General features: G+C 30.5%; 61 protein-coding genes, 1 pseudogene and 1 riboswitch (1 of these 63 only partly in view). Of the genes and pseudogenes, 46 read left to right on the top strand and 16 right to left on the bottom strand.

Going from position 1 to position 57,671, the window contains the following annotated elements; all coding sequences use genetic code 11:
* From ACFWM3_RS15110 to ACFWM3_RS15085, 6 genes and pseudogenes are all read left to right on the top strand, one after another.
* Positions 1 to 592: the 3' portion of a class I SAM-dependent methyltransferase gene (locus ACFWM3_RS15110; RefSeq protein WP_390311907.1), read on the top strand. Its footprint begins 197 nt before the window's first position; only the last 592 of its 789 coding nucleotides appear in the window; the start codon falls outside the window, past its left edge; the stop codon is at positions 590 to 592.
* A 30-nt stretch (positions 593 to 622) separates the two neighbouring features.
* Positions 623 to 1,120 (top strand): annotated as a pseudogene (thyA, locus tag ACFWM3_RS15105) (thymidylate synthase); the annotation flags it as partial.
* A gap of 275 nt (positions 1,121 to 1,395) precedes the next feature.
* Positions 1,396 to 1,695, top strand: coding sequence for a thymidylate synthase (thyA, locus tag ACFWM3_RS15100; RefSeq protein ID WP_390311906.1), 300 nt, complete (start codon positions 1,396 to 1,398; stop codon positions 1,693 to 1,695).
* A complete protein-coding gene (locus ACFWM3_RS15095; RefSeq protein ID WP_390311905.1) occupies positions 1,692 to 2,174 on the top strand; it encodes a dihydrofolate reductase in 483 nt (160 codons plus the stop codon). The genes thyA (ACFWM3_RS15100) and ACFWM3_RS15095 overlap by 4 nt, the downstream gene beginning before the upstream one ends.
* 110 nt (positions 2,175 to 2,284) lie before the next feature.
* The gene (locus ACFWM3_RS15090; RefSeq protein WP_056466385.1) at positions 2,285 to 2,941 is read left to right on the top strand and encodes an FMN-dependent NADH-azoreductase; all 657 of its coding nucleotides are present in this window, start codon (positions 2,285 to 2,287) and stop codon (positions 2,939 to 2,941) included.
* A gap of 147 nt (positions 2,942 to 3,088) precedes the next feature.
* Positions 3,089 to 3,793 carry a lysophospholipid acyltransferase family protein gene (locus tag ACFWM3_RS15085; protein ID WP_390311904.1) on the top strand — a complete coding sequence of 235 codons (705 nt, stop codon included), beginning with the start codon at positions 3,089 to 3,091 and terminating at the stop codon, positions 3,791 to 3,793.
* A gap of 38 nt (positions 3,794 to 3,831) precedes the next feature.
* On the opposite strand, the gene trhA is transcribed toward ACFWM3_RS15085, so the two are convergent.
* Positions 3,832 to 4,458: a PAQR family membrane homeostasis protein TrhA gene (gene trhA / locus ACFWM3_RS15080; protein ID WP_390311903.1), complete on the bottom strand. Its 627-nt coding sequence runs from the start codon at positions 4,456 to 4,458 to the stop codon at positions 3,832 to 3,834.
* Positions 4,459 to 4,659: 201 nt separating this feature from the next.
* Here trhA and iadA point away from each other — a divergent pair, with 201 nt between their 5' ends.
* The 4 genes from iadA (at position 4,660) to ACFWM3_RS15060 (ending at position 9,011) form a co-directional block, all read left to right on the top strand.
* Complete coding sequence (gene iadA, locus ACFWM3_RS15075; RefSeq protein ID WP_390311902.1) at positions 4,660 to 5,832, top strand: beta-aspartyl-peptidase; 1,173 nt, start codon at positions 4,660 to 4,662, stop codon at positions 5,830 to 5,832.
* 674 nt (positions 5,833 to 6,506) lie between these two features.
* Positions 6,507 to 7,556 carry a BMP family lipoprotein gene (locus tag ACFWM3_RS15070; RefSeq protein WP_390311901.1) on the top strand — a complete coding sequence of 350 codons (1,050 nt, stop codon included), beginning with the start codon at positions 6,507 to 6,509 and terminating at the stop codon, positions 7,554 to 7,556.
* Positions 7,557 to 7,732: 176 nt separating this feature from the next.
* Positions 7,733 to 7,918: a twin-arginine translocase TatA/TatE family subunit gene (locus ACFWM3_RS15065; RefSeq protein ID WP_056467043.1), complete on the top strand. Its 186-nt coding sequence runs from the start codon at positions 7,733 to 7,735 to the stop codon at positions 7,916 to 7,918.
* Positions 7,919 to 8,168: 250 nt separating this feature from the next.
* Positions 8,169 to 9,011, top strand: a complete 843-nt coding sequence (locus ACFWM3_RS15060) for a DegV family protein (RefSeq protein ID WP_390311899.1) — start codon at positions 8,169 to 8,171, stop codon at positions 9,009 to 9,011.
* 31 nt (positions 9,012 to 9,042) lie between these two features.
* On the opposite strand, the gene ACFWM3_RS15055 is transcribed toward ACFWM3_RS15060, so the two are convergent.
* Positions 9,043 to 9,993 carry an MBL fold metallo-hydrolase gene (locus ACFWM3_RS15055; RefSeq protein ID WP_390311897.1) on the bottom strand — a complete coding sequence of 317 codons (951 nt, stop codon included), beginning with the start codon at positions 9,991 to 9,993 and terminating at the stop codon, positions 9,043 to 9,045.
* A 171-nt stretch (positions 9,994 to 10,164) separates the two neighbouring features.
* Between ACFWM3_RS15055 and ACFWM3_RS15050 the strand changes: the two genes are divergently transcribed.
* Positions 10,165 to 10,749 (top strand): SCO family protein, encoded by a 585-nt coding sequence (locus tag ACFWM3_RS15050; RefSeq protein WP_390311895.1) that lies wholly within the window; start codon positions 10,165 to 10,167, stop codon positions 10,747 to 10,749.
* 136 nt (positions 10,750 to 10,885) lie between these two features.
* Here ACFWM3_RS15050 and ACFWM3_RS15045 read toward each other — a convergent pair whose 3' ends face one another.
* Entirely contained in the window at positions 10,886 to 11,371 is a 486-nt protein-coding gene (locus ACFWM3_RS15045; protein WP_390311893.1) for an Hsp20/alpha crystallin family protein, read from the bottom strand.
* Between the two features lie 158 nt (positions 11,372 to 11,529).
* Here ACFWM3_RS15045 and ACFWM3_RS15040 point away from each other — a divergent pair, with 158 nt between their 5' ends.
* From ACFWM3_RS15040 to ACFWM3_RS15025, 4 genes are all read left to right on the top strand, one after another.
* Positions 11,530 to 12,015, top strand: coding sequence for a GNAT family N-acetyltransferase (locus tag ACFWM3_RS15040; protein ID WP_390311891.1), 486 nt, complete (start codon positions 11,530 to 11,532; stop codon positions 12,013 to 12,015).
* Between the two features lie 179 nt (positions 12,016 to 12,194).
* Positions 12,195 to 14,108 carry a hypothetical protein gene (locus tag ACFWM3_RS15035; RefSeq protein WP_390311889.1) on the top strand — a complete coding sequence of 638 codons (1,914 nt, stop codon included), beginning with the start codon at positions 12,195 to 12,197 and terminating at the stop codon, positions 14,106 to 14,108.
* Positions 14,098 to 15,969 (top strand): hypothetical protein, encoded by a 1,872-nt coding sequence (locus ACFWM3_RS15030; protein ID WP_056466348.1) that lies wholly within the window; start codon positions 14,098 to 14,100, stop codon positions 15,967 to 15,969. The genes ACFWM3_RS15035 and ACFWM3_RS15030 overlap by 11 nt, the downstream gene beginning before the upstream one ends.
* Before the next feature lie 421 nt (positions 15,970 to 16,390).
* The gene (locus ACFWM3_RS15025) at positions 16,391 to 16,948 is read left to right on the top strand and encodes a hypothetical protein (protein WP_056466345.1); all 558 of its coding nucleotides are present in this window, start codon (positions 16,391 to 16,393) and stop codon (positions 16,946 to 16,948) included.
* A gap of 44 nt (positions 16,949 to 16,992) precedes the next feature.
* Here ACFWM3_RS15025 and ACFWM3_RS15020 read toward each other — a convergent pair whose 3' ends face one another.
* Together ACFWM3_RS15020 and ACFWM3_RS15015 are read right to left on the bottom strand one after the other, a co-directional pair.
* Positions 16,993 to 17,184 carry a hypothetical protein gene (locus ACFWM3_RS15020; RefSeq protein ID WP_056466342.1) on the bottom strand — a complete coding sequence of 64 codons (192 nt, stop codon included), beginning with the start codon at positions 17,182 to 17,184 and terminating at the stop codon, positions 16,993 to 16,995.
* 160 nt (positions 17,185 to 17,344) lie between these two features.
* Positions 17,345 to 17,812, bottom strand: a complete 468-nt coding sequence (locus ACFWM3_RS15015) for a MerR family transcriptional regulator (protein ID WP_056466339.1) — start codon at positions 17,810 to 17,812, stop codon at positions 17,345 to 17,347.
* A gap of 503 nt (positions 17,813 to 18,315) precedes the next feature.
* Here ACFWM3_RS15015 and ACFWM3_RS15010 point away from each other — a divergent pair.
* The gene (locus ACFWM3_RS15010; protein WP_056466336.1) at positions 18,316 to 19,665 is read left to right on the top strand and encodes a hemolysin family protein; all 1,350 of its coding nucleotides are present in this window, start codon (positions 18,316 to 18,318) and stop codon (positions 19,663 to 19,665) included.
* 62 nt (positions 19,666 to 19,727) lie between these two features.
* On the opposite strand, the gene ACFWM3_RS15005 is transcribed toward ACFWM3_RS15010, so the two are convergent.
* The gene (locus ACFWM3_RS15005; RefSeq protein WP_390311886.1) at positions 19,728 to 20,117 is read right to left on the bottom strand and encodes a DUF1694 domain-containing protein; all 390 of its coding nucleotides are present in this window, start codon (positions 20,115 to 20,117) and stop codon (positions 19,728 to 19,730) included.
* A 312-nt stretch (positions 20,118 to 20,429) separates the two neighbouring features.
* Between ACFWM3_RS15005 and ACFWM3_RS15000 the strand changes: the two genes are divergently transcribed.
* The 4 genes from ACFWM3_RS15000 to ACFWM3_RS14985 all read left to right on the top strand — a co-directional run bounded on the left by ACFWM3_RS15000 (position 20,430) and on the right by ACFWM3_RS14985 (position 26,414).
* Positions 20,430 to 21,533, top strand: coding sequence for a histidine kinase N-terminal domain-containing protein (locus ACFWM3_RS15000; RefSeq protein WP_390311885.1), 1,104 nt, complete (start codon positions 20,430 to 20,432; stop codon positions 21,531 to 21,533).
* Positions 21,534 to 21,981: 448 nt separating this feature from the next.
* The gene (locus ACFWM3_RS14995; protein WP_056466326.1) at positions 21,982 to 22,437 is read left to right on the top strand and encodes a helix-turn-helix domain-containing protein; all 456 of its coding nucleotides are present in this window, start codon (positions 21,982 to 21,984) and stop codon (positions 22,435 to 22,437) included.
* A 190-nt stretch (positions 22,438 to 22,627) separates the two neighbouring features.
* Positions 22,628 to 25,174 carry a DUF2339 domain-containing protein gene (locus tag ACFWM3_RS14990; RefSeq protein WP_390311883.1) on the top strand — a complete coding sequence of 849 codons (2,547 nt, stop codon included), beginning with the start codon at positions 22,628 to 22,630 and terminating at the stop codon, positions 25,172 to 25,174.
* Positions 25,149 to 26,414, top strand: a complete 1,266-nt coding sequence (locus tag ACFWM3_RS14985) for a hypothetical protein (protein ID WP_390311881.1) — start codon at positions 25,149 to 25,151, stop codon at positions 26,412 to 26,414. Before ACFWM3_RS14990 ends, ACFWM3_RS14985 begins: the two co-directional genes overlap by 26 nt.
* 235 nt (positions 26,415 to 26,649) lie before the next feature.
* On the opposite strand, the gene ACFWM3_RS14980 is transcribed toward ACFWM3_RS14985, so the two are convergent.
* Positions 26,650 to 27,399 carry a DUF4397 domain-containing protein gene (locus ACFWM3_RS14980; protein WP_390311921.1) on the bottom strand — a complete coding sequence of 250 codons (750 nt, stop codon included), beginning with the start codon at positions 27,397 to 27,399 and terminating at the stop codon, positions 26,650 to 26,652.
* A gap of 259 nt (positions 27,400 to 27,658) precedes the next feature.
* A riboswitch (purine riboswitch) is annotated at positions 27,659 to 27,761 on the top strand.
* 32 nt (positions 27,762 to 27,793) lie between these two features.
* Here ACFWM3_RS14980 and ade point away from each other — a divergent pair.
* A complete protein-coding gene (gene ade, locus ACFWM3_RS14975) occupies positions 27,794 to 29,515 on the top strand; it encodes an adenine deaminase (protein ID WP_390311880.1) in 1,722 nt (573 codons plus the stop codon).
* 132 nt (positions 29,516 to 29,647) lie between these two features.
* The gene (locus ACFWM3_RS14970; RefSeq protein WP_390311879.1) at positions 29,648 to 30,337 is read left to right on the top strand and encodes a Crp/Fnr family transcriptional regulator; all 690 of its coding nucleotides are present in this window, start codon (positions 29,648 to 29,650) and stop codon (positions 30,335 to 30,337) included.
* 44 nt (positions 30,338 to 30,381) lie between these two features.
* On the opposite strand, the gene ric is transcribed toward ACFWM3_RS14970, so the two are convergent.
* Positions 30,382 to 31,089, bottom strand: a complete 708-nt coding sequence (ric, locus tag ACFWM3_RS14965) for an iron-sulfur cluster repair di-iron protein (RefSeq protein WP_390311878.1) — start codon at positions 31,087 to 31,089, stop codon at positions 30,382 to 30,384.
* Between the two features lie 430 nt (positions 31,090 to 31,519).
* On the opposite strand from ric, the gene ACFWM3_RS14960 reads away from it, so the two are divergent.
* A complete protein-coding gene (locus ACFWM3_RS14960; RefSeq protein WP_056466304.1) occupies positions 31,520 to 31,747 on the top strand; it encodes a hypothetical protein in 228 nt (75 codons plus the stop codon).
* A 260-nt stretch (positions 31,748 to 32,007) separates the two neighbouring features.
* Here the strand turns inward: ACFWM3_RS14960 and ACFWM3_RS14955 are convergent, their stop codons facing one another.
* Entirely contained in the window at positions 32,008 to 32,232 is a 225-nt protein-coding gene (locus ACFWM3_RS14955; RefSeq protein WP_056466299.1) for a hypothetical protein, read from the bottom strand.
* A 195-nt stretch (positions 32,233 to 32,427) separates the two neighbouring features.
* Positions 32,428 to 32,658, bottom strand: a complete 231-nt coding sequence (locus tag ACFWM3_RS14950) for a hypothetical protein (RefSeq protein ID WP_390311877.1) — start codon at positions 32,656 to 32,658, stop codon at positions 32,428 to 32,430.
* Between the two features lie 160 nt (positions 32,659 to 32,818).
* Between ACFWM3_RS14950 and ACFWM3_RS14945 the strand changes: the two genes are divergently transcribed.
* The 3 genes from ACFWM3_RS14945 to ACFWM3_RS14935 all read left to right on the top strand — a co-directional run bounded on the left by ACFWM3_RS14945 (position 32,819) and on the right by ACFWM3_RS14935 (position 35,130).
* The gene (locus ACFWM3_RS14945; protein ID WP_353611566.1) at positions 32,819 to 32,971 is read left to right on the top strand and encodes a putative holin-like toxin; all 153 of its coding nucleotides are present in this window, start codon (positions 32,819 to 32,821) and stop codon (positions 32,969 to 32,971) included.
* Positions 32,972 to 33,098: 127 nt separating this feature from the next.
* Entirely contained in the window at positions 33,099 to 34,457 is a 1,359-nt protein-coding gene (locus ACFWM3_RS14940; RefSeq protein ID WP_390311876.1) for an NAD(P)/FAD-dependent oxidoreductase, read from the top strand.
* A gap of 22 nt (positions 34,458 to 34,479) precedes the next feature.
* Positions 34,480 to 35,130 carry a histidine phosphatase family protein gene (locus tag ACFWM3_RS14935; RefSeq protein ID WP_056466290.1) on the top strand — a complete coding sequence of 217 codons (651 nt, stop codon included), beginning with the start codon at positions 34,480 to 34,482 and terminating at the stop codon, positions 35,128 to 35,130.
* 92 nt (positions 35,131 to 35,222) lie between these two features.
* Here ACFWM3_RS14935 and ACFWM3_RS14930 read toward each other — a convergent pair whose 3' ends face one another.
* The gene (locus ACFWM3_RS14930; RefSeq protein WP_390311875.1) at positions 35,223 to 36,176 is read right to left on the bottom strand and encodes an LCP family protein; all 954 of its coding nucleotides are present in this window, start codon (positions 36,174 to 36,176) and stop codon (positions 35,223 to 35,225) included.
* A gap of 406 nt (positions 36,177 to 36,582) precedes the next feature.
* On the opposite strand from ACFWM3_RS14930, the gene ACFWM3_RS14925 reads away from it, so the two are divergent.
* The 7 genes from ACFWM3_RS14925 to ACFWM3_RS14895 all read left to right on the top strand — a co-directional run bounded on the left by ACFWM3_RS14925 (position 36,583) and on the right by ACFWM3_RS14895 (position 42,594).
* Positions 36,583 to 38,154, top strand: a complete 1,572-nt coding sequence (locus tag ACFWM3_RS14925) for an L-lactate permease (RefSeq protein WP_390311874.1) — start codon at positions 36,583 to 36,585, stop codon at positions 38,152 to 38,154.
* A gap of 234 nt (positions 38,155 to 38,388) precedes the next feature.
* A complete protein-coding gene (locus ACFWM3_RS14920) occupies positions 38,389 to 38,514 on the top strand; it encodes a YjcZ family sporulation protein (protein ID WP_069032026.1) in 126 nt (41 codons plus the stop codon).
* A 207-nt stretch (positions 38,515 to 38,721) separates the two neighbouring features.
* Positions 38,722 to 40,131: a lysine 2,3-aminomutase gene (gene kamA / locus ACFWM3_RS14915; protein ID WP_390311873.1), complete on the top strand. Its 1,410-nt coding sequence runs from the start codon at positions 38,722 to 38,724 to the stop codon at positions 40,129 to 40,131.
* Positions 40,124 to 40,414, top strand: coding sequence for a YokU family protein (locus ACFWM3_RS14910; protein ID WP_390311872.1), 291 nt, complete (start codon positions 40,124 to 40,126; stop codon positions 40,412 to 40,414). Before kamA ends, ACFWM3_RS14910 begins: the two co-directional genes overlap by 8 nt.
* 112 nt (positions 40,415 to 40,526) lie before the next feature.
* Complete coding sequence (locus ACFWM3_RS14905; RefSeq protein WP_025671848.1) at positions 40,527 to 40,745, top strand: YozE family protein; 219 nt, start codon at positions 40,527 to 40,529, stop codon at positions 40,743 to 40,745.
* Positions 40,746 to 40,975: 230 nt separating this feature from the next.
* Positions 40,976 to 41,131, top strand: a complete 156-nt coding sequence (locus ACFWM3_RS14900) for a hypothetical protein (protein WP_335408428.1) — start codon at positions 40,976 to 40,978, stop codon at positions 41,129 to 41,131.
* Positions 41,125 to 42,594, top strand: a complete 1,470-nt coding sequence (locus ACFWM3_RS14895; protein WP_390311871.1) for a recombinase family protein — start codon at positions 41,125 to 41,127, stop codon at positions 42,592 to 42,594. The genes ACFWM3_RS14900 and ACFWM3_RS14895 overlap by 7 nt, the downstream gene beginning before the upstream one ends.
* A 134-nt stretch (positions 42,595 to 42,728) precedes the next feature.
* Here the strand turns inward: ACFWM3_RS14895 and ACFWM3_RS14890 are convergent, their stop codons facing one another.
* Positions 42,729 to 43,352: a hypothetical protein gene (locus ACFWM3_RS14890; RefSeq protein ID WP_390311869.1), complete on the bottom strand. Its 624-nt coding sequence runs from the start codon at positions 43,350 to 43,352 to the stop codon at positions 42,729 to 42,731.
* Positions 43,353 to 43,513: 161 nt separating this feature from the next.
* Complete coding sequence (locus ACFWM3_RS14885; RefSeq protein WP_390311868.1) at positions 43,514 to 44,296, bottom strand: alpha/beta fold hydrolase; 783 nt, start codon at positions 44,294 to 44,296, stop codon at positions 43,514 to 43,516.
* A gap of 159 nt (positions 44,297 to 44,455) precedes the next feature.
* On the opposite strand from ACFWM3_RS14885, the gene phaQ reads away from it, so the two are divergent.
* The 4 genes from phaQ to ACFWM3_RS14865 all read left to right on the top strand — a co-directional run bounded on the left by phaQ (position 44,456) and on the right by ACFWM3_RS14865 (position 46,401).
* Positions 44,456 to 44,878: a poly-beta-hydroxybutyrate-responsive repressor gene (phaQ, locus tag ACFWM3_RS14880; RefSeq protein WP_390311867.1), complete on the top strand. Its 423-nt coding sequence runs from the start codon at positions 44,456 to 44,458 to the stop codon at positions 44,876 to 44,878.
* Positions 44,875 to 45,456: a hypothetical protein gene (locus tag ACFWM3_RS14875; protein WP_390311866.1), complete on the top strand. Its 582-nt coding sequence runs from the start codon at positions 44,875 to 44,877 to the stop codon at positions 45,454 to 45,456. The genes phaQ and ACFWM3_RS14875 overlap by 4 nt, the downstream gene beginning before the upstream one ends.
* A 175-nt stretch (positions 45,457 to 45,631) precedes the next feature.
* Complete coding sequence (locus ACFWM3_RS14870; protein ID WP_390311865.1) at positions 45,632 to 45,763, top strand: hypothetical protein; 132 nt, start codon at positions 45,632 to 45,634, stop codon at positions 45,761 to 45,763.
* 62 nt (positions 45,764 to 45,825) lie between these two features.
* Positions 45,826 to 46,401: a hypothetical protein gene (locus ACFWM3_RS14865; protein ID WP_069032034.1), complete on the top strand. Its 576-nt coding sequence runs from the start codon at positions 45,826 to 45,828 to the stop codon at positions 46,399 to 46,401.
* A 13-nt stretch (positions 46,402 to 46,414) separates the two neighbouring features.
* Here the strand turns inward: ACFWM3_RS14865 and ACFWM3_RS14860 are convergent, their stop codons facing one another.
* Positions 46,415 to 46,570 (bottom strand): hypothetical protein, encoded by a 156-nt coding sequence (locus ACFWM3_RS14860; protein ID WP_156339597.1) that lies wholly within the window; start codon positions 46,568 to 46,570, stop codon positions 46,415 to 46,417.
* Positions 46,571 to 46,723: 153 nt separating this feature from the next.
* Between ACFWM3_RS14860 and ACFWM3_RS14855 the strand changes: the two genes are divergently transcribed.
* Positions 46,724 to 46,900, top strand: a complete 177-nt coding sequence (locus tag ACFWM3_RS14855) for a YozD family protein (protein WP_069032035.1) — start codon at positions 46,724 to 46,726, stop codon at positions 46,898 to 46,900.
* A gap of 98 nt (positions 46,901 to 46,998) precedes the next feature.
* Positions 46,999 to 47,622: a phosphatase PAP2 family protein gene (locus tag ACFWM3_RS14850; protein WP_390311864.1), complete on the top strand. Its 624-nt coding sequence runs from the start codon at positions 46,999 to 47,001 to the stop codon at positions 47,620 to 47,622.
* A 181-nt stretch (positions 47,623 to 47,803) separates the two neighbouring features.
* Here ACFWM3_RS14850 and ACFWM3_RS14845 read toward each other — a convergent pair whose 3' ends face one another.
* Positions 47,804 to 48,001, bottom strand: coding sequence for a hypothetical protein (locus ACFWM3_RS14845; protein WP_390311863.1), 198 nt, complete (start codon positions 47,999 to 48,001; stop codon positions 47,804 to 47,806).
* 215 nt (positions 48,002 to 48,216) lie between these two features.
* Positions 48,217 to 48,534, bottom strand: a complete 318-nt coding sequence (locus tag ACFWM3_RS14840; RefSeq protein ID WP_390311862.1) for a thioredoxin family protein — start codon at positions 48,532 to 48,534, stop codon at positions 48,217 to 48,219.
* Positions 48,535 to 48,735: 201 nt separating this feature from the next.
* Between ACFWM3_RS14840 and ACFWM3_RS14835 the strand changes: the two genes are divergently transcribed.
* The 7 genes from ACFWM3_RS14835 (at position 48,736) to ACFWM3_RS14805 (ending at position 57,633) form a co-directional block, all read left to right on the top strand.
* Positions 48,736 to 49,893 (top strand): exonuclease SbcCD subunit D, encoded by a 1,158-nt coding sequence (locus ACFWM3_RS14835; RefSeq protein WP_390311861.1) that lies wholly within the window; start codon positions 48,736 to 48,738, stop codon positions 49,891 to 49,893.
* 2 nt (positions 49,894 to 49,895) lie between these two features.
* On the top strand, positions 49,896 to 52,976 hold the full coding sequence (locus ACFWM3_RS14830) for an AAA family ATPase (RefSeq protein WP_390311860.1): 3,081 nt from the start codon (positions 49,896 to 49,898) through the stop codon (positions 52,974 to 52,976).
* Positions 52,977 to 53,282: 306 nt separating this feature from the next.
* Entirely contained in the window at positions 53,283 to 54,092 is an 810-nt protein-coding gene (locus ACFWM3_RS14825) for a basic amino acid ABC transporter substrate-binding protein (RefSeq protein ID WP_056466262.1), read from the top strand.
* A gap of 64 nt (positions 54,093 to 54,156) precedes the next feature.
* Positions 54,157 to 54,813, top strand: a complete 657-nt coding sequence (locus ACFWM3_RS14820; RefSeq protein ID WP_056466260.1) for an amino acid ABC transporter permease — start codon at positions 54,157 to 54,159, stop codon at positions 54,811 to 54,813.
* Entirely contained in the window at positions 54,810 to 55,532 is a 723-nt protein-coding gene (locus ACFWM3_RS14815) for an amino acid ABC transporter ATP-binding protein (protein ID WP_056466257.1), read from the top strand. Before ACFWM3_RS14820 ends, ACFWM3_RS14815 begins: the two co-directional genes overlap by 4 nt.
* A gap of 598 nt (positions 55,533 to 56,130) precedes the next feature.
* Entirely contained in the window at positions 56,131 to 57,060 is a 930-nt protein-coding gene (locus ACFWM3_RS14810) for a D-2-hydroxyacid dehydrogenase (RefSeq protein ID WP_390311858.1), read from the top strand.
* Positions 57,061 to 57,321: 261 nt separating this feature from the next.
* Positions 57,322 to 57,633 carry an MTH1187 family thiamine-binding protein gene (locus ACFWM3_RS14805; protein ID WP_056466252.1) on the top strand — a complete coding sequence of 104 codons (312 nt, stop codon included), beginning with the start codon at positions 57,322 to 57,324 and terminating at the stop codon, positions 57,631 to 57,633.
* Positions 57,634 to 57,671: the final 38 nt, after the last annotated feature.

Raw genomic sequence — 57,671 nt, 5'->3', positions numbered from 1 at the left:
TTTTTTTCACCCGAATTCCTCAGTTTTTAGAATTAGGCGATTGATGAAGGGTGAACATGATCCTTTTTGTGACGCTTGTTTACTAACAAAAGGTGATTCAATACTAGATTGTACACTTGGAATGGCTTCAGATAGTATTGTTGCAAGCTATGTTGTAGGTGACCAAGGTAAAGTTTTAGGCTTAGAGAAAAACCAAATTATCGCTTACCTTACTAAGAATGGCCTAAAAACAAATAAACAGAACATTATAGATTGGTCGAATATCATCAACAAAATTGAAGTGAAAAATATAGATTATAAAACTTATTTGAAGACACTTCCAGATCAATCTTTTGATATCGTTTATTTTGATCCGATGTTTGAAAAAAATATTGAAGCCTCTTCGGGTATTGCAGCATTAAAAAATTTAGCTTCATATGATGACCTAACATATGAAGTAATCAATGAAGCAAAGCGAGTTGCCAAAAAAAGGGTAGTGTTGAAAGATCATTTTAGAAGTGAAAGATTTAAAAAATATGGATTTAATCAATTAATTCGCAAATCATCAGAATTTCATTTTGGTTATATTGAAATTAATGCAGAAGATCATTAAGAATTAACAATACATAATTAGGAGGCTAATATGAAGCAATACTTAGATTTATGTAAACACGTATTAGACAATGGCATGACAAAAACAGACCGTACTGGAACAGGAACAATTAGTACATTCGGTTATCAAATGCGATTTAATCTTCAAGATGGCTTTCCTTTAGTAACAACAAAGAAAGTTCATTTAAAATCAATTATTCATGAATTATTATGGTTTTTAAAAGGCGACACTAATATTCAATATTTAAAAGAAAATGGTGTTCGTATTTGGAATGAGTGGGCAGATGAAAATGGGAATTTGGGCCCTGTATATGGTGAACAATGGAGATCATGGAAAGCCGCTGACGGCTCAACAATTGATCAAATTACTGATGTAATTAATCAAATAAAAACAAATCCAGATTCTCGAAGAATGATTGTTTCTGCGTGGAATGTTGGAGAACTTGATAAGATGGCATTAGCACCATGTCATTGTTTTTTCCAATTTTATGTGAATGATGGAAAACTTTCTTGTCAGCTTTATCAGCGTTAATTCTGAGCGCCTTTACAGAGTAATCTGTATCGAAAACCTTGCTAAACGGGGAAACTCTTAAATTAAGACAATCCCGTGCTAAATTTATTCTTTTGAGACGATAAAGAATAATAAATGCCTAACGACTATCCAAATATGGAGTAGGGTGCAAGTGATTGGCACCCGAAATGCAAGGGACCTTATATGAGGTCGTGATATAGTCTCATCTGCATGGTGACATGCAGCAGTTCTTTTAAAGAACGGGCCAAGCGTAACGAACTTGGTTGAAGATTTTGTCAGCTGATATTTTCCTAGGAGTTCCATTTAATATCGCATCTTATGCACTATTAACAATGATGATTGCTCAAGTATGTGATTTAGAATTAGGTGATTTTGTGCATACGTTTGGAGATGCGCATATTTATACAAATCATCTTGATCAAATTAATTTACAACTTTCAAGAGAGCCTCATAAATTACCAAGAATGAAGTTAAATAATGAAATTAAAAACATTTTTGAATTTAAATATGAAGATTTTACATTAGAAGATTATGAATGCCATCCTGCGATCAAAGGGGTAGTAAGTGTATGATTGCTGCATTAGTTGCGATGTCAGAAAACAATGTGATCGGTTTAAATAATAAAATGCCTTGGCATCTTCCACAGGAGCTTGCTTATTTTAAGAAAGTAACTACTGGATATACAATTATTATGGGAAGAAAAACCTTTGATTCAATTGGTAGACCACTTCCAAACCGAGAAAATATCGTTGTGACAAGACAAAAGGATTTTCATGCAGAAGGTGTTACAGTCATTAATGATGTTATAAGTTATGTTGAAGAAAATAAAAATAAAGATTTATTTATTATTGGTGGAGCGGAAATTTTTAATTTAACTTTCCCATATTTAGACACACTTTATATTACTGAAATTGAACATAACTTTGAAGGTGACACTTTCTTTCCAAATTTTTCAAAGGAAGAATGGAATGTTAAATCTGTATCTGATGTACAAGTCGATGAAAAATCAAAAATTAAATTTAAATATTTTGTTTATGAAAAAAAGTGTTGACATCTTGAATTAGAGATATTATTATGAGGTTAAGGGATTTATTTATCCCTTAATTTTTAATAATAAATCTCGAATTAAAGATAAACGAAACTGAGAGGAAGATGTTTAAGATGAAAAAATTACTTTATATTACTGCAAATCCAAATGCAATTGAAAATTCATTTGGTCTATCTGTAGGGGAAGCATTTATTAATGAATACAAAAAAGCAAATCCTGAAAATGAAGTTGTTCATTTTGATTTATTTAAAGAAAATGTTCCTATGTTAGATGGAAATGTATTTGATGCGTGGGGCAAATTAGGAAACGGTACTGCTTTTGAAGAATTAAGTGCTGATCAACAAGCTACTTTAGCTGCTATGAATCGTAACTTAGAAATTTTCACTCAAGCTGATGAGTATGTATTTGTTACACCATTCTGGAACTTTAGTTTCCCATCAGTAGTAAAAAACTTTATTGATAATATCTCAATTGCTGGCAAAACATTTAAATATACTGAAAATGGTCCAGTTGGTTTACTTGAGAATAAAAAAGCTTTACACATTCAAGCAAGTGGTGGCGTTTATTCAGAAGGTCCTGCAACTGGAATTAACTTCTCTAGCCCATACTTAACAAGTATTTTAAACTTTGTAGGTGTTACTGATGTAACTACATTATTCGTAGAAGGTATGGCTGCAATGCCAGATAAAGCACAAGAAATTAAAGCTAATGCAATTGAAAAAGCTAAAGTTCTTGCTGCAGAATTCAGTGGTGCAAAAGTTTCGAACTAAAGATTCACTATATTAAGGAATCGGCTAATACAAGCCGATTCTTTTTTTTTGATTCTCGTTTTATAACATAATCAGGATGGATAATACTTTTCAAGTGGTTGGGCATTTTGTATAATAATTAACATACTCAATTATCGGAGGATTAATATGTTTCGCACAATATTTGCTGCAACACGCATTGTCATTGGTGTAATTGAAGCAAAGCTAAAATTATCATCAGTAAAAAAAATACCAAAAGAATTACCTGTACATGAGCAAGACCGTTTAATGCACCAATTTCCAGATTATTTCGGGAAAATGATGATTGGTTGTACTGGTAGTAAAGTTAAGGTTGAAGGAATCGAAAATATTCCTAGAGATCAAGGTGTCCTATTTGTAAGTAATCATCAAAGTAATTTTGATATTCCACTATTATTAGGATATTTAGAAAAACCTATTGGATTCATTGCAAAAATCGAACTAAAAAAACTGCCGATTGTACCTGACTGGATGGATCAAATGCATAGTGTATTTATGGACAGAAGTGATCGAAGACAGTCACTTAAAGCTATAAAAGAAGGCGTTGATAAACTGAAAAACGGCCATTCATTAGTAGTTTTTCCAGAAGGAACTAGAAGTAAGGGTAGTCAAATGGGGGAATTTAAATCAGGAAGCCTTCATTTAGCAACGAAGTCAGGGGTTCCAGTTATTCCTGTAAAAATTGAGGGGACCTATAATATTTTAGAAGCTAATGGTAATCGAATTAAACCAGCAATGGTTACACTTAAAGTATTTCCACCAATATATCCTGAACAAATTGGAATGACTGATGCCAAAGAATTAACGAACTATATTAAAGAGATTATTGAATAATAAAACTAAAAGCGCTCATTTGAAATGAAGCGCTTTTTTTAAACTACAAATTTAAATATACAAAAATACATAGATGCACTACCTAATAATACAAATAAATGCCATATTGCATGACTATATGGCCAGCGTTTGACTAGAAAAAAAATTGTACCAATCGAATAAAATAGCCCTCCTAATAATAAGTAGAAAAATCCTATTCCAGATAGTCCTACATAAATAGGTTTAATTGCGAACATCATTAACCAACCCATAATTAAATAAACAATGGTTGAAAATAATTCAAATCGATTAACATAGATAAATTTAAAGATTACTCCCGAAACTGCCAAACCCCAAATAATGGTAAATAATGACCAGCCAATCTTGCCTCTTAATGTTACGAGTAAAAATGGAGTGTAAGTTCCAGCGATTAATAAATAAATTGCAGAGTGATCTAAAATTGTAAATAGTCTAATTAATTTTGGGTCTTTCACGCTATGAAGTAATGTTGAGCAAATATAAAGTAGCAACATAGACAAACCAAAGACTGTAAAGGAAATTAAATGCCAAGGTGTCCCTTTATTAATAGCCTTATTAATTAAATAATATAGTGCTGGGATACTCAGTATTGCACCAATCCCATGAGTAATAGCATTTGCTAATTCTTCTTTCATTGCTCTACTCATAAAAATGCCTCCTATTTTAATTGAATCATTTTTAACTATGAGAGTATTATGAACAAATCTAGAGATTTAATGTTTTCAATATTTTATAGCTGTATGTATATTTTGATAGATCATTTTAACAGTTACTAAAAAGGAACGATTCATAACAGAGACAGATATGGTAAGCTGAAATTAAACAAAATTATCTAATCGGAGGTATATATGTTACTCATAAAAAATGGTGAAATATTTACACCAAAGTCGATAGGTAAAAACGATATTTTAATATCGAATGAAAAAATTGAGCATATTCATGAAGAAATAGACATTACCTCAACTTCAACTTCGGTACCTATACAAATATTTGATGCATCTGCCTACTATATTGTGCCTGGCTTCATTGATGCACATGTTCATCTTATTGGTGGTGGAGGGGAAGGTGGCTTTAAAACAAGAACTCCAGAATTATTGTTGTCTGATTGTATTAAAGGAGGAATTACCACCGTAGTAGGAGTCATAGGAACAGATGGAACAACAAGAACTATGACTAGCCTACTAGCAAAATGTAGAGCATTGGAAGAAGAGGGAATAACTTCATTTGTCTATACGGGCTCATACCAAACACCTGTCAAAACGTTATTTTCTAAAATTGAAGAAGACATCATTCTAATTGATAAGATTATCGGTGTAGGTGAAATAGCCATTTCGGACCATCGATCATCTCAACCGACAAAGGAAGAATTTGCAAGAATAGCTGCACAAGCTCGAAATGGGGGCTTACTTTCAGGAAAGTCCGGCGTTGTGAATGTTCATATAGGAGATAGTAAAAAAATGCTGTCAATGATCGAGGAGATTGTCGAAGAAACCGAATTACCAATTACACAATTTTACCCAACACATATTAACCGCAATAGCTATTTATTTGAAGCAGGAATTAACTTTGCTAAAAAAGGAGGGTTTGTTGACTTTACAACTAGCTCAATCCCACACTTTTTGAATAATGGTGAAGTGAAATGTAGTGTAGGGTTGAAAAGAATGCTCAATTCAGGTGTTAGCATTGATCAAATCACGTTTACATCTGATGGACAAGGTAGTCTACCCGATTTTGATGAAAACGGAATACTCCGAGGCATGAAGGTTGGAAGAGTAAGCAGTTTATTTAACGAAGTAAAAGACGCAATTTTAATTGAAGGCATCAAGATTGAAGATGCAATTAGCGTAATCACTAAAAACCCAGCCAATATATTAAAACTACAAAAAGGCCAAATCAAAAATGGATTCGATGCAGATTTAGTCTTCCTTAATAAATCCTCACTAGAAATTGAAGCAGTTATTTCAAAAGGAAAAATTATGATGCAAGATAAAGAAGTTTTAGTAAAAGGAACATTTGAATAAGAAAAAGTTTTAGAGGTAGAAAAGCAGGTAGTACCAAGTGTACCTGCTTTTAGTGTGTTGAAATATAAAATGCTCAATAGGGAAATGGTACATTTAAATATTATTGATGATAAAATTATTATTTTTTGATGTTCTGTTAATGATTTTAAATTGTATTATGTTTGAGCATTTTTATTATACCAACAAACTCTGCAATTGTTTTTTCTCAGAATAGTATTAAGAACTAATTTTTTGAAAAACAAGAGTTAAATGATTAGTTCTTAAAGTTGATTTTCGATTTTAATTGACCTACAAACTGATTAATACACTGTTATTTTACTCTAAGTAAAGGATATTAAATTAGATTTTTATTGTAGACTTTTCTTTGATGAATAAGTTGATTGGAATGGAGGGGTGCTCGACTCCTATGGGATATGCGGGAAGGCTGAGACCCCACAGGAACGAACGTGACGAGGAGGCTCAGGTCTCGCCCCATGGAAAGCGAGCATCCTGTAATGGAAATCAACCTCACTCTATTTCAACAGCGTGAAAGCAGGAAGTACTAATTACTACCTGCTTTTAAAATTTTTTTCGTCCTCAAACCTTTAATTTCTTAATCCCTCTTCGTTTCAACGAATAAAACAATAATCGAAAATTCATACTAGAAATAATTGTATTCGAATGAGGTGAATGATTTGTATATAAAAAAGACTGCATTAATCTTAATTTCGATAATTGCAGTCGTTATTTCGGCTTGCAGCAGCAATAATCAAGATTCTAGTAATACGTTTAAAATAGGAATCGTCTCAAATTCAAATGGAAAGAATAACAGTTATTTAAACTCAAGTGCAATGAAAGGTATTACTAAATTTGCAAAAGAGGAAAATTTAAAAAAAGATCAGAATTATAAATACATTACAACAAGTAGTACAAAAAGTTTTGAAAAGAAAATTACTAAAATGGCTGATTCAAATTATGATTTGATAATTGGAATAGGTAATAATTTATCTTCTGTATTAAATAAGGTTGCAGAAAACAATAAGAGTACTAAATTTGGTGTGATTGATTCAAGGGTTGACCAACCAAATGTAATTAGTATTAATTTTACTGAACAAGACGGAAGTTTTTTAGCAGGTGTAATAGCAGCAATGAAAACAAAAACCCAAAAAATTGGATTTATCGGTGGGGACGACAATGAAATTATTAACAGATATAAGTATGGGTTTATTTCTGGAGTAAAATCAGTAAATAAAGAAATTGAAGTTCTAACTGCGTATTCAAATACGTTTAATGACCCTAAAATAGGTTCAAGAATAGCAAACGACTTTTTTATGAAAGACGTAGATATTATTTTTCCTGTAGCGGGTTTAACAAGTAAAGGCGTATTTACAACTGCAAAAAAGGTTAGAAGATCAAATCAAAGAGAAGTATGGGTAATAGGAGCTGACCGTAATGAGTATAGACACGGTTTACCTGAAAACGTAACGCTTATCTCACTTGTGAAAAAAATTGATCAAGCAGTATATGATTTAGCTAAACAAACAAAATCAAATGAATTTCATGGCGGTAAAACATTAATTTATGGTTTAAATGAAGATGGTATAAAATTAATTCTGGCGGATAATAATGTTGAGGAGTCAATATTAGTAAAGGTCAATGAATATAAGGATAAGATTCAAAGTGGTTCTTTAGTGGTACCTAGTAATAAAGAAGAGTATTTACAGTTTAGAGATAAATTAATTTAAATTAAAAACAACAAAAAGAAACAATAATATTATTATGTAAACTAAAAACAAATAAGTTATTAAATTTTATTAAAATTCCTTGAAATTATTTGACGAATGAACAAATTTTTGACAATATTACTATATAAGGAAAGTTTGGTACTTACTTATTAATAGTGGATGGAAGTTGGGGGAAAATAATGGCTAACATAGGCTTTCCAGGTTTAATTTTAATTTTAATTTTAGCATTAATTATATTTGGACCAAAAAAATTACCTGAAATCGGAAGAGCATTTGGAGATACACTTAGAGAATTTAAGCGTTCTACACAAGGTTTAACAAATGATCTTTTAGAAGAAAAAGACGAAAAGAACGGCAAATAAATCAGTAAAAGACTCGGTAAAAGTACCGAGTTTTTTATTTTGGAAAATTCTACATCTACTTCTTTTTTATCTATAACCTCATCATGACCTTCTTCTAAATAAAAACTTCCTCACTTGTCAATATGATTTTTAAAGAAATATTGAAATTTTAATGGAACTTTAATATTTACTGTCAACTTATAGTAAAAATGATATAATAAATTTGCTTTGCAAAATTTGTAGAATTTTAGAGAAGAAAGATGTGAATTGATTGGCAAACATTAAAATTGTAACTGACTCAACGGCCGACTTATTAAAAGAAGAAATTGAAAATTTAAATATAACAGTCATTCCTTTAACAATTCAAATAAATGGTGGAACATATTTAGATGGAGTTAATATATCTCCAAAGCAATTTATTGAAGAAATGCAACAATCAGTTGAATTGCCAAAGACATCTCAACCAGCTGTAGGAAAATTTGTAGAAACATTTGAAAAATTGACAGCCGATGGAAGCAAAGTCATTTCAATTCACTTATCTAGCGGTTTAAGTGGTACTTATTCAACTGCATGTGCAGCTGCTGGGATGGTTGAAGGTGATGTAACAGTAATCGATTCAGCTTTTATTACAAGAGCAATGGCTTTTCAAGTCATCGAGGCAGCAAAAATGGCTGAGGACGGATCCACTGTTGAAGACATTGTTAATCGTCTAACGGAAATTAAAAATAGTACGTATTTATATATTATGGTAGATACACTTGAAAATTTAGTTAAAGGTGGAAGAATTGGAAAGGGTAAAGCCTTCATTGGGTCATTACTAAATATTAAACCGCTTGCATCACTTGAAGGTGGGGTTTATTCTCCAGTCGGTAAAGTACGTAGCCATCAGCAAGTAGTAAAAACTTTAACTAAATATTTTGAACAAGACACACTTGGAAAAACCATAAAAGGTATAGGAATTGCTCACGCAGATGCTACTGAGCTTGCAGAGACTCTTAGAAATTCAATTCAACAACTAACGAATCTTGAATTAGATGAAACCGTTTATACAACCCCAGTAATTAGTACGCATACAGGAAAAGGTGCTATAGGGTTCATTTTTTATGCTGAATAGATTTATATTTAACATTGGAAAAAGAAGAAGCTTAATAAATGGCTTCTTCTTTTTTATTTCTAACGGTAGAGTGATGAAATGTTTCACCTAGTAAAGAAATTTGAAGCTTTTCAGGTTTTATTTTTTTCCTTTTCCATTCAGAACATAATCGCTCTAGAGCCTCAAAAGGAGTATCGTCTGCAAGTTTAAATGTTCCGTAATGCATTGGGATAAATAACTTCGCGTTTAGATCTAAAAACGCTTGAACAGCTTCTTCTGGTGACATATGGTTGTGTTTCATAAACCATTCAGGTTCATATGCTCCGATTGGAATAATTGCTGTATCAATTTGAAATCTTTTACCGATTTCTTTGAAGCCTGAAAAATAAGCACTATCACCAACGTGATAGATACATTCTTTAGACGTTTTGAAAACAAATCCACCCCAATGTGATTTATTTCTGTCAAATAATGTTCTCTTCGTCCAATGTTGAGAAGGTACGAATGAAATATTGATCCCTAAAAGGTCTTTTGACTCCCACCAATTCATTTCATGGACATTTTTATAGCCTTTACTAACAAATTTTTGTTTTAAGCCGATCGGTAAAATAAATCGTGTTTTTTTAGGGAAGTGTCGCAATGTATTAAAATCTAGATGATCATAGTGACCATGAGAAATACAAATTATGTCAATTGGAGGTAATTCTGATATAAGTATGCCTGGTTTTGATAATCGTTTTTTTAAAGCCATTTGATTAGCATAAACAGGATCAGTTAAAATATTGACTCCATTTATTTGTATTAAAAAAGTAGAGTGTCCAATCCAAGTAATTGTTGTTTCATTACGATTTTCCTTTAAATAGGAGATTTTTTTATGACTACATTGTTGAATTACACTACTATAATCCTTTTTTGCCCTACTTCTTTCTATTCCGCATTTGATAATATCTTTAAAAGTTTTACGATAACTCGTGTCTAAATTTTCATATTTTTTATTTGCCATTATCAGTCATCCTTTCAAGATTCTTTATCAATATGTTTAGTTTAACTTTACTTTGTAAAAATATCATTTGAAAAATTTTAAATATATATGTCAATTAGTTTAAATTATTAGAAAGAAACGATCTGTTTTTGATACAATGGACAAGTACAATGCTAGCGTAGGGGGATAAGTATGAAGAGAAATACGGTATTTGTGACATTTATAATGATTTTATGCCTGGCTTTATTAAGTGGCTGTGGAAATAAAATTGAAAATCCTTTAAATTGGGATTTAGAAAAATTTACATACACTAACCAGGACGGTAAGTCTTTTGGGACAAAAGATTTAAAAGGAAAAGTCTGGCTAACAGATTTTATATTTACAAGTTGTGAAACAGTTTGTCCGCCAATGACAGCAAATATGGCAAAACTTCAACAAAAGGCTGCAGAAAAGAAGTTAAATGTAGACTTCATCTCATTTAGTATTGATCCTGAAGTTGATACGCCACAATTATTAACTACATTCGCAAATAAATTTAATGCTGATTTTAGTAATTGGAATTTCTTAACGGGATATTCTCAAAAACACATTGAAAAATTTGCATCTGAAAATTTTAAAACGATTGTTAAAAAACCTGAAAACAATTCACAAGTTATCCATGGTACTAAATTTTATTTAATTGATCAAAACGGAAAAATCGTTAAAGATTATAGTGGTGTAAGTAATGTGCCATTTGATGAGATTTTATCTGATATGGAAATATTAACAGGGAAATAAAACTGCGTTTCAGTAAAAAAATCATCTATCTATTTAATAAAAAACTGAGTTTCTAAAAGATACTCAGTTTTTTTGTTTAATTTGAATTTAGTTAATTGGATTCGTTTAAGTAGTCGGTAATATGCAAAATCGTGTTTTAGTCTAAAAAGATTTGTTTTTGGTATTCAGGTAATTTTGTACCTTTTATGACAAGCATACCGTTTTCGTATGTTGCTGTTGCAGTTGTTGCATTAATTGGGAAAGGTAATTTTACAACTCTTTGGGATTGGCTATAAGAATATTTTTTATAGGAGTAATTTGATTGATCATTTTGTACTTCAGTAGTTGTATCAGATTTTAAGCCAATTGTTAAGATTGTTCCTTCAAGGTCCATATAAATTTGTTCTTTACTTACACCTGGCATACTTGCCTGAATGATTAATTCCTCACCGTTTTCAATGATTTCTACACCGATTGAGGAAAAAACTCCATGTTTATGAAAGAATTTATCAATCTCATCAAAAAGACCTCGAATTGGCGACTGATCGATTAGATCATCCACCTTTTTTAAATAATGTTGAAGATCAATAGATGAATGACTTTGCTTTTCATCTTGAGTGTTGTTATTTTCTTTTTCACTCATTTTCATACCTCCTATCATTCCGACTAACGCAGTATATGTAAGGAGCCTAAACACTGTGCATGTTTTGATGTAAGGATTTTTTATGAATAGGCATGTTGAAATTCAATTTTTGTAATGTACAATGAATGGAAAGATAAAACGCGAGAAGAGGAAGTAGAATGGAAATACTTTTTGCAACAAAAGAAGATGTACAAGAAATTGTAACAATTTATAATGATGCAATTCTAAATACTACAGCAACATTTGATATGAAAATAAAAACGGAAGAAGAAATGCAAAAATGGTTTTCCAACCATACAGATCTTTACCCGGTAATTGTTTCTAAAGATAATGGGCAAGTAACTGGGTATTGTTCACTTACTCAATTTAAGGAAAAAGATGCATATAAACATACGGTTGAACTATCTGTCTATATTCATCCTGATCATCGTCGTAAAGGGCTAGCGAAGGCATTAATGGTTGAAATGATTGAAACTGCTAAAAAATTAGGCCACTTTACAATTATTTCTTGTATTACTAGTGGGAATGAAGTGAGTGAAAGATTACATGAGAAATTAGGATATAAAAAGGTAGGTCATTTTTATAAAGTAGGCCAGAAATTTAATAAATGGCTAGATATCGCATATTATCAATTAATGCTATAGTACAAATCCTGTAATCTGAATGGGATACATTTTAATCGTAAAATTTTAGATTTTGTACACACACTGAAACACTCAGGTTTACCTGGGTGTTTTTATTTGTAAAAAGGCCGTATTATTCATAATTTCTATAGTATGAACGTAAAATGTAGGAGAAATGTCGGAAAGTGGGGGAAATGACTTTGAAATTAAAACGCGCATTGACCCAGAAATTAGCAAAAAAAATTCACAACTTTTTATTCCTTGGAAAAATTGTTACAGAAAGAGTAGTGGACCAAGAGAAGCAGAGCTTACTTTATTATGAAGACGAAGATCATATTCGTTTTTATGTAGAGTGCTTATCTCCAATTCCATCAAAGTTAAAAACGAGTTTTTCAACTCAAGATGTTTTGTTTGTAGGGACAACTGCAAATAAAAATAATGAAAGTAAAATAAGACCACTAATTAAAAGTAAGAAAAAAGATGAGATAATTGAAGGATTAAAAAAGATTTTTGATTCTAAATTAGTCATGTTTCGTCTTGAATATGCAAATGAAGTAGTTACAGCAGATCTAGTAGAGTTTTTTGATGGGAAACGGGACACCTCCTATCATCTACTGCCTGTCATTGAACTTAGGGGAGAGGGAAAGCGTGAAGAGGTCGAAAACCGACTAATAAAAGGTTCTTTGCCAATTCATCTGCCAAAATACTTTAATGATTTTGATCAACCAGAATTTGTCTTTTATGAAAATAGACTATATGGCAATTTATTTTTAAAATCGATGATGAATGATATTAGTTACTTAGAAAAACAAAATGAAGTTACATTTCAAGATTATGAAGAAGATGAACTAAAAAAGTCATTTATTCATTTAAATCATTTAATTTATTTTATTCCCGAAAAACAATGGGAAGAGTTGAGTAAAAACTTTAAAAAAGAATGTAAAGAACTTATTTATACGCAAGAATTTACCGAGAAACAAGCATTTCCAGTTGAATGGAGTAATGATACTGAAAATGCTTTTATTGAACGATTTTACCAAAATTGTTTGCAGCAAGGCTTGTTATACGAAAAAAAAGATATTATTAATTTTCATATATGTTGTAAATTTCAGGCTCTAACAATTTTAGGTGGTGTAAGTGGTACTGGGAAATCACAATTAGCACGTATATATGGTGAAACCTTAGGACTTGAATTTGGAAAGGAGTTATTATTTGTTCCAATTTCCCCGTCTTATCGAGAACATTATGATTTATTAGGTTATTTAAATCCGACTACTGGGATTTATATAGATTCTGAGACTGGATTAACAAAATTACTGATAGAGGCTGAACAATTTCCACACAGGATGTATATGGTGATATTTGATGAAATGAATCTTTCTCAAATTGAACATTGGTTTAGTAAATTTTTATCAATTTTAGAAATGCCTCAGGATAAGAGAGTCATAACTTTATTCCATGATCATAACGTAGTCATTAATCAATATTATAAGCCTAAAGTAAGAATCGGTAATAATATTATTTTTGTTGGAACAGTTAACTTTGATGAAACATCAAGTGAGTTTTCTTTAAGATTATTAGATCGTGTAAATATCATCTCACTTAGGTCAACGTCATTCGTAAATTATGCAGAAAAGATGAATAACGAAAATATTTATGAAACTGTGCCACAAATTTATATTAATGCAGAAAACTTCAGTAATTGGACGAAGAAAACATTAAGTGCATCTGAGCTTACAAGTGATGAATTAAAGTTTTTTGATGAGTTTAATAAAATAGTAGAACATTCACTAAGTGAGCGAATAATCTCTCCGCGTATGATTAAAGATTTATCAAATTATTTAGCTAACATACCTACTCTTCCTTCCCATATTCAATTCGAACGCAAAGAAGCGGTTGATCTTTTTGTTAAGCAACGCGTATTAACTAAAGTTAGGGGATTATTTGCTAATTTAGAAGAACTTATTGGTACTGGGGAAGGGAACGAGCAGGAAGGGCTACTAAATATGGTCATGAAATCTAATTTAGGTAGATCAATTTCTGATTTTGAGTATTCGATTAAAGAATTGAAAAAGAAAAGAAAGCAACTGGAGATTGATGGATATGTCAACTAATAATAGTCCAGAAATTTTTGAGCCTCTTTATCTACCATTTACGATTGCAATTCTTGTTGGAACTAGGGGGAAAGAGGAAAAAATATCTCTTGATGCACTGACAATGAACCCAAAAGAGGCTTACTTATTTGCCTATGAAATACAAGAATTAAAAAGATTTTTATTTCAAGTCGATGGTGAGTTTGACGGTAAAATTACGTTCGTTTGGAATAATCTTTATCATTTTCAACAAGAAAACCTGGATGATCAGCAGTTTATTTTTACATCTGAAAAAAGAAAAATATTAATATATGAACATGGTAAAACCGAGAATGCATATCCTTGGAGATGCGGATATTATGAATTTTGTATTATTTATCAAGACCAACACTTTTATGGAATGATAAAAATAGTACCAAAAAATTTAGATTATGATCAATTAGAGTGGATGCATTCAACATTACATCAACAAATAAATGGAATAATGAATGACTCACAATACTTTAAAAAATCTTCCGCTTCATTTACTCAAAATGGAACAATGTATTTTTGGCCAATTATTCGATTTATCGAGTCAAATGAAGAGAGACTGCTAGTTGCAATTCAGCAATTTATTAGTAAATTAAAGCGGAAACAAAAAAAGGAATATGAATTAAAAAGGCAGGTGAAAAAATTAGATTTTAATACAATTAGATGGACCTTATTGCATCCAGCCATTTCAAATGCAACAAATTTAACAATGCAACCGGTCGTTCAAGAAGAAAATTATATAGATGAAATAAAATATGCTAAAAATAAAGTTCGTAAATTTATACTAACAATTGAAACTTTATTAACCTTTGTAAAATATGAATTAGTTAAAGACAAAAATAAAATGGATCAAATCGATTTTCAAGTGAAGGATATAGAAAAAATGATGCAGAATGTAGTTGGGAATGGCTCAATTACTGATCGAGAAAAAGCTAAATATAGACAGTCAAAAATGTTAAAAGAGCTAGAATTAGAAAAATTATCTAAAAGTGTTTCAGAAAAAGAGCGCATTACGAATTCCTTGGAAAAACTTTATGAAGTCTATTTTAGAGAATATACAATCGGAATCTTTCGAATAGCGACGGATACTGATACTTCAAAATATCCAACTAGTCCATCGAAAGTATTTTTAAATTTTATTCATTCTTTAAGCTTGTTTGATAAAAAGGTAAAGGAATACGGAAAAAAACAAATGCTTTTACCTGTCTATAAGCCAACTTTTTTACTATATGAATACTTTGTCTTTTTCTCATTATGCGATATTTTCTTAAAGCTAAAATTTAAAAATGATTCTGAACCATTAGCTGAACAGATTTTAATGCATATAAAAGACGATGAGTTAATGGATGGCGCATTTGTGTCGCTTGAAAATAAAAGTTGGATCATTAATTTAGTTTATAACGAAATTATTGAAGGAAGTCCGCAAGTATCACTGTTAAAAGGAACAAATTTTTTTAGTGGTGAAGAATCTAAAAAACCGGATATAAGACTAGATTTTTATCGAAAAAAAAATAAAGAATACGTTGCTTCGATCATTTTTGAAATTAAATATAGTCCAATGTTTAATATTTATCAACCAGTAGGGAATACAAAGGCAATGGAACAAATGTATAAATACTGGGGACTAAAGTATGTTGAACGTGTTAATGGAAAAATGACATATGTGCGAAAACCGATCAATGAAGTAATTTGTTTATATCCAGGTAGTAATGTTCATCGTAAAGTTCTTGAAGCGGGCTGTGGTACTTATATTCAGTTTTATCCTAGGAAAAAGGGCGAGGATTTTTATGAACTAATTGGTGAAAGAGAGCTAGTAGATATAATAAACAGAACACTTGAAGAACTTAAATAACCCAAATTTATACTGTATTTAGAAAGTCAACCAACCAATCTTTATGTGCCCTTTACCATTCGACGGCATAGGGCATATTTCTTTAATTCGAAGATGTTCTTTGACATTTTCATACATTGTTTATATTATAAAATACGAAATAATATTTCTGTTAAAAATTTACATTTTATTATTAATCTATACTACAAAACTAATTATGAGATAATTTTGATTTCACAAATTATACATAATTAGTTATGTAAGCGTTGCCAAAAGCTAAATTTTACCATACAATAGAGCCATATATAAACAGGCCAATTAAATATTTTTTTAACAAAATAACTAAATAGAATTAAAGGGACAATATTAAAATTTGGTATAAACGTTGTTTAATAGACGTAAGATAAGAATATTTATATAGGAATTTTAGGGGTGAGTGAGAGTGTTTCGTGTTATTCATACAAAAGAAGAGAATAATTTATTTAACGAGCTTTGGGGAGATTTTTGTGAAGAAAACGAAATACCTTTCTTAGTAAGAAGTAATGAAGTTACTCGTTATGGAATTTGTAATTCGGATAAAAAGTTAATTGGTACCCTCGAGTTTAGTAAATATAATATTGAAAATGAGGATAAAAATAAATATTACTATGATTTTTCCGAAAACAAATACATTAAATATATTCAAAATGAAGAAATCTATGAAATTGGTAAATTATTAATTACAAGAGAAAATAGAGGTAAAGGATTTTTTAAACAAATTTTACTAGCATGCTATGATCATGCCAATCAAACTAACGCTGATTGGTATATTGGTACAATAAATAAAAGACTATATATGTTTGCTAGAAGTGCAGGTTTTAAAATTTTACCGATTGATGAATATTTTGAAATAAGTGATGATATAATTGCTGTACCTTTTTTATTGGATATAAAGCACGCTATTAAACTATTGAAATATTCAAATGAATTTAAAGAAATTTTAATGTATTATGATAAATAAATGAGAAAAACTCAGGGATAAACCTGAGTTTTTTAATTTGCATACTATTCTTGTTCAAGAATGCCTGCTGCCTGGTTCGTTTGATTATAAGCTGTTTGACAAGCTTGAAGCGCTTGCTCGATTCTTTCGTGGTTTTGTGGTTTTTCAACGGTTTCTAATGCAGATTGAAGACATTCAATTGCGTGTTTAAGTTCAGTAGTTGCATCCTGAGTATATTGACGCGCATTTTTTTGCATGGAAATTCCTCCCTTCATACAATTTTATTTTTGACCAACATTCATTTTAGTATGTAAAAAAACGTAGAAGAAAATTCTTCTACGTTTTTAACTCCAAACGCTTATTTCACTGATTGACTTTACTCAGGGTTCATAACCTTTAAACTTGAATTTAGATTTTTTAAACTCCAAATATTGATAAAATGGCAAATCGTTTTTTGGGTTTAAATGTAATGATCTTTTTCTGATCCTCTAAATCCGCTTTTAATAATGTCACTTGTTCATTTAATTGTTCTACTTGATTTTCAAGTTTAACAACTACTTTCTTTAAATCTTCAATTTCACATCGATGTTCCAAAATTTGAACTGAAACGACTTCATTTGCTTTCGTTTCAACTTTTTCTTCAAGTTTTATTAATTTTTGGGTTAATTCTTTTATAATGTCAATGTTGTGATCAGTGTCATTTTGTTTTGTTTCGATCGTTTGTGCAGAAGCTTCATAAATTTCTTTAATCTGTTCGATTTGTTCTTCTGTAAACAAATATCCATTATGAGTTTTCTCTACTTTTAAATTTCCTTTTTTTAAAAATAATAATACTTTTTTATTTGTTAATTGCAGTTGTTCTGCCACTTGAGAAGTTGTATACATACGCTATTCCTCCTCCAAATAATTTATATAATTAAAAATTCTTTATTAAACTGCACATTCCTTTGAGGTTGACAAAACTAGTGTTGACTCGGCAAAAGTTCTTAAAATCCATCGAATAAATAGGTTCTAAACAATCAAAATAGCTGAATATGTAAACTTAATTACTTTTGAATTGATTTTTATCGAAATTCGGTTTATTACGTTGTTATTAGTGGAATATTCTACAAATTTTAGAATATAAAGTTGATATATAGCATATAATGCAAGACACTAACGGAGAAGGAAAATAGAAATAAGGTAAAGAATGGTAATTAAGAGAGGAGGCATATTGAGGAGTGTTCAAACAGAAAATGAGGAAGCCTTTTCTAACATCCTTTTTTATCTTGTTTTAAGAATGCCTAAATAAAAAAAATTTGATAACAAATTATTTAACTGAATATACTAAGATAAGCCTAATTTAAAAATATTAATTATGAAGATGGCCTTCACTTCCAATTGGAGGGATGACTCAATTGTTTGGAATTGGTACTAAGTTATTATTAGTTGTTGTATTAATTGCATTTACTGCCTTTTTTGTTGCTTCAGAATTTGCAATCGTAAAAATTAGAAGTTCTAGAATTGATCAATTAATTGGAGAGGGAAATAAAAAAGCAAGAGCTGTAAAACGAGTAATAACACATCTCGATGAATATCTTTCAGCTTGTCAACTTGGTATTACAGTTACGAGTTTAGGTTTAGGGTGGTTAGGTGAACCAGCTGTAGATGAATTATTGCATCCGTTGCTTGACGATTTGAATTTACCTACTGCAGTAAGTGGCACAATCTCTTTTTTACTTTCTTTTGGAATAATTACATTTATTCATGTCGTAGTTGGTGAATTAGCACCTAAAACAATCGCTATTCAAAAGGCTGAACAAATTACCTTAAAGTTTTCACCAGTATTGATTCTTTTTTACAAAATTACTTATCCGTTCATTTGGTTGTTTAATAATTCAGCAAGGATGGTCTTAAAAATATTTGGACTTCCTCCTGCTTCAGAACATGAAGTTGCACATTCAGAAGAGGAGTTAAGAATCCTCCTTTCTGAGAGCTATAAAAGTGGTGAAATTAATCAATCTGAATTTAAGTATGTGAACAATATATTTGATTTCAATATGCGAGTAGCAAAAGAAATAATGGTTCCTAGAACGGAAATGGTTGCAATTGATTTGCGTGAACCTTTTCATGAGAATATTCACTTTATGAGCACAGAAAAATATACTCGTTTTCCTGTTGTAGATGGAGATAAGGACCATGTTGTTGGGTTAATAAATTTTAAAGATGTTTTTACTGATTTTGTTCTTCATAAAGGGGATGCAGAGGTAAAAACACTTGAACAATATATTAGACCGATTATTCAAGTTATTGAATCAATATCTGTTCATGATTTGCTTGTTAAAATGCAAAGAGAACATATACATATGTCAATATTAGTTGATGAATACGGAGGTACATCTGGCTTAGTAACAGTTGAAGATATTTTAGAAGAAATTGTTGGGGAAATTCGTGATGAGTTTGATGTTGATGAGAAAGAGGATATAAGTAAAGTAAACGAAAATAAATTCGTCATTGCAGGAAAAGTTTTAATTAGTGAAATTAATGATGTTTTTAGCTTAGATATTGATGATACTGATGTTGATACAATTGGTGGATGGATTTTAACTGAAAATTTTGATGTGCAAGAAGGAGATTCAATTAAATATCATAACTGCACATTTAAAGTTCTTAAGTTAGACGGACATTATATAAAATCGATTGAATTAACACGGGAACCAATCAAAAAACCTGAACTAGAAGAAGAAAGCGCAACTTAAATTGTAAAACAATTGAGCTGCGCTTTTATCCATATTTTTTGAAATTTCACATACCGAATTAATTAAAAATTAGTTGATTTATAAAGTTCATCTTTAACAAAAATTTCATTCTTATCAACTGCGTCATTATGCGTCACGACAAGTCCGATCGGAGTAGGGACGGGTAAATTATTGACTAATGAAAAGGGAATATTTTTTTTCTTTGCCAGTAAAATATATTTCGAAATTGTATTATAGGCTAGAGTACCATTTAATAACAAAGTAACATTTTTCATACTGATTGATTTTTCAACGATTGGATAGATTGAATTTGCCATCACTTGACTTGTCGTTAACGCAATTTCAATTCTTTCACGAATTGTGCCTAAAAAAATATTTCGTTCTTCAATTTTTATTTGCTTTTCACCATAGATACCTTTGATTAAATAATCTTCAACTTTATTTCCAGCCATTGAAATACCTACTTTCAGTTTATTAATTTAATTGTATCTAACTTTATTCTATTCTACACACCATATTATTGACATTTTTGCGTACTTTTAGTTTTATAATAACTAGGACTAAGTGACAATTGTAAAGGTTCAGTTGCTGAAAGAAATGAATGAAATATTCATCAATTTAATTTACATTTTAATCAGAATATTGTAAAAAATATTACTTTGTCGTAATAAATTCGACAAATTTTTATTTTTTTACTTAACGAATATTTAAAAATTTGTTACTATTTAATTAATAGATTTTTATTGGAGGTGTTCCTTATTGATATGTCAATAGAGAGTAGGTATAGCGCTTTCATACAGGAAAGTATGCCTACATTAGTAAAGAATTGGGTCGCTAAAGCGGTAATTAGCGATAATGATCCATTTAAATCCGAGATTATCATTAATGGAACTAAATTGATTGACATTACGTTATTATTTATTAAGGGTAAAATAAGTGAGGATCAAGTCAAAGATTTGGCGCATAAAATCGCCCTTGAACGAGCTAGAGCAAGTGCTAACATCGGAGATTTTGTGTATAACTCAAATATAGCTAGAAGTGAACTATTTAAACATTTGTCTGAATTTGAAGAAAGTATTAGTCTACTTCAGCCACTCATTAATAAAATTAACTACGTTTTTGACCAGTTTATTTATTTTACAGTAAAACATTATTCATATCTCATTACACAAGATATAGAAGAGAAAAAACAGTTCATTGACGAGACTCACAAAGAGAGACTTACAATCCTAGGACAAATGTCTGCTAGTTTCGTTCATGAATTTAGAAATCCACTTACTTCAATTATTGGATTTGTAAAATTACTTAAAGGAGATCATCCACAATTAAAATATTTAGACATCATAGATCATGAATTGCATCAATTAAATTTTAGAATTGATCAATTTCTTCATGTCTCGAAAAAAGATCATGATCAGATCGTGGAATCCTTTTTAATTAATGATTTATTTAAAGAAATCACAGAATTCTTATATCCGAGTATTGTAAATTCGAATGTCATTTTACAAGAAGGAATATCTCAAAAAATATACATACCAGGTTTCAGAAATGAACTTCGTCAAGTTTTACTTAATATATTAATGAATTCAATCGATGCATTGGCTGAAAACGATGGGCAAAAAACGATTCATTATCAAGTTTCAGATTTAGAGGATAAGATTGAAATTCAAATAAGAAATAATGGACCTAAAATTAGTGAAGAAAGCATACGGACAATTTTTGAACCTTTTGTTACGACAAAAAATCATGGTACTGGAATTGGCTTATTTGTATGTAAACAAATCATTGAAAAACATGATGGGAAAATTAAATGTTTTTCTGATGACGAATGGACAGCATTTTACATAACGTTGCCAAAAGAGGCATAAAAAAACTCGGATAATAAGTCCGAGTTTTTTTATTTTGTATAATGGAGTTGTATATTGCTAGGTTGTTTACGAGGATAATTTGAAATCCTATGGAAAAAGGTAAAATTCCCCCAAATTACAGAAGTCGATTTGAAATGTATAATTAACTTAACCTATTGTAGAATCTGATTAGGGTTATGTTGAAAAAGGAAAGTGTAATTCGAACATTAAATAATAAAGAAACGCTAGATCATTATCTTTAAAGGATCTTAGAAAAAAGAAGATCCTTTTCTTAAACCACTACTCATGATGTTTAAGATTGTATTCTGAAAAATTTTTAAAAAATAAATCAACTCATTTATTTACAAAAAGTTCCACAAAGTGTAATATTACACTAAAGGTGAGTGGGAGTAAATTTTTGAACTAAAACACATCATCGCTTTAAAACTTTTCATTGGAAGTGATTAATATGAATAAAGATAAACTAATCGAACTCATCTCAAAAAATGTAAGATTGATTCGTCTAGAAAAAGGGTATTCGCAAGAAAAAATGGCAACTGTTCTTGGAATTTCCAAAAAAACTCTCGTTCAAATTGAAAAAGAACGAACATCATTAGGATGGACAAATACAGTTGCTGTCTGTGCTTTGTTCAAGGATAGTATGATTTTAAAGAATTTTTTTGGTGATGAACCGTTTGAAGTTATTGAAACACTGGCACACGATGAAATGTATACTCCAAAATTTAAAACACTTGGAGGGAAACTGTTTTGGCATGAAGTTGAGAAAAAAGGCGTCTATCGTGTTCAACAAAATGTAATTAGTCAACATTATCGTATTTTAGATGATTCAGACTATCGATGGTATAGTTCGTTTGATCAAGAAGATGTAATGAATCGCCTTTCCGAATTAGCAAACAGTCAATAAAGGCCATGGTATTTGAACAATGAAACAATCTTCTAAAGTTGTTATCTCAATTATTTTTGTTTTAACAGTATTTAAGTGTTATCACACTACTAAAAGTGAAATAGTATATACCGGAAGTGTCATATAAAAAGTAATATTTTGTATTCTTTTTATAATTTATATAATCTTCGAAAACAAGGAGGAGGAAATGATGGATGATTTTAAAGATAGGCTAATATTCTTGAAAGATAGTCAGAACGAGTTGATAAAGGAGTATCAGACCGTAATTGAGCAGTATGAATCAAGTGATTTGATTCATGAAAATCAAACTTTACGTAAGTATTACGAAGAGTATAAGCTTCAATTCTCTCAATTACAGGAAAAGTATGATCAAAAGTCAGAAGAGAATGTTAAATTACGAAATTCATTGATGGAACAAATCCTTGATGAGAAACTCAATATTATTAAAGTATCTCGGAAGAAATTAGAAACTTATTTTGAAGGAAGAACAAAAGAACATCATAACCGCTTAGATGCCTTTGAATTTGATGCAAAACAAAAAATTAGGCGTCTATTTGAAAGGGCTTCCATTGAGTTAGAAGTAGAAAAAGATGAGTTTAGAGCGAAGCTTAGGCAAATTTCCTCAGAATTAGATCAAAAAATTATTTTGCATCGTGAGCTAATAACAGAAGAAGAGAAAACACTAATCGGTAATGTCAAAAATGGTTTAGACCAATTTTCTTCAGAAGAAGTAAATGAAGAAATTATTCAGAAACGAATAAAACAAAATCAAATCGAAATGAAAATCGGTTTGAATTGGATCAATAAACTTGGAATTCTCCTAATTATATTAGGTGTTGGGGCTGCATTTAAATATTCATATTCCACTTGGTTTAATGGCTATATGAAAGGGAGTATATTTTTCTTGCTTGGAGCAGTAATGCTTGCAGGTGGTGAAGTGTTTTTCCGAAAGCAAAAACAGACGTTTGCTCTTGGACTTCTAGGAGGGGGAATTTCGGTCTTGTATGGATCGATTTTTTATAGTTATTTTTTATTACATATAATAGACATTTATGTAGGATTGACTTTATCTATTTTAGTTTCTTTAACCGCAGTACTGTTATCATTAAGATATCATTCAAGGACTATTTGTTCACTCGGACTAGTAGGAGGTTATCTTCCATTATTTTCATATATGTGGGCTTTCGGCCTCCACGGAAATGCTGTTTACACAGCGATGGGTTATCTTTTCCTATTAAATCTTTGCATATTGTTAGTTTCATTTAGAAAACGTTGGACGATTGTAAATTACATTAGCTTTTTATTTAACACACCATCTTTAGCGGCATTAATATGGTTAGCTGATAATGAATCAATTAGCATATTGTACTCGATCATTACATTTTTAATGTACCTTGGTATCACTTTATTGTATCCATTTAAATACAAATCAAAGCTTACTAGACTTGACGTTGTATTATTGTCTTTAAACACAGTGATTAGTTGCGGTTTATTATACTTCTTATTTGACGAAGCGGGATTAAAGGACTTAAGAGGCTTATTAGCACTTATTTTTAGCCTTGTGTATATTGGTTTGGGAAAATTCATCGAGAAAGTCATGAAGAAAGAAAAACAAACGATGTTGTTATTTTATGCGACATCACTAACATTTGCGATCTTAATGATTCCGTTCCAGTTTGGAATCCAGTGGTTATCTATAGGATGGCTTATTGAGGGGATTCTGTTAAGCCTTTATGGAAGCATTTATAAATTCAAGCAACTAACTAGAGCTGGTTGGGGCATATTCCTTCTATGTATTGGATCATTTTTTGTTATTGATATCGGAATGAATATGATACTAGATATTAACAATGATTATTTTGATTTTAAATATAGTGCGATTATTATTGGTATGTCGATTCTTACTTTATTTTATGCGATACAACAAAATCGAAGTGATGTACCACTTTTCTCTCGACCGATCGAGTTAAAAGTAATTACTTGGTTTAAATATTTTACTCTAGTTAATATATGGTTTTATTTAATGTATGAGATTGACAATGTATATAGCAATAATGTATCTGATCAATTTACACATTATTCCTTTTATCAAGGGTTACTACAAGCATTTATTACGATTGTATTTGCATATATTCTTACTAAAATGAAAGTCCTTTATGACGGTATTGTGAAGTATTATTGCTTATTCCTATACATGATCGGGTATTTAATTTGTATTTATGTAACGATTCAATTCCCGGTATTGAAGGAAGATTTTTCAAAAAATACATTTGTCGAATATCTTGCCTTAGGTATATTGATTGGTGTTAATATTTTCGTGTTTTTCAGCAGTCGGGACTTCTTAATTGCATATATTCTTAGACAATTTAAAAGTAGTGAATTGTATCCTTTAATTTTAGGAATCTACTTAATAGGAATCCTTACAGTATTCATAAATATACAGCTTCAATTAAATAAGGTAGGATTAGCAATCAGTTTATTATATTTATTGTTAGCAATTTCTTATATTTTATATGGCTTCCGTAAGCGATATATGTATATTAGAAGATTAGGTCTTGGACTAACTCTTGTATCAACAGGAAAGTTAATCTTTTTTGATTTATCTTTTCTATCTTCGGGAAGTAAGATAATCGCATATTTCAGTTTCGGGTTTGTGCTTATTGGCGTGTCATTTATTTATCAAAGAGTTTCATCAAGACTGGGGGAGCAACATGGTCAAGTTGATTCAAAAAATTAGTTTAATTACTAGTATTTCTTCCTTGGTTTTTATGTTACCGATCTTTACAGTTATCGAAGCAAAGGATAATAGTAAGGATTGGCATTTTTCCAAGTCAATTGATATACCAGATCATAATAAATACCAATCATTTTTTTTGGATGAAGAAGTATATGCAGGAGCAGATGAGAATTTAAATGACCTTCGAATCGTAAACAGTAAGGGGCAGTTTGTTCCATTTTATATAGAAAATGGCTATAAAGAATCGCAGGAGCAAAACATAGTCTATTCTTCAACCTTAGTGAATACAGCAAAGAAAGATCAAAATACGATCTTGGATTTTCGTATCACACCAATAAAAGAAAATGAGGATATTCAAGGAGATACACTACTGATCGATTTGCCGAATTTAGATTTTTTAAAGCATGTAGAAGTCTATGGTAGTTATGATGGTAATCTGTGGGAGTATATAAAGAAAAATGACCTATACCGGACTGATCGATTAGAAAATAAAATGATTAATCTTGGCACTGTCCATAAATATAGTTTTTATCGAGTAAAAGTGCTAGATAATGTTGAAAATCTGATTTTTAAACAGCTACATTTAGTTCATAAAACTTACGATTTTAAATGGAGTGATTATAAGAAAACTAGTAAGCCCACATTTAATATTAAAGAGGATTCTAAGCTGACGGATATTACGATCCAGAATAAAAATAGACTTAAAATCAAGACAATAACGTTTGACGTTGAAAATAATTTTACTCGTGCATATTCTGTATATGACCCGAAGGATAATGAAATTCAAGTTGATGGTAAAAACGAGATTTATAATATTAATTTTAAAAACGTTCAAATTAACAATACTACGATCACAGCAGTAACTCCAATTACGCAGCCATATTTTACAATAAAAATTAATAACGAAGACAATCCACCATTGGATATAAAGGGAATAAAGGTCGAATATTTTTTGGATAAGATTATATTTGAGGACACGGGTACTGGGCCATACAAGTTGCTTTATGGGAACGATCATGTAGAAGCACCAAAGTATGATATTGAGAACTTCAAACAGTATATTCAAAAAGAAAATTTAACGTTAGGGAAATTAAAAGGACAAATGATTGTCTCGCCTATCGTAGATTCTGAAAAACCTCGGTGGTTTCAAACGAAAATTTGGTTTAATGGTATTATTATTGTGGTGTCACTGGTGCTTATTGTTTTTCTTACAATAAAAATGAGCAGACCAAAAAAATAAAATGATTTATTAAATAAATAACTTTAGAACGACTATTATAGGTCGTTCTTTTTTATTAGGTAATAACTAAAGATTTTTCGTGTGAATGTAAGCTTACAAAGTACGTAAATAGTATGAGTGTTGTTAGATTAGTGAGTAAATAACAAAACAGGATTGTCTAATTTTGACAATCCTGTTTTTTATCAACCAGAGCTACCGATCTCCTGCCGTTAATTCTTTATCGGTAATAATAATTCTAAAATAATTTAATGACTTCAAATCTTGGATCATCTTCAACACACCCTACTGAAATTAAATCATATACTATATTTTCTTTAAACTTTGATTTATAGAGAGGAAATAAGATCATTTTCGTACCTGTTAGTCGTATTTCCAAATTAACTGTCATAGGTGATATAAGCAAATATTCTGAGGCATTTCGGTATGGGACATTTGGGAAAACAACATCGCCTTCACCAGCTTTTACTGCAAAATCTAGATTAGGTGAATTAGGGGATAAATTAATAAAGCGAATTTTAGCTTCTCCTTGTGGCAAGGAATTATTATCCATATATGAAAACAGTAAGATTTGGTCAAAGTTATGACCAATAGCAATCGTATATTTTTGCTCAGCAAGTAAATTTAGTTGTTCAGAATGAATTGGTTTTGATTGATCATTCGTTTTAAAAATTTCAACAAATTGTATTCCTGAAGGTAAAGTTAAATAGTGAGTTGATTCTTTATAAGTTAAATTTGAAATAAATTTAGTACGATTAACATATATGTCTAAGCTTATTTTTTTTGATAAAACATTAACGAGTCTTATAAAAGCTAAATTTTGCTTTATTATATTTTCCTGTTTATAAATTATTGGTGAATTATTTTTTATTAGCCTTTGGAACGAATCAAATCGATTATAATTAACGGGGAACAAATTGTCCTCTTTTTTTGAATAGGATGAAAAATGATTAAAAATATTCGGGTTTATTCGTTTTTTTTCTACCACTTTCTTCAAACTACATACCTCCTATGATTACCATCCTACGATCCCATTTAAAATAGTATTCATTAACGAGAAAATTATGAATTATTTTATATTTAAAACTCTTAAAATAGTTATTGCTTTTTAGACTCAAAATTTTATAGAATACTATCAATATAGTTTTTTACAATTAAATATTAGCTAATTAAGTTTATTCACTTTAAATGATTCAGTATGAAGACATCGTCCTAAAACTTGTTTTTTCGTCTGTCTCACTAAAAAATAAAGTGATTCTTAATACGCTCGTATAATTTTGGAAATAACCGGTCCAAAAGTTTCTACCAAGCTGCCGATATAGTTTGACTACGAGAGATATGACATAGCATATTCTCTCCTAAATATTTAGGAGGAAACAAACATGAATCTACATGAGATGAAAACGTCAACAAAAGCTGAAAAGGCTGATTTTTTAATCATAAATGGGAAAATAATAAATGTTTTTACGAAAGAAATAATAGAAGATTCGATTGCAATTACAAATGGAAAAATAGTTGGAATAGGTGATTATGAAGCTAATGTAGTAATAGATGCAGAAGGTAAATATATATCACCAGGCTTTATTGATTCCCATGTTCATATCGAATCATCGATGGTTTTACCTAGTGAATATGCGAGAACTGTACTACCACATGGTGTAACTACAGTTATTACCGATCCTCATGAAATCGCAAATGTTGCTGGGGTTGATGGAATAAAAATGATGTTAGACGCATCAGAAAATATTCCGTTAGACGTTAGAATTATGTTACCGTCATGTGTACCAGCAACCTCATTAGAGCGCGGGGGAGCCATACTTTATGCAGAACATTTAGAGCCTTTTATGACACATTCAAGAGTACTTGGCTTAGCTGAAGTAATGGATTATCCTGCTGTTATGTCGATGGAAAAACAAATGATCGATAAATTAAAATTAGCTCACGCTTATCAAAAGCCAATCGATGGTCATTTAGCTGGACTATCTAAAAATGAAATAAACACATATTCCTATGCAGGTATTTCAACTGATCATGAATGTACAAATGTACAGGAAGTAATGGAAAGACTAAGAGCAGGGTTATATGTTGCATTTAGAGAAGGGTCCGCTGCAAGAAATCTAAAGGATTTATTACCTGCAGTAAATGATCGAAATGCCCAGCGAATTATGTATTGCACTGATGATAAACATTTAGACGATATCATGAAAGAGGGTTCGATTGATTTTTGTATTCGTACAGCAATCAAATTTGGAATTCACCCAGTGACTGCTTATTCAATGGCAACATTAAATCCAGCAACATGTTATGGTTTAAAACAAAAAGGAGCAATTGCTCCTGGATATGAAGCAAGCTTAGTATTTTTAAACGACTTAGAATCAGTAGAAGTTACGGACGTATGGTGTAAAAATGAGTTTATCGTTAAAAACAAACAAATTAGTAAACTAATTAATAGTGAAGAGTCGAATGTAATTGATTCAAAAGTAAGCTTAGGAGATCTAAAGATTGAAGATCTCGAATTAAAAACCGACTCCAAAACGCTTGCTAATATAATTGAAATTAATCCAAATAGTATCGTAACAAATCATTTAATTGAAAAATTATCAAATGAATATACTTATTTTGTTCCAAATGTCGCTGAAAACTTATGTAAAATAGCAGTATTAGATCGCTACCATTCTGAAAAAGAGATTGGTCTTGGAATTGTTAAAGGTTTAAATTTAATTGAGGGAGCAATCGCTACAACAATAGCTCATGATTCACACCAATTAATCGTTGCCGGTATGAATGATGCTGATATGTATCTTGCAATAAAAACAATTGAAGAAATGAACGGTGGAATTGTAGTCGTATCCTCTGGAAAAGTAATTGCCAAATTATCATTACCAATTGGCGGTTTAATGAGTAATAAATCTGCAGAAGAAGTAGAAGCAGGTTTACTCCAAATTGAAAAATCATTACTTCAAATTAGACCAAACAATACATTTAACGCTTTTTTAACATTATCATTTCTAGCACTGCCTGTAATTCCAAGTATAAAAATTACGACAAAAGGTTTATTTAATGTAAATGAATTTAAATTTATTCCAGTTTTTCTAAATAACTGAACTAAATGAAGACTCTTATCAAAGGAGTCTTTTTTTATTAATTATATAAGTGGTATAGGTAAATACTTGTAGTTGATATGCAAAATAGATGTTAAATGAGTATTAGGAATTTTTTATAGAGGAGTATTTTGAATGTCAGATGTGATTTTTAATCATTTTAAAAAAGTGCCACTTTTTAAAGATCTATCGGATGAGGAGCTTCAATCTATAGTAGATATTTCACATATGAGAATATATAAAGCAAAATCATTTGTCTGTATGCAAGGTGACAAACTTGATCGAGTGTTTTTTATACACTCTGGAAAAGTAAAAATACATATAACTGATCCGTCGGGTAGAGAACAAATTGTTTCGATACCCCGAACTGGCGAGATGTTTCCACATGTTGGTTTATTTCGAAAAGGAACTTTCCCTGCTCATGTTGAAGTTCTCAAAACAGCGGAGTTAATTGTCACTCCAATCGCTGACTTTGAGGAAATTCTGATTAAATATCCTGAATTATGTATTAAGTTATTTAAGTTTTTAGGAGAAAAAATTATTGACTTACAAGCGAGATTAGTTGAACAAACACTACATAATACATATGACCAAGTAATCATGTTACTACTACGTCTATGTAAATCGAATGGGGTATCTTTAGATAAAAATCAATCTAAACTAACAACTCATTTTACGAATCGCGAACTTGCTAATATGATTGGTTCATCCAGAGAGTCAGTAAACCGTACGATAAACCAATTAAGAAAAAAGGAATTAGTTACGATTGATTCAGAGGGTTTTTTTGTAATAAATATAGAAGAATTGCAAGCGGAAGTTAACTAAAAAAGGAGCATGAGTTGTCATGCTCCTATATAAACTAGATTTATTTAAGCCCTAACAATTGCTCGTTTAAACAATATATTATTTTCTAAATGGATATGTTGGAATGTATCAGCCTCAAGAGCTTCAAGTCTTTGATAAACCAGGCGGTAAGTACCACATGCTTCCATTGGTGGAGTATAGTCATTCGTGATTTCACGTAATTCTTTTAAAATATCCCCTGCAGAACTGTGCTCATTTTCTAACTCGTCAACGACTTTACTTAATTTCGTGTAATTTTCTTCAGTTGGATTTTTTTCATATTCTAAAATTAATTTAAAATCCACTGATTCTTCTTTCCAAGTATGTTGCTCTAATTCTGTTTTTAAATCAAAAAACAGTTTGTGTAATCTTACTAAATGAGGTTGAGTTTCTCCGTGAACTCGCATTACTTTCGTTACATATGGGCTTAATTGAGGTAATTCTTCATTTAAAAAACGATGATGCTTGCTTATAATATGATCGATTAAATCACTACTAGATGCTTCTTTAATATCAATTACTACTTCGTTTGATAATTTTGTTTCTTGATAAAGTGTATTTAGTTTTGTTAAAATTTCATCTTTTGATAAATTTTTTTCTTCAATCGCATCAATTAGAGGTCTATTTCCACCGCAGCAAAAATCAATTCGATATGTTTTAAATAGATCACTTGCTTTTGGGAATTCAGTAACAATCTCACTAATCTTAGATAACTCATTAAATGGTTGATTCATTTTAGTACCCCCGTAAGATTTTTGTTGTTTTGTCTTTCTAAAAAAAGATTACCAAATATATTGATATAAATTTGTGATATAAATCACAAATTGAAGTTTTTTTAGGAATAGACATAATTTATTTTCTTAAATAGAAGCGAGGTATTAATAATTGCATCATAAAATTAATAAAACATAAACAAATAAAAAATAATACTATTAATACAATTATTTCAGTAAGCAAAGCCAAAAATAAAATGACTCAAGAAACATACTTGAGTCATTTTTACTTTTTTAAATTCACTTTTTTCAATTTGTAATGAAGTCGGTCTCGTACTTATAGTTAATTTAATCAAAATCTTATTGAAGTATTTTGAAGATAAATTTGTATTAAGGGCAGAATATAAAAGTACTTTGGACTTTAAATTCTATAGGGTAAGGAGAGATTGAAATGGAAGACAAAATTGATTTTTCTGAAAAAATACATATTGGTGAATTAATTGCTGTTTCTAATGTTTACGGCTTAACTCCTTATACGCTTCTTTTAGAACTTGAAAAAGGTAATATTGAAGTTTTCCTTACGATAGATGAGTTTAATGAAAAATACAGAGACACAACAGATTTGGATTGGTGTCAATTAAACAATGGTAAAGTTTTTTCTAAAAAGATTGAAGAGTAAACGGTAAATACTTTGGAATATTGATTAATTAAATACAGAAATAGACTTACATCATTCAAATAAAAAGTATTTTGCTTTTCGCTTTATCTAAAGGTAATACAAATTCTTTGGATTCGTGTTCTACAATCCAACAATCAATCATAAGTGGTAAGAGTTATAAGAGGTAAAAGAGAAGTAATTTGAAAACATAATTTGAATTGATTGCTTCAAGGATTTATCATTTTTTCATTTGATAGAATTTCACAAACCTAATATTGTGTTTAACTTCTTTTATTTAATACGATTTCTCCGAACATGGCCAATTGATCATTATTTAAATGATCTCGATCTATATTTGGTAGAACAACTGATATTAGAAAATTAACTTCGCTGTTTAACCTAGTAATCTCTTCTAACAAATGGATTTGGATTCCTTTCATTTCGTTGATTACCTCTAAATACAAATCATCTTTAGTAGAATTTAATTCTTTATTTATACTGCTCATATCAAACACCTCCAAAGAAAATTATTCGTTGCAAATGCTTCAATATCCTTTATGTATATCTGCTTTTTTAGTTTCAAAAAATTAAATTTTAGGGTAAATGATTTTCTCAGCGTTTTACATTGCAATAAAATAAAAAAACTCAGCCAATAATTTTAGATTTTGGCATGAGTAGGATATTTATTAAATAAAACGAATTCATTCACCAATATTATCTTCAAACCACGCTTGAAGCTCTTTTAATGATGTAAAAGAGAAGATTTCTTCTCCGTTTTGACCGTTATCAAAACCGGTGTTTCCTCTTAAAGTAATTTGTCCTTCTTCTCCAGAAATTAAGATCGCATAAGGGTGGTTTATATTTATATATCTTGCATCTAAATCATTATCAATCCAATTCTTACTATTCAAAAATGCTTCGAAATGTTCCATTTGTATTCCTCCTGTCGAAACTATTATTCCAATTATTAACAAAAAATAGACCTTAAAAAGTTTGTGGAAGAAATTGGATTAAATGTAACAATGATTAATCCTGCATGTTAATCCCTTTTTTAAGAGAGGTTATAAATTTAATATAAAAAAATATGGTTGAATGTATAGGACAAACTTGGTTCCGGGAAGGCTTAAAAGTAAGGAGGCGGTTTCTATTATTACTTTCGAAGTTTTATCACTGATGATTAGCTTTGGTATGTTTGTGATCGCCATTTTAGAGTTTAGAGATAAGGATAAGAATAAAAATTCTTGAACACGCTAATTAAGGCGTGTTTTTTTTATATAAATAATTTCTATCAAATAAAACTAGAGAATTTCACTTAAAGATAGTAACTATTGTACAATTAAAATAAGTGAAAAAATCAAGAAGGTGAAAAAAGATGTATGATATTACAATTATCGGTTCAGGTGTAAGTAGCATTTTTTTAGCATATACATTATTACAATCAAATCAGAAAGTATTAATACTGGAAAAAGGAAAGTCTTTAGAAGAAAGGGCCTGTGCTATAGATAAAGGCGGAATATGCAATTGCGACGTTTGTGGTAAATATTATGGCTTTGCAGGACTTGGTAAATCAGAAGGGAAATTCAACTATTCATGTGATTTTGGGGGAGAATTAGCTCAAAAAGTAGGAAGAGTTCATCTTGAGCAATTAATGAAAGAGGTTGACGATCTATTATGCCTTTATGGTGGAGGGGCTGTAGAAAAGTATTCGACTGTTAATGAAAATTTGGCTAAAAAAGCCGAGGGTTGCAAGTTACATATGTTAACTACTGAAGTTAGACATCTCGGTACACGTCTTTCAACAGAAATATTCGAACGACTATATAAGGAATTATCTAGTAAGATTGATATTCGCTTTGAAGTTGATATTCTAGATATTAAAAAGGAGAATAATCTATTCTATTTGGATACTAATTTAGGAAAATTCGAATCTAAAAACATCGTATTTGCAACAGGTAGATCCGGAACAGAATGGTTAAATGATCAGTGTGCTTCACTTGGAGTTAAACAAGGTAGAACTCGTTTAGATTTAGGGATTAGAGTCGAGATGAAAGAACAACAACTTCGTTCAATTTTACAAGATACATTTGAAACTAAACTTGCTTTTGAATATGACGAATTGATTTCAACTACATATTGTATGAATCCAAAAGGTAGAATCGTTCGAAAGTTTCAAGAAGGATTAGTGATGCCAGATGGACAAAATTTTAAGGAAAAAGAATCAGGGACAACTAATTTAAATTTTACTTTATTCACTCCTAAATATTTTCCATCACTAAATGAAGCAAATCTTTACGCTAATGAAATTATTGGAAAAATAAATAGTGGGTCAGATCGCATCGTCGTTCAACGATTAGGTGATTTACTTAGCGGCAAGCCTACAACAATTGCGAAAATGGAAAAAAACAGTATAAAACCAACATTAGATGCTGATTGTGGTGACCTTAAAAATGAAGTTCCTAATTTATATTTGAATATTTTACAAGGATTTTTGAATCAGTTGGAAGAATTTATTGGAGAGACAATTGATGAGGATACACTCCTTTACGGAATGGATGGAAAGTTTTACTCACCAATTATTGAAACAAATTCAAACTTTCAAACGAGTTTAGATGGATTATTTGTAATTGGAGATTGCTCTGGAGTTACCCACTCATTATCTCAAGCAGCGGCTAGTGGGATTTATTTAGGTAAGGTTTTGGCAAATAAGGATCAATCTTTAACTAGATTTTAAAATTCACATTGTGGGTGATTAGATGGAAAATAGAATTCATTTATATTTAATTAGACATGGTGAAACTTATTTAAATCGTTATAAAAGAATGCAAGGATGGGCCGATAGTCCATTAACAGAAGAAGGAAAGCTAGTAGCGATTGAATGTGGAAATAGATTATCAGATATCCAATTTGACCGTGTATATACTAGCGATTCTGGTAGAACTGTTGAAACGGCAGAACTAATTTTACAGCAGAACAATTACGAAATTCCCGTAATAAGAAAAACAAAAGCCTTCCGAGAGTCCTTTTTTGGTAGTTTTGAAGGAGAATTCTCAGCAGTAGCCTTAGGTAAAGTTGCAAATGATCACGGTTATTCTTCCTTTAGAGAACTATTAAGAAATCGTTCCCTAGAAGATATTACAAATTTTATCAAAGAGTCTGATCCATACCATCATGCCGAGAATTACTCAGAGCTATGGGATCGAATTGAAAAAGGATTAAATGAATTAATTATTGAAAATAATAAAAACGATGAGAATGTATTAATTGTCACTCATGGAAATACAATTCGAAATATTGTAAAAAAGTTTTCAGAAGAATTTAATATTGAATTAGAAATAAAAAACGCTAGTATTACAATTTTGGAATACTCATCGGATACGTATAAAGTGATTTCATTTAATCAATAATTTACTAAGTCACTACAGGATAAAAAAGTACAAATAAAAATAAACAAAAAGAGAAGGATAATAACCTTCTCTTTTTTGTGAAATTCAAAATATCATTTATTTTTCAATTTTTTATTACTATTTTTACTATTTATGACTGGTGTAGGAGCTTTAAAAAATTGCTTTATTGTTTGTCTGTTCTTAGAAAAGTTTATTTTTAGGACTGCTCCTGAATGTTCGACCGTTTCGTTTGTAAAACCAGCATCTACAGGAATACTTAGGCGATCAATTTTTTCAATTGGTTGAGAAAATGCAAAAGAAGCAAGCGAAAGTATTTCATCTAATTTTAAGTCAGTTGAAACATATTTTGTTGTTTCGTCTAGTAAAAGAGGTACTCTAGCAATTCCTCCAAAAGTATTTAACTTTTCTTTAACGGCCCTTACGACTTTTAACAATACTTCTTGCTGGCGTTGAACTCTTCCAAAATCATTATCTTGATCATGTCTAAATCGTACGTATTTTAAAAGCTGTTGACCGTGTAGTTTATTATTTCCAGGTTTCATTTTTAAGTTCATATCATTAATGATTGCTTGACTAACATTAACTGTTATACCCTCTGGAACAAGTGTATCTACAATCCCAACAAAACCTTTAAAATCAATTATAACCGTATGGTCAATCGGAATACCGAGATTATTATAAATTGTTTCTTTTAGTAGTTTTTCTCCACCTAAATAATAAGCCAGATTAATTTTTCCATAATCATACTTATAACCTTTAATTTTAACATATGAATCCCTCAGTATTGAGGCAACTTTTAGAGTTCGATCCTCAACATTATATTGAACTACTGCAATACTATCTGAACGTGAGTTTTTTTCGCCACGAGAATCAACACCAATAACTAGGAAAAATAATGAGTTTTTTAAAAGTTTATTTTTAAAGCTGATTTTTTGTTCACTTAGTGGATTTGATTGGCTTTGGTCGTGATTCGATGGTCTAATTTGACAACTGGTTAGAAAGAAAACAAGAAAAGAAAGAAGGCATATTCGCAAGAACTTCGACATGACTAAATTACTCCTTCTATATGATTGTTGGTCTATTTATGTAATTTAGTTTATATTTCCCCTCTAATATTTTGAAAATACATAACAAAAAAGGAAAATTGATATATACCGTTTTTTTCCATAAATAGAAATAATTGTTCATTGTTAAGAAATACTACATAGTATAAAATTTACTTTGTTAATTTCTTCACAAATAAAAACGAATAAATTAGGTAAAAATATATATTTTTTTATCACTATATGTGAATACTTTCACAAAAAATATAACGGTTGAAATAAATATTAATGATTTAATAAGGCAATATTAATAAAAATAAAGTTTGTGAAGTTATTTAACAAAATAATTAGGTTTGATGCTAGATTTTATAGGTAAAATCTAAGAATCTAAACAAAGGGAGTAAACCAAATGTTAGTAGATAATTTTAATCCATTTGATAATCTCGCAATTTCAGCACTTGTTGCGGCTGTACCGATTCTTTTATTTCTTTTATGCTTAACCGTATTAAAAATGAAAGGTATTTATGCTGCTTTATTAAACCTAGGAATTACGTTTATAATCGTACTTACAATTTTTAAATTGCCAATTGGTGAATCAATCGGAAGTGTAACCCAAGGAACTATTCAAGGGTTATGGCCAATTGGTTATATCATTGTAATGGCTGTGTGGTTATACAAAATAACAGTAGAATCTGGGAAGTTTGATATTTTACGTAGTAGTATAGTTGGTATTTCGAGTGATCAGCGGATCCAGTTCTTATTGATTGGATTTTGTTTTAACGCATTTCTTGAAGGGGCAGCAGGTTTTGGAGTACCGATTGCTATTTGTGCGGTATTATTAGTTTCAGTCGGTTTTAAACCATTGCAAGCAGCTATGCTTTGTTTAATTGCAAATGGAGCATCTGGAGCGTTTGGAGCAATTGGAATACCAGTTGGAATTATTGATACATTTGGTTTACATGGCGTAACTTCAATGAAAGTTTCAATCATGACAGCATTAACTTTACCGATTATTAATTTTACGATTCCATTTCTGTTAATTTGGTTAATCGATGGATTTAAAGGAATTAAAGAAATTTTACCGGCAATTTTAGTAACGTCTATTACTTATACAGTTTCTCAAGCAATCATGACAATCTTTTTAGGTCCAGAGTTAGCAGATATTATTCCTTCTTTATTAACAATGGGCGTTTTAGCATTATTTCTTAAAAAATGGCAACCTAAAAATATTTTCTTACTAAACGGGAAAGAATTTAAAATTGAATCTTATTCAATGGCTGATGTGATTAAAGCATGGTCACCATTCTATTTACTAACAATTTTCGTATTAATTTGGAGCTTAAAATCATTTAAAGGTTTATTCGCTGTTGGAGGAGCTCTATCTTCTACTGTTATAAAATTCGTTGTTCCAGGTTCAACAATAAATGTCAGCATTGATCTAATCGGAGCAACAGGTACTGCAATATTATTAGCAGGATTAGTTACAATTTTCACTTCTAAATCAATTAATGTTAGTAGAGGTTTATCTCTACTTTTAAAAACAATCTCAGAATTTTGGATACCGATTATTATGATTTGTGCAATTATTAGTATCGCAAAATTGATGACTTATGGAGGATTAACAAGTGCTTTAAGTCAAGCAGTTGCACACACTGGAGACGCATTTCCGTTTTTATCTCCAATTTTAGGATGGATTGGGGTATTTATGACTGGTTCTGTCGTGAATAACAATACTTTATTTGCTCCAATTCAAGTTTCGGCTGGTAATATTTTAGGTACAAATCCTTCATTATTAGTATCAGCAAATACTGCAGGTGGGGTAATTGCAAAACTAGTTTCACCTCAGTCAATTGCAATCGCAACTGCTGCAGTAGGTGAAACTGGTAATGAATCGACATTAACAAAAATGACTTTAAAATATAGTTTTGGATTGCTAGCATTTGTTTGTATTTGGACATTTATATTATCACTAATTTATTAAGTTAAAGAGTCTTGAGAGAATTTTCTCAAGACTTTTTTATTACTTAAAGTTGTTTTTCGAAAATTGTTTAAACATTCATAATCCCTTATGTTTGGCTCTTTGAGAAAAAGTTGTTATCCAAAAATCTATTTAATCTCGCCTTAAATATAGACAAATGCCTATGTAACAAGGATTGTGACCCTTACATATACTTTATTGTGATTTCTAAAAGTTAAGTGAAGGAGGCAATCTATTATGAAGGGATATTCACCTTACTACGGCGGCTGCGGCGGTGGCTTTGGATGCGGCGGAGGATTTGCGTTAATCGTTGTGTTATTTATTTTATTAATTATCATCGGTGCGTCTTTTGTAACTTGCTAAAAACTATTGAGCGTCAGCCACAGAAACCGACTAACATTTAGTTAGTCGGTTTATTTCATTTTTTACACAGTATTTATACTGTTTTTTTGAGTTTTACTTTTTTCACCAACTTTTTATTTAGTGCATATAAAGAAGTAGGTATATAACTAGAATTTTTTACTTAATTTAGTAAATTTAAATTGTCCTATTAAACAAGGAGGACCATAAATGAAAAATCAGCTTTATAAACCTCAAAGACATTGGAAAGATATTCCTCTATGGAAAAATGTTACAGATGAACAATGGAACGATTGGCTATGGCAATTAACAAATACAGTCAGAACATTGGATGATTTGAAACAAGTAATCGATTTAACGGAGGATGAAGAAGAAGGGGTAAGAATATCTACTAAAACCATTCCATTAAATATTACTCCTTACTATGCTTCTTTAATGAATCCGACTGACCCACGTTGTCCCATTAGAATGCAGTCTGTACCAATTAGTAAAGAATTAAATAAAACAAAATATGATTCGGAAGATCCACTAGGCGAAGATGATGATAGTCCAGTTCCTGGATTAACTCATCGATATCCAGATCGTGTGCTTTTTTTAGTGACAAATCAATGCTCTATGTATTGTCGCTACTGTACAAGACGTCGATTTTCAGGGCAAATTGGTATGGGAGTACCGAAAAAACAATTAGATGAAGCAATAGCATATATACGTGAAAATGAAGAAGTAAGAGACGTACTGATTTCAGGTGGAGACGGATTATTAATTAATGACAATATATTGGAATATATTTTAAAAAATTTAAGAGCAATCGATCATGTGGAAATTATTAGAATTGGAACTAGAGCGCCTGTAGTTTTCCCTCAAAGAATTACCGACAACTTATGTGAAATATTAAAAAAATATCATCCAGTATGGTTAAATACACATTTTAATACGAGTATTGAAGTAACAGAAGAAGCAAAAAAAGCATGTGAAATGCTTGCAAATGCTGGCGTTCCAGTTGGGAATCAGTCAGTTATTTTAACAGGGATTAATGACAGCGTGCCAATTATGAAAAAGTTAATGCATGACTTAGTAAAAATAAGAGTCAGACCATATTATATTTATCAATGTGATTTATCAGAAGGAATTGGTCATTTTAGAGCACCAGTTGCAAAAGGATTGGAGATTATTGAGGGGTTACGTGGGCATACATCTGGTTATGCAGTACCTACATTCGTAGTAGATGCACCAGGTGGAGGAGGTAAAATCTCACTTCAACCAAACTATATCGTCTCTCAAAGTAGTAAAAAAACAGTACTAAGAAATTTTGAAGGTGTCATCACATCTTATCCAGAGCCTGAAAACTATAAAGAGGATACTGCAGAAGATTATTTTTCATTAGTTTACCCTGATTATTTAAATAAGGCAGCTAAGGTTGGTATTGCTAGTATCATGAATGATCAGGTGCAAAGTCTTATTCCTTCAGATTTAGAAAGAATGAAAAAGAGAGAACAATATCAAACGGATCCAGCACATAGTTCATTAAAAAATAAACGCGAAAAACGAGATGAATTAAAGGAGAAAAAGTTTCAATCACAAATTCAAAAAATGGATGGAAGTGTAAAGAAAGATGAATAATACTTTAAAATGTGATTGGTGCGGTGAGGAGAATGTACAGGAAACAAAATCAGTTGTACATTGGGAATTACCGGATGGTTCCAGAGCAATCACAATTACTGGAGTACCATCATTTCATTGTGATCAGTGCAAATTTACCTATCAGAAGGAAGATATGGTCAAATCAATAGAAGATCAGTTGTTTCTTATTTCAACAAAATTACTTCCGGTTTCAGTTACATTTGATGAATTAATGAAGCAGCCGAGATTATTAAAAAGAAATTATTTTGACTTCTCGTCATAGAACGAGTATTTTTAAAATATAAAATAACTCTGTTATTGTATAAAGTATATTTAAAAAGAAACAATATTTTTAGAAAAAGAGACAAAATAAATAATAAAACTGAGGGAGAATCATGAGAAAGTCATTTTACCATTATATGATGAAGCATAGAAACTATAAAATTCCTAATGAAATTGGAATATTGGCAGATCATCTTTTTAATGATCACTCATTTCCAAAACATTCTTCAAGCTATGACGAAATTAGCTCGTATTTAGAGTTTGATGGAACTTTCCATCAATCGATGAGCGTTTTTGATGAAGCATGGAACTTATATTTAGAAGATCAATAAGATGTGACTTAGGTTAACTAAGTTGCATCTTTTTTTTGAAACCTCCTTTAATAATCTCACCTTTATTTATTGATTCTACCATTTTTGAAACTAGCTATTAATTTCTTACCTACAAAATAGGCTATTCCCTTTTTTTATTTACTATGAAAATGACAGACAATTATCTATTGGTTGCATAGTATACAGTAAAAACGAATTAGTCACGACGTATGGAGAAGGAGGTAAGAAGTATGACGAAGAAAAAACAACCCAAATATAACGTAGATGATATTGTCGTGATTACGTTATATGGTACTGTCGGTAAGATAACAAATATAAACTTTCTATTTTTATTGGGAATTCATCACTTAAGTAAAATGCATAATACTAAGGTGATTTTATGTTAGCAGCTATTTATCTCAGACTCTCAAGAAACGAAGAACAAAAAGAAGTCGAAGAAGTTTTACTTAATCATAAAAACGCTTTGATCAAGCTTGCCAATCAACATAGTTTAAAATATATCATTTATCAGGAAATTTCGAGCGGTGTCAATACAGAGCGGGAACAATTAAATTTATTGCTTAAGAAAATACATGAATTTGATTATTTAATTATTATGGATATAGATCGTCTTTCACGTGATAATGCTCATGCGGAACAAATTAAGCAAGTATTGATCTTAAATGATATTAAAATATTAACCCCACAAGGTAAAATAGATTTATCCCAGGAAACGAATGAAATGTTATTTTCATTTCAAGCAGTATTGGCTAATTTTGAATATAAACAGATAAAGAAGCGGTTATCAAGAGGTAGATTAGCAGCAGCGGAGCAAGGAAAATGGGTAATGAGTAATAAGACCCCACTTGGATATCGTAAAAATTCGGAAAAAAAATTAGAAATAATTGAAGACGAAGCGAAAATCATTCGACTAATATTCGATAAATCGTTAGAACGTGTTTCAGTAAATGAAATAGCCCGACAATTAAATAGGTTAAATTGGCGAAGTAGGCAAGGTAAAATCCTTACTACATCACATATTAGCCAGCTACGTACGAATCCTGTATATTATGGAGCAATTCAGGCTAGAAGGCGTATTCATAATAAAATTATTGATGAAGTTTTTATTGAAAATGCGCATGAGGCAATCATAACAAAGGAGCAATTTTTTGCCGTCCAAACTATATTAGAAAATAATAAAAATGTTTATTTTCCAAACCGAAAATCAATTCGTAGGTTACAAAATTTAATATACTGTAATTGCTGTGGGCGGAAGCGATATATTCAAAAAGATCGTTCAAATATTGATTTTATAAAATCATGTTCAAATAAAATATCAAACAATCAATGTAATGATCGGGGCTATAAATATCAATTAGTTGAAGAATTTGTTTTAAAGAGTATTAAAGAAAAAAAATCAGAGCTAGAGAATGCGTTAAAAATACTAGATTCTCAGAAAACAATCGAACTAGAAGAAAGATTAACGACTGAACTCGTTTCGTTAATCAAACAGAAGGATAAAATTCAAAAAAGACATAATAATGTTAGAGAAATGAGAATGGATGGAGAAATTACTAAAAATGAATTTGAAGAATTAAAAAATGAACTAATCGTTCAAAAGAATCAAATGAATGAGCAAATTGAACTCTTTCAGACTCAAATAGAGAATTTAAGAAACAAAAAAGAAGATCGTCAAAAAATAGAGCAGATCATTGAAACTCTGGACGATTTAGAAGGAATTGATCCTGAACTATGTAATCAATTTTTAAAAGTATTTATTAATAAAATATGGTTTAGTAGTAATATGGATTCAAGTCATGATACTACTCGAAGTAAGGAAATTGCCACTATTAAAATAGAATGGATCTAACACATTAATTATCTTCAATGAAACGATTCCCTCTAGAAATCTGCCACTCGGTTATTACTTTTTGAGAATCTCAAAGTTAAAATAAAAAGTTCAGTTTACCATCTTCGAAAAGATTGAACTGAACTTTTTTTTATTTATCTGCTATTGATCAAACTAACTAATTCATTAAAATATTTTTCAGCTTCCTTAGTACTTCTTGCACATTTTAACCTTTTCATTAAAATATTGTAATGAAAATCAACTTCTTCATTCGTTGCATCATTCGTGCTGTCATTTTCATTATTTAGTTCTATTCCATCGACAACTCCAGTATCAGTTTGATGCATATTTCCCATGGTAGTCGAAGGGGCACTTGTCTTTTTGTTCTTATTTTTCTCTTTTTCCATTTCTTCAAGCGTTGAACTAAAATCAATGATTTTGTTATTAACGTTTTTATCAACCAATTTTTCTAAATATGCACCGCCGCTAACTCCACAAATAAAAGCATAAATGATAATAGATACAGGAGTTTGATCATCTGTCGTTAGAACAGCAATAAGGTACGATATACAACCTGCCATAGCTCCAAGAATTATTTCTCGCTTAGAACCTAGTGAATATCTTTCTCTACCATCAGAATCTTTAAAACGATAACTTCTAATGTAGCCTTCATTTGCTAATAATATATTGGCATAACCACCTATTGCACCAATTAAGATTGATAGAAAGGTCAGAAATAAATCATTAGATGATAATGTATCCAGCCAATTTTCGTACATATTGGTAGCCTCCCGTTTTTGTTAAACTATATGGAGGCTTTTTTTAGAATAGTACTATTAGATGCAATACCTTTATAAAGGTCATTTTTTACGTATTTATAAAAAACTTTATTAGGTAAAAGAAAGCTGAAATAGGTGATCTAATTTGTTCGAAATTAATCTTATATCTTAACAGCTACTTGTTTATTTAAAAAAGAGCGAATCGTTTGATTAAATTTTTCTGCAGCTTCCATTTTGGATACATGGCCAGTATTTTTGAAAATAACTAATTTTGAATTTGGAATACTATTATGCATTATTAATTGAAGCCATACTGGAGTAATCGGATCATACTGACCACCAATAATAAGCGTTGGCACTTTTATATTTGGTAACAATTCTCTGTTATCGACCTTAAAACAGGCTTTCATTGACTTGTCATAACCTTCTGGATTTGGGCGATAATATTGTTTGAATTGTTGTAATGACTCTTTTTCCCATGAAAAAAGGCATGTTCTTGCTGTCATCTCTTTTAACTGTTGTGGAGTGAAAATTTTTGAACGAAGCTCTTTATATTGAATAAACCATAATCCTAGTAATCTTGGAGCAAAATGAAATGTACTAACTAGAATTAAAGAGCGACATCTAGTAGGTGCTTGGCGGTACATCTCTTGGGCAACAATCCCACCCATAGATAAGCCTAATATATGCGCACTTTCAATTCCTAACTCATCCATTAAATCAAGTACATCTTTTGCAAAATTCTTAATTGAGATCCCTTCAGTTAAATCATTTTCTCCATGACCTCTCAAATCAGGAATAATTAAATCGAATTCATTCGCTAGTTCATATTGCTTAAACCAGCTTTCTTTAACTTCTCCAAGACCATGAATTAATACGAGAGGTTCTCCAGTACCTAACCGGTCATAATACAGTTTGATACTTTCCGTTTTTATAACGTACAATTTTATCACTCCTTTGTAACTTTTTTACTAAAATATTTAACGAATAAACGCTATGTTTGAAGTTTTTTGAAAATTTATAATAAATTATATTGACTGTATTGACGCTATATTCATATATGTGTAAAATACACCTATAGATTTTTTATAGAGGTGTTACCAATGAACAATGATAAAGATAAAAATATTACTCCATCAAAGAATTTTATAATGCCTTTTATTCTTCTACTCCTAAGTCGGATGACACTTCATGGATATGATCTAATTCAAAAGCTCCACGCATTCGGGTTTCAAACACTTGACCAAGGAAATTTATATCGATTACTAAGACAACTAGAGAAAGAAAATCTTGTACAATCGGAATGGGATACGAAAGGAAGCGGACCTGCAAAGCGCTGCTATTCAATTACTGAGGCTGGGAAGGCATACTTAACAGGTAACGCAAGACAACTCGAACTTTATCAATCAATGCTAGATCAATTTTTCAAAATGTACACTAGTTTTCTAGAACTCTACATTCCTCCATTACAAAGAGAGGATAAAATAGAGAAAAAATCGATACCAAAAGAGGAGGAAGAAGTTTGACGATACAGAAAGCTTCAAAATCAAAGGTGGAAGTTCAAAAAATTGAAGATGAGAAAGTAGAAAAATATTTTATGGATCCTTTTTTTAATACACTTTGGGATCAATATGAAAGTAGTTTGATTCATCTAAGAGACAGTAGAGAACAAAAGTTAAATTCGTTTGTTAAAGTGTTAAAAGAAACAAGGAAATTTAATGAGGAATATCGTAATGCAGTAAATGGTTTATTTGGAGAAGTAAAGTCCTTTAATAATCATTTAAGAGTAAATTCATCAAATATTAAAATTGCAAATTCAAATGCAGCCCAAGAAATTCAATCAAGTGTGAATCTATTTGAAGAAACGGTAAATAAATTTGGTGAGTTCCTATTTACACCGTACAAAGCCTCAGTTGAGTTAATGGAAAAGCTAGAAGAACAATATGAACAAACTGGAAAATACTACATAGAGAGTTTAAAGGAAAGAGATCGAGTATGGTCATCATTAAATGAACATTACTTGGAATATTTAAGAACAGCACATACAAGCTTTAACCATCGTATTGAGGATAGCTTTAAAATGTTTACATCTGTTAATAAATAAGGAAAAATGCAATTAGCTAATGATAAACAGTCTTTGTCTTCACACTCAAAACAACTCATTTAAATCAGAAGAGTTGTTTTTTTTATGTCTTATCTGATTTTCTTATAGATTACAATTCCTACTTAAGAGAACTATAGACTAGACCTTTGAATAGTCTATAGAGGGGTGTTTCTTCATGGATCAGTTTAAATATGAAGAAATTGGAACATTAAATGCAAAGCTAGCTGCAGAAGCATTACTAAAATTAACTTTAAAAATAAAAAATGACGAGATAAAAATAAAGACATCTGATAAGCCACTCACTTAAACTTGAGTGGTATTTTTGTCTTAATAGCCAATAAAAATAGAAAGTTAATAAATATTAAACTGATGGATGGCGTTTTTGTTTATGAAGTCAATAATCATGACGGACTTTATGTTGAGAATACTCTTCAGCTTCTCAACGAATATGATGGGAAAAAACTTGAAAAAGAATGGATAGAAGTAAATTATTCATTTTCTTTCGGGGATCTTGTTCAAGTAAATGGTTATGAAAAAGAAATTTTTAGAATTGTTGGGTACCGAACTGAGGTTTGGCGATATAAAAATGACGCGTGGGAAGATACAATTTACGAACTAGCGCGTATTACTGATGGAGAATGGTTAGAAGCCGATGAAACAGATTTAACTCTTATTGCATCAGCGCAAACTGCAAATGCAATTCTAAAAAAACTAAGAAATGATAAAAATGGCATTACAAAATTAGATTTAGAAAAACTTCGCTCAATGAATGATTTTAATAAAAACAGAAATAAAACAACAAAACAAGAAATAATTGACGGTTTATTAGATATATATAATGATTACGCTGTTTTATATTCAATCTTCCAAGACGAAGAATATAAAATTGTGATGGATCTAGTGCTTAAAAATTTAAATAAATTCTCAGAGAAGAAAACAAATTGAGAGAGAGGATATTCTACAATAATTGTAGAATTATATGAATCATAAAAGGTATGCCTATCCCTATTAAAATAAAAAATGCAATTGTCGTCAGTTTTTCAACGGCTTCTTCAAACTTTTCATCATTAACCATAATTTCTTTTAAATTAGCTAGCTTGTCCATTTTTATCATTGGAATCTCGCTCCTTTAACATGTTTTAATTGAATATATGCTTGTCAATGTTGTATTATGCTAAAGGTTACATATTAATATTTTTTTGTGCTTAGTAAGGTTTTTTTCATATTTTCTCATTTTTCACATATTAACTAGTAAGGGGTGATGCTAGTGAAAGAAATTGAGGTAGTTATTGATACGGAAGAAATAGCAGAATTTTTCTATCAACAGCTCATTCAGCGAGGATATGTTCCTGAGGAAGAGGAAATTGAAGAACTAGCGGATATTACTTTTGAGTACTTACTGGAAAAATGTATGATTGATGAAATTGATGAGGAAGAAGAATAGTCATGAAAGTGGCGACGGGAGCTCTCGTCGTTTTTCTTTTGTGTATCGAAAGTACAAGCATTTAACTGCATGATCTGGAATTTATATTGGAGGATTATATGAAAAAAAATAATTGGATACTAATTTTTACTTCTATTTTTCTATTTGTTATTTTAGGACTTATTTATGATTCGAACATAATTCGGAGTTTGGACAATTCAGCGTTTAAATTCTTTGAATTCATTCGAACAGATGCACTAGATTCATTTTGTTATTTTTTAAGAGATTTTGGATCTTCAAAAATGTATTTAACATTTGCAGTCATTGTTTTAGTTTATGCAATTATACGTAAGCGTATTTGGACTGGTATATCATTAATTATTACTTTATTGACAGCTAGAGTGGTTGTTTCATTTTTAAAAGATCTATATGAAAGACCACGACCAAGTTCAATGTACTATGTGGAAAGTGGATTTAGTTTCCCAAGTGGACATGCAGTTATGGCAACATCCTTCTTTCTAACATTAGGCTTTATTTTAATAGTCATTCAACCTGCAATGATGAAACACAAAAAATTGATTCAATTTATCGTTCTTTTCATGATATTTTTAATATCAATGAGCAGAATTTACCTGCATGTACATCATTTCTCAGATATTATTGCAGGATGGTTAGTAGGATATGCATGGTACAGTATTTGTAAAAATGTATTTATTAATTTACATGAAAGACAACAGCTTTAATTTAATAGGAAAAATTACACCTATAATCGAGATGATATAGGTGTTCTTTTTGAGTACTATTTGTTACGAGAGAAATTAAGGCCAATACACTTGATATAAAAATAATGTATATTTTATTGTAGCATCAGTACGTTTATCGAATTCTCTAGAGCGAAAGCCATATGTTATATTGACAACTACTTCATAAGGGGAAATGATTGATTTTAGTATTCGTATCAATCGTTGTTCTAAAAAACATACCTTCTTGATCAGAAAAACCATAATCGATTCCATTTAAAACACTACTTGCATGTAACACTTTAAAAGGATATGTTCTAAATAATCGTGAAACCGTTCTTCCACCTGTTAGTGCTTTAAGGAAAGCGAACAACATCTTCAATTAAATTAAGCACAATAAATTACCTCATGAGATATATATGATTTAAATCAAGTCCAAATTGCCTATAATTGTTAAAGTCATGTAGGCCAGGAAAAAAGGTATGTACAAAAAAGTTAAACCATACGAAAAACCACAAGGATTACCTTGTGGTTTAATTTATTTTATTTAGAGTTTAGGGATATTCCCATTCACATCATGATTTAACTAAGTTTATATTATTCAAAAGTTGATAAAAATTCTTCAACTGATTCTGGCGTTTTTGCATTTGCGCTATGTAAGTGGCCAATTTTTTCGCCATCTTTAAATACAAGTAAACTCGGAATTCCCATTACTTGTTGTTCACTAGCGATTTCTGGGAATTCATCGCGATCCATTGTGTACCAAGTAAATGATGGGTGCTCTTCAATAACGTCTCCGATAAAAGCATCTAAACGTGTACAATCAGGACACCAAGTTGCATAAAATTTCACCACGATTGGCTTTTCACTTTTAATTATTTCCTCATATTTTTTTACTTCTTCTATTCTTTCCATAATTGCCTCCTAAAGCTTTGATAAGTTTATTTTGAATCATATTTATTAGTATTTCAATTATTTTAACTTAATAATGCATTTTTAGAATTAATGTGATTAAAAAGGATACAAATGTTCGTATGTTGATGTAAAATATAAGATAGAAAAGTTGTACTAAAAATTAGTAACAATGATAGTAAATAAAATGATGAGGTGTATTTAATGAAGTTTATTCATACAGCAGATTGGCACCTTGGTAAAATTGTACATGGTGTACATATGACAGAAGACCAACGATATTTATTATTAGATGAATTCATTTCAATAATTAAACAAGAAAAGCCAGATGCAGTTGTTATAGCAGGCGATTTATATGATAAAAGTATCTCTCCAACTGAGGCGATTGAACTATTAAATGAAGTATTCCATAAAATTGTAATTGAATGCAATACGCCTATTCTTGCGATTGCTGGAAATCATGATAGCGCTGAACGCATTGAATTTGGTAGCCGTTTTATGGAAAAAGAAGGCTTATATTTAGTAGGGAAATTTCAAACTCCATTTAAGAAAGTAATTTTAAATGATGAAGAGGGTGAAGTTCATTTTTATTTAATTCCGTATGCCGAACCAAGTATTGTACGTTATATCTTACAAAACGATGATATTCATTCACATGATGACGCTATGAAAGCAATCATCAATAAAATAAGAGATGAAGAATTAGACCCAACAGTCCGAAATGTATTTGTTGGACATGCATTCGTTACAAATAATGGTGAGCCTTCAGATGAAGAGACAGAGGGAGAACGAACCCTCTCTATTGGTGGAGCTGAATACGTATCACATCATAATTTTAAACATTTTAACTATACAGCTCTAGGACATTTACATCGGGCACATTTTGTAGGAAATCAATCAATTCGATATTCTGGATCACCATTAAAATACTCACTTTCTGAAGAAAACCATAAAAAAGGTTGCTTAATTGTTGAATTAAAAGCTGACGGTGAGCTATCAATAGTTAAAAAAGATTTTCATCCAAATCGAGATTTAAGATCGATCGAAGGAACGATTGAGGAAATCAGACAGCATTCTGTGAATGATGATTATGTATTTGTTAAATTAACTGATGAGCATATGGTAGTACATCCGATGGAGCAAATCAGAACAGTTTATCCAAATGCAATGCATGTTAGTCGAAAGCGAACGACATTACAAACAGAACAAACAAATCAACTGAGTTTAGTGGAAAAACAATCAAAAAATCAACTTGAGTTGTTCCAATCTTTTTATAAAGAAATGAAAAATGAAGATTTGAAAATTGAAGATGAACAATATATGAAAGAGATTATTCACGAAATCTTTGTAAGGGAGGAATAGATTTGAAGCCGTTAAAAGTAGTACTTCATGCATTTGGACCTTATAAGGATAAGGTATATGTTGACTTTAGTCGACTAAATGAAAAAGGATTATTTGCAATAACTGGTCCAACTGGTGCAGGTAAAACAACAATATTTGATGGGATTTGTTTTGCTCTTTTTGGAGAAGCGAGCGGTGAAAATAGGAATGACCAAACATTACTTCGAAGTCATTTTGCAGATGATGATCTATATACCAGTGTTGAATTGACATTTGAATTAAAAGGAAACCATTATAATATTTTTAGACAAAAAGGACATCAAAAGAAACAAAATAAAAGTATTACAGGCGATAAAATAGAGTTTTATAAAATTGAGAATGAGGAAAAAGTACCTTATTGTCAGGAATTTAATAAAACTTCAATCGTCAATAAAAAAGTAGAAGAATTATTAGGGATCAATGCAGATCAATTTAAACAAATCGTATTACTACCTCAAGGTGAATTTAGAAAATTATTAGTTTCGGATACAAAGGAAAAGGAAGAAATTTTGCGAAAAATTTTCAGAACTGAACTATTTGAAAAAGTAACTGAAACTCTGAATTTAGCTAGAAGAACCATGGAAAGTAAATTTACTAATTTAAAGCAGAAAATCGTTATTAAATTAGAAGTAATTGAAAAATTGTTAAGCGAAAAAGGAATTCAAATTTCCGACGATTCTCAAATTAATCTTCATCTTGTTAATGAGATATTGACTGAACATATATCAAGTATAATAGAAGATTTAAAAAGACTTGAAGAAAATGAGAAAATACAAAAATCACAATTAGAAACTAGCCAGCAAAAGTTATTTTCAGCAGAAGCTCATAATAAAAATATTGATCGATTAAATGAAGTAATTGAATTATTAACGATGTTAAAAGGTCAAGAGTTAGAAATAGAAGATAAAAAAATAAAAATAAAATTAGCCACAAATGCTGAAAAAGTATTGCCTATAAAAACTGAACTTGAGAAACTAAAAAATTCACTACAAGTTACAAACGATAAATTATTATTCGAAATAGAGAGTTTAAAAGAAACACTTATTAAAATTGAAAAAATTTCTGCGGAAGTTGCTACTTTACCTGAAGAGCAAAAAAAATTAGGTAGCCTAGAAAGCCAATTGAGTAATTTATTAGCTTTAAAAGAAGATGTAGAACATTTTCAAAATCATAAGGTAGCGTTTCATAATAAATCGAAACAGATTCTATTATACGAAAATGAAGAAAAGACATTACAAGATGGTTTAAAGAAAGAGAACGAAGAATTAATTCAATTAAAGCAGCAACTACATGACTTAGAAGGTATTCATGATCAATGGGCGAAATTGTCCTTATTAAACAAGGAAATCTCATTAAAAGGTGGGTTTGCTAAACGAATCTTTTTTGCAAAAAAAGAATTAGAGCAAAAACTAAATGAATATCAACTAAAAAATTTAGATCATCTAAAATTAAAAAATGAATTGGATAGAATTGAAATTGAAATGCATCAGCAAAAAGCTGCTTTTTTAGCGAAAGATTTAAAAGATCAAGAGCAATGTCCAGTTTGTGGAAGTACCCATCACCCATCGCTTGCTAAATTTAATGGGACTGTCAATGAAGAAGTAGCCGAAAAATTAAAAATGCAAGTAAATCAATTTCAGACTGAACTAGCAACAATTCAAGGTGAAATTAAAAGTAAAGAAAACTCATTAAAAATTGATGAAGAATCATTTTTTGATGAGCATGGACAATTTGATTTTACAAATGAAGGGCTTAAAGCTCTAGCTGATGAGTTTAATGAGAATAAATCAAACTTAACTAATCTGACTGAGAAGAAAGCTGCTTTCGAAAAAATTAATCATTTAATAAAAACAAAAGAAGAATTAATTAGGGACATAAGTTTAAAAGTTACTGAGAAGACTGAGGCAATGAATAAGTTTACGAATGAACTAAATGAATTGAAAATTCAGATCGTACAAATTGAATCAAAATTACCAGAACCTTTAAGAACTCTTGAAAAATGGCAAATGGAAAAAAATGAAATTGAAAAAAGTATTTCAATATTAAAAGCTAAAATTTCAAAAATTGAAGAAGAATTTAGAAGCCTAACTGAACAGAAGACGATTAAAGAAACTACTCGCACTCATCTTGAGAATGAAGTTATAAAATTAAATGAAGAGATTCGAAAAACAACGATTCTTTATCATGATAAATTATCCGAGTACGAGTTTAATGGAGAATCTGAGTTTATTAGTGCAATTGATCATATACGAATGGTTGATCAATATCGAAATGATTTATCATTGTTCGAAGAGAATCTTCAAAGATTAAGTACTGAAAAAGAGTTGCTTGAAAAACAAGTTCAATCGATGAAAAAAATTGATGTAAGTGAACTTAAAATGAAGGTACAAGAAATTACTCAGCAGTTAGACGCTATTGTTAACGAGATGATTCGGATCCAAGAATTAAATAAACGATTAAGTCAATTGAAAATTGACCTGCAAAATTATCAAGAGGAATTTGTAAAAGCTGAACAAAAGTTAGCAGGATTAACGGATTTATATAAAGTTACAAAAGGCGATAATGATAAAATGATTTCGTTTGAGCGATATGTCTTATTGGATTATTTTGAACAAATTATTGAATCGGCAAATATTCGACTTGATCATTTATCAAATGGTCAATTTCAATTGCAACGGAAAGATGCAGTTGAAAAAGGAAGGAAACAAAGTGGTTTAGGATTGGAAGTTTATGACTCCTATACAGGTCTTGCTAGGGATGTAAAAACATTATCTGGTGGAGAGCAGTTTAATGCATCACTTTGCTTAGCGCTAGGTATGGCAGATATTATTCAAGCACATAAAGGTGGTGTATCAATTGATACGTTGTTTATAGATGAGGGATTTGGATCGTTAGATGATGAGTTGTTATCAAAAGCAATTGATACCCTTATTCAGCTTCAAAAATCTGGCCGTTTAATTGGCGTTATTTCACATGTGCAAGATGTAAAGGATGCAATGCCTGCAGTAATTGAAGTTCATAAAACAAACAAGGGATATTCTGAGTTATCAATTTTAATTAAATAAAGATGAAAGTGTGCCGGAAACTAAGCGAAAGTTTCCGGTTTTTTATTTTTACTAAAAAGATTTTGACTAGAATTTTTTGAATGAAATATATTTATCTATAGATACATTAGTAATATAAAAATTTACTTTTATAAATCCTTTCAATCAACCTGCTTAATGGAGGGATTTGGCAATAATTGACATAGTATTGCATATTTAAACAAGAATAGATATAATAATTAAAAATCTAAATATACCAAATTTTCAATAAATTTATTCTAATCAGAAATTTACTTACATAAATCAAAAATAATTGGGGGTATTGAAATGAAAAAGGTTAAAAAACTATCGTTTGCATTTGCTGTAACGACAGCTCTAATTTTATCGGGGTGTGGTAAGGATGCGAAAACAAGCGGATCAGCAGATAAACCGTTAAGAGTTGTTACTGATGCTGCCTATGCACCATTTGAATATCTTGATAACGGTAAAATAGTAGGATTCGATGTTGATTTTACTAATGCAGTTGCGAAAGAAGCTGGGGTAAAAATCAAAATTGTGAATACTGGATGGGACCCATTATTTGCTGAAATTGGTGGTAAAACTGCTGATATTGGTATGTCTTCAATTTCAATCAATGCAGATCGTGAGAAAACATATGATTTTACCACACCTTATTTTCTATCGATTAATAAAATTCTAGTTCCAGAAGGTAGTAGTATTAAATCGGCCGCAGATTTGAAGGGTAAAGTTGTAGCCGTGCAAAATGGTACAACAGGTCAAGAAGCTGTTGAAAAAATGTTTGGTAAAAACAATAAAAATCTTAAAAAATTCGAAAATAACAATTTAGCAATTTTAGAGCTTCTTAGTGGAGGAGCGGATGCAGTAGTTGCGGACAATGGTGTTCTTGAAGCGTATGCAAAAAATAATCCAGATAAAAAGCTAGTTGTTATTGATGATAAAGATAGCTTTGAACCTGAATATTACGGTCTATTACTTCAAGATGGAAGTAAATTAAAAGGTAAACTTGATAAAGCAATTAAAGAAGTAGTAAACAATGGTACTTATGAAAAAATTTATAAAGAGCATTTTGGATCAGAGCCAGATCTTGAAACATTAAAAGCAGAAGAAAATAAATAGGAAATTAAAAATTGCGTAACAGGGCACTTGTGTTACGCAATTTTATCTAAATGGGGGAAAAGAAATGGGATTTGATTTTGGAATTATAAAAGAATACATACCGTTTTTCCTTAAAGGAACTGGATTAACAATTGGCTTATCTTTAGCAGGAATTTTCTTAGGGACAATAATCGGATTATTTATTGGATTAGGTAAAATGCAATCAAATAAATGGTTAGCTCTACCTTTTGTTTGGTACATCAATTTCTTTAGAGGAACACCGTTATTTGTACAAATTTTATTAATTCACTTTGGGGTAGTTCCGTATTTTATAGGAGAAACAAATGCGATCGCAGCAGCAATCATTGCACTATCATTAAATGCAGCAGCATATATTGCTGAAATCTTTCGTGCTGGAATTCAATCAATTGATAAGGGGCAAATGGAGGCTTCTCGCTCCTTAGGAATGACGCATGTACAAGCTATGAAACATGTTATTTTACCTCAAGCTATTAAACGTATGATCCCTCCACTTGGAAATGAATTTATTGTCTTAATAAAGGAATCTTCAATTGCAGCTATTATTGCTGCACCTGAACTTATGTATTGGAGTAGAGCAATGCAAGGGCAATATTATAAAGTGTGGGAGCCGTATATTTCTGCAGCGGTAATCTATCTAGTCCTAACTTTAACATTAAGCTTTGTTTTAAATCGCATTGAAAGAAGGTTGACTACGGGATGATTAAAGTAGAAAAACTAAAAAAATCATTTGGTTCACTAGAAGTATTAAAAGATATCAACATTACAATTCAACCACGTGAAGTATGCGTTGTGATCGGTCCTTCTGGTTCAGGTAAATCAACCTTACTTCGATGTTTAAATATGTTAGAAACAATTACAGCTGGAAAAGTTTATATCGAAAACGTCGATCTTACAGATAAAAAAACAAATATAAATAAAATTCGTACTGAAGTAGGTATGGTATTCCAACATTTTAATCTATTTCCACATTTAACAGTTTTAGAAAATATTACTCTAGCACCTAAAAAAGTAAGAAATCGACCGAATGACTTTGCTAAAACGAAAGCACTTGAACTATTAAAAAAAGTCGGGCTTTCAGATAAAGCTAATGTATATCCTGACTCGCTATCTGGTGGACAAAAACAACGTGTTGCGATCGCAAGAGCACTTGCAATGGAACCAAAAATTATGTTATTCGACGAACCTACTTCCGCTCTAGATCCTGAAATGGTCGGAGAAGTTTTAGAAGTTATGAAGCAACTAGCTAAAGAAGGAATGACAATGGTCATTGTAACACATGAAATGGGCTTTGCTCGTGAAGTTGGTGATCGCGTAATTTTTATGGATCAAGGCTTCATAGTAGAAGAAAACAGTCCAGTGCAAATATTTGATTTCCCAAAACACGAGCGCACGAAAAGCTTCTTAAGTAAAGTATTATAAGGAAGATATTAAACAGATGAGGGTGCCCAAATTTTTTTAGGGAACCTCTTTTTTTTGTGACAAATAAGATTTGAAAATTAAACAAAAATGAATCTAGTGAAATTAAGACTGAACTGCAAATAATTCTATGTGAATCGCAAATAAGGAGTACATCAGTGCAAATAAAAGATAAAAAGTTGCAAAATAAGGACTAACTGCAAATAAATTTTGAGAATCGTAAATAAAAATGACAAAACAGCAATTAAAATCAGCAAAACGGCAATTAAATCCTTAAGGATTGCAAATAAGATTAAAAATTACCCTTACCAGTTAGGGTATTATGACATAAAAAACTATACAATAGTAGACATTTTAAATGGAAAACTAGCAAATATGCTCTTATTCTTTCAATATCCCTTAAAAAGTTGATTTAAATCAGCTAATGACCAATTGAAAAGATTCAATAGGTCATCTAAAAAAGCTATGCACTGTAGAGATACCCCCGATCGAATGGAACGAAAGGGTCGTGACTCCTATTTTATAAGCGAAGTGTTTTCTTTTTATTCTTTTCGAAATATTATGCTAAAATTTATTTAAGACAAAAAAAGGAGTGTAGGACATGGAAATTCAAAGAGTATTAGTAACTAGCCGAATTCAACATAAGCTTAAGGATATTATTGAATCATATAATCTATCAAAAGAGTTTCGTTTTTTACCTGAAGATGAAGTAACAAAAGAGGATTATGAGTGGGCTGATACATATGTTGGTTTTCGTCCAACACCAAATTTTGAATTTGGAAACATAAAGTGGGTTCATTCATTAGCAGCGGGCGTAGATAGTTTTATGAAAATTAAATGGAAGAATGACGTACTTTTAACGCGAACAATCGATGTTTTTGGTTCGAAAATGAGTCAATATTGTTTAAGTTACATTCTCCAGGATTCACAATTACATGAACAATTTTCAAATTTACAGAATGAAAATAAGTGGGAGTTTCATATCCCAAAATCTTTAGAAGACCAAAAAGTAGTCATTTATGGTACAGGTGAAATTGGAGGCTATATCGGAAAGGTTTTATCAAGCTTAGGAATGAAAGTATATGGAGTTTCTATGAGTGGTAGTCAAAAACCAAATTTTGAAAAAGTAGTTCCGTTCGAAGAAGCATCTACAATTTTAGATCATGCAGATTGGATTATTAGTGTTCTTCCATCTACGAATGAAACGATAAATATAATAGATATGAATACATTTAAACATTTAAATAATGTAGGTTTTATAAATGTTGGGAGAGGAGCAACTGTATGTGAGGACTCTTTAAAAGAAGCTTTGAAAAATGGGTATATTAGAAAAGCTATTTTAGATGTTTTTGCTGTTGAACCACTTCCAGCCGATTCTGAATTATGGCAAATGCCTAATGTAAAAATAACACCACATATTTCGGCAGTTACTTTACCAAATGATGGTGTTAAGTGTTTTGTCAATACACTTTCAACAATAGAAAATAACGAAAAACTAAGAAATATAGTGAAGATTGAAAAGGGATATTAATTTTTTGATGTATAAAGCTATTTTTTGTTTAATGTTTGCCAGCAGATAAATGATCGTTAAATTTTTCATTTCACATTAAGAAATTATCAATTTGCAGCTATGAAGGGGACTCGACGTTGCCTGCAAATTTTAGGAATTAAGTATAAGTGCAACTACGCCTCTGTCTTCGCCTTAAAGCTCGCCAATCGTCGAGTTTTCTTTATTATCATAAACATGTTAGGATATACATGTAACAAATTGATATAAAAGGAGAATACAAAAATGGCAATTATTGACGTTTCAATCGTACCAATTGGCACAGATACACCTAGTGTGAGTGCGTATGTAGCAAATATACATAAAGTTTTAGAAAAGTATAATGGCGAAGTAAAATTCCAGCTTACACCTATGAATACAATTATTGAAGGCGAATTACCGTTATTATTAAAAGTTGTACAAGAAATGCATGAGGTACCATTTGAAAATGGCATTTCAAGAGTTGCAACGACTATTCGAATTGATGATCGTCGAGACAAGAAAAGCACAATGGAAGGTAAGTTAGCTTCTGTTCAAGCAAAACTTGAACAAAACTAATTATCCTTTATAAAGTGACTAGAGTTTAACGACTTTTT

The organism is Gottfriedia sp. NPDC058432, from assembly GCF_042721555.1.
In the GTDB taxonomy this organism is placed as follows: domain Bacteria; phylum Bacillota; class Bacilli; order Bacillales; family Bacillaceae_G; genus Gottfriedia.
Note: the sequence above shows the minus strand (reverse complement) of the source record. Positions and strands in the feature narration are given on the sequence as shown.

What these genes read in the sequence shown, in the direction of transcription:
- ACFWM3_RS14840 (WP_390311862.1), bottom strand. Translation starts at nt 48,534, where the DNA reads ATGGAAAGAATAGAAGAAGTAAAAAAATATGAGGAAATAATTAAAAGT.
- ACFWM3_RS15005 (WP_390311886.1), bottom strand. Translation starts at nt 20,117, where the DNA reads ATGGCTGGAAATAAAGTTGAAGATTATTTAATCAAAGGTATCTATGGT.
- ACFWM3_RS15020 (WP_056466342.1), bottom strand. Translation starts at nt 17,184, where the DNA reads ATGCAAAAAAATGCGCGTCAATATACTCAGGATGCAACTACTGAACTT.
- ACFWM3_RS14870 (WP_390311865.1), top strand. Translation starts at nt 45,632, where the DNA reads ATGGATCAGTTTAAATATGAAGAAATTGGAACATTAAATGCAAAGCTA.
- ACFWM3_RS14850 (WP_390311864.1), top strand. Translation starts at nt 46,999, where the DNA reads ATGAAAAAAAATAATTGGATACTAATTTTTACTTCTATTTTTCTATTT.
- ACFWM3_RS15045 (WP_390311893.1), bottom strand. Translation starts at nt 11,371, where the DNA reads ATGAGTGAAAAAGAAAATAACAACACTCAAGATGAAAAGCAAAGTCAT.
- iadA (WP_390311902.1), top strand. Translation starts at nt 4,660, where the DNA reads ATGTTACTCATAAAAAATGGTGAAATATTTACACCAAAGTCGATAGGT.
- ACFWM3_RS14955 (WP_056466299.1), bottom strand. Translation starts at nt 32,232, where the DNA reads ATGAGCAGTATAAATAAAGAATTAAATTCTACTAAAGATGATTTGTAT.
- ACFWM3_RS14990 (WP_390311883.1), top strand. Translation starts at nt 22,628, where the DNA reads ATGGATGATTTTAAAGATAGGCTAATATTCTTGAAAGATAGTCAGAAC.
- ACFWM3_RS15090 (WP_056466385.1), top strand. Translation starts at nt 2,285, where the DNA reads ATGAAAAAATTACTTTATATTACTGCAAATCCAAATGCAATTGAAAAT.
- ACFWM3_RS15030 (WP_056466348.1), top strand. Translation starts at nt 14,098, where the DNA reads ATGTCAACTAATAATAGTCCAGAAATTTTTGAGCCTCTTTATCTACCA.
- ACFWM3_RS14835 (WP_390311861.1), top strand. Translation starts at nt 48,736, where the DNA reads ATGAAGTTTATTCATACAGCAGATTGGCACCTTGGTAAAATTGTACAT.
- ACFWM3_RS15010 (WP_056466336.1), top strand. Translation starts at nt 18,316, where the DNA reads ATGACTCAATTGTTTGGAATTGGTACTAAGTTATTATTAGTTGTTGTA.
- ACFWM3_RS14910 (WP_390311872.1), top strand. Translation starts at nt 40,124, where the DNA reads ATGAATAATACTTTAAAATGTGATTGGTGCGGTGAGGAGAATGTACAG.
- ACFWM3_RS14825 (WP_056466262.1), top strand. Translation starts at nt 53,283, where the DNA reads ATGAAAAAGGTTAAAAAACTATCGTTTGCATTTGCTGTAACGACAGCT.
- ACFWM3_RS14890 (WP_390311869.1), bottom strand. Translation starts at nt 43,352, where the DNA reads ATGTACGAAAATTGGCTGGATACATTATCATCTAATGATTTATTTCTG.
- kamA (WP_390311873.1), top strand. Translation starts at nt 38,722, where the DNA reads ATGAAAAATCAGCTTTATAAACCTCAAAGACATTGGAAAGATATTCCT.
- ACFWM3_RS14925 (WP_390311874.1), top strand. Translation starts at nt 36,583, where the DNA reads ATGTTAGTAGATAATTTTAATCCATTTGATAATCTCGCAATTTCAGCA.
- ACFWM3_RS14865 (WP_069032034.1), top strand. Translation starts at nt 45,826, where the DNA reads ATGGATGGCGTTTTTGTTTATGAAGTCAATAATCATGACGGACTTTAT.
- ade (WP_390311880.1), top strand. Translation starts at nt 27,794, where the DNA reads ATGAATCTACATGAGATGAAAACGTCAACAAAAGCTGAAAAGGCTGAT.
- ACFWM3_RS14805 (WP_056466252.1), top strand. Translation starts at nt 57,322, where the DNA reads ATGGCAATTATTGACGTTTCAATCGTACCAATTGGCACAGATACACCT.
- ACFWM3_RS14895 (WP_390311871.1), top strand. Translation starts at nt 41,125, where the DNA reads ATGTTAGCAGCTATTTATCTCAGACTCTCAAGAAACGAAGAACAAAAA.
- ACFWM3_RS14900 (WP_335408428.1), top strand. Translation starts at nt 40,976, where the DNA reads ATGACGAAGAAAAAACAACCCAAATATAACGTAGATGATATTGTCGTG.
- ACFWM3_RS14935 (WP_056466290.1), top strand. Translation starts at nt 34,480, where the DNA reads ATGGAAAATAGAATTCATTTATATTTAATTAGACATGGTGAAACTTAT.
- ACFWM3_RS15000 (WP_390311885.1), top strand. Translation starts at nt 20,430, where the DNA reads ATGTCAATAGAGAGTAGGTATAGCGCTTTCATACAGGAAAGTATGCCT.
- ACFWM3_RS14970 (WP_390311879.1), top strand. Translation starts at nt 29,648, where the DNA reads ATGTCAGATGTGATTTTTAATCATTTTAAAAAAGTGCCACTTTTTAAA.
- ACFWM3_RS14950 (WP_390311877.1), bottom strand. Translation starts at nt 32,658, where the DNA reads ATGGAACATTTCGAAGCATTTTTGAATAGTAAGAATTGGATTGATAAT.
- ACFWM3_RS14820 (WP_056466260.1), top strand. Translation starts at nt 54,157, where the DNA reads ATGGGATTTGATTTTGGAATTATAAAAGAATACATACCGTTTTTCCTT.
- ACFWM3_RS15095 (WP_390311905.1), top strand. Translation starts at nt 1,692, where the DNA reads ATGATTGCTGCATTAGTTGCGATGTCAGAAAACAATGTGATCGGTTTA.
- ACFWM3_RS14945 (WP_353611566.1), top strand. Translation starts at nt 32,819, where the DNA reads ATGTATAGGACAAACTTGGTTCCGGGAAGGCTTAAAAGTAAGGAGGCG.
- ACFWM3_RS14960 (WP_056466304.1), top strand. Translation starts at nt 31,520, where the DNA reads ATGGAAGACAAAATTGATTTTTCTGAAAAAATACATATTGGTGAATTA.
- ric (WP_390311878.1), bottom strand. Translation starts at nt 31,089, where the DNA reads ATGAATCAACCATTTAATGAGTTATCTAAGATTAGTGAGATTGTTACT.
- ACFWM3_RS14940 (WP_390311876.1), top strand. Translation starts at nt 33,099, where the DNA reads ATGTATGATATTACAATTATCGGTTCAGGTGTAAGTAGCATTTTTTTA.
- phaQ (WP_390311867.1), top strand. Translation starts at nt 44,456, where the DNA reads ATGAACAATGATAAAGATAAAAATATTACTCCATCAAAGAATTTTATA.
- ACFWM3_RS15055 (WP_390311897.1), bottom strand. Translation starts at nt 9,993, where the DNA reads ATGGCAAATAAAAAATATGAAAATTTAGACACGAGTTATCGTAAAACT.
- ACFWM3_RS14985 (WP_390311881.1), top strand. Translation starts at nt 25,149, where the DNA reads ATGGTCAAGTTGATTCAAAAAATTAGTTTAATTACTAGTATTTCTTCC.
- ACFWM3_RS15085 (WP_390311904.1), top strand. Translation starts at nt 3,089, where the DNA reads ATGTTTCGCACAATATTTGCTGCAACACGCATTGTCATTGGTGTAATT.
- ACFWM3_RS14930 (WP_390311875.1), bottom strand. Translation starts at nt 36,176, where the DNA reads ATGTCGAAGTTCTTGCGAATATGCCTTCTTTCTTTTCTTGTTTTCTTT.
- ACFWM3_RS14815 (WP_056466257.1), top strand. Translation starts at nt 54,810, where the DNA reads ATGATTAAAGTAGAAAAACTAAAAAAATCATTTGGTTCACTAGAAGTA.
- trhA (WP_390311903.1), bottom strand. Translation starts at nt 4,458, where the DNA reads ATGAGTAGAGCAATGAAAGAAGAATTAGCAAATGCTATTACTCATGGG.
- ACFWM3_RS14810 (WP_390311858.1), top strand. Translation starts at nt 56,131, where the DNA reads ATGGAAATTCAAAGAGTATTAGTAACTAGCCGAATTCAACATAAGCTT.
- ACFWM3_RS15015 (WP_056466339.1), bottom strand. Translation starts at nt 17,812, where the DNA reads ATGTATACAACTTCTCAAGTGGCAGAACAACTGCAATTAACAAATAAA.
- ACFWM3_RS14995 (WP_056466326.1), top strand. Translation starts at nt 21,982, where the DNA reads ATGAATAAAGATAAACTAATCGAACTCATCTCAAAAAATGTAAGATTG.
- ACFWM3_RS14905 (WP_025671848.1), top strand. Translation starts at nt 40,527, where the DNA reads ATGAGAAAGTCATTTTACCATTATATGATGAAGCATAGAAACTATAAA.
- ACFWM3_RS14920 (WP_069032026.1), top strand. Translation starts at nt 38,389, where the DNA reads ATGAAGGGATATTCACCTTACTACGGCGGCTGCGGCGGTGGCTTTGGA.
- ACFWM3_RS14860 (WP_156339597.1), bottom strand. Translation starts at nt 46,570, where the DNA reads ATGATAAAAATGGACAAGCTAGCTAATTTAAAAGAAATTATGGTTAAT.
- ACFWM3_RS15050 (WP_390311895.1), top strand. Translation starts at nt 10,165, where the DNA reads ATGAAGAGAAATACGGTATTTGTGACATTTATAATGATTTTATGCCTG.
- ACFWM3_RS15040 (WP_390311891.1), top strand. Translation starts at nt 11,530, where the DNA reads ATGGAAATACTTTTTGCAACAAAAGAAGATGTACAAGAAATTGTAACA.